The 57,671-nt window shown below is 71.4% G+C and carries 44 protein-coding genes and 2 tRNA genes (2 of these 46 running past the window's edge); 22 read left to right on the forward strand and 24 right to left on the reverse strand.

The features are described 5' to 3' along the window. Together Cba03nite_RS06135 and Cba03nite_RS06140 are read right to left on the reverse strand one after the other, a co-directional pair. A protein-coding gene (locus Cba03nite_RS06135; protein ID WP_203742893.1) for an ABC transporter permease crosses the window boundary here: on the reverse strand, positions 1 to 884 show its 5' portion. 145 nt of this gene lie to the left of the window's left edge; the window shows 884 of its 1,029 coding nt (coding positions 1–884); its start codon is at positions 882 to 884; its stop codon lies beyond the left edge, outside the window. A gap of 10 nt (positions 885 to 894) precedes the next feature. Beyond that, the gene (locus Cba03nite_RS06140) at positions 895 to 2,565 is read right to left on the reverse strand and encodes an extracellular solute-binding protein (protein WP_239125500.1); all 1,671 of its coding nucleotides are present in this window, start codon (positions 2,563 to 2,565) and stop codon (positions 895 to 897) included. 229 nt (positions 2,566 to 2,794) lie between these two features. On the opposite strand from Cba03nite_RS06140, the gene Cba03nite_RS06145 reads away from it, so the two are divergent. The 5 genes from Cba03nite_RS06145 to Cba03nite_RS06165 all read left to right on the forward strand — a co-directional run bounded on the left by Cba03nite_RS06145 (position 2,795) and on the right by Cba03nite_RS06165 (position 9,923). Next, complete coding sequence (locus tag Cba03nite_RS06145; RefSeq protein WP_203742895.1) at positions 2,795 to 4,006, forward strand: ROK family transcriptional regulator; 1,212 nt, start codon at positions 2,795 to 2,797, stop codon at positions 4,004 to 4,006. A 72-nt stretch (positions 4,007 to 4,078) separates the two neighbouring features. Then, the gene (locus Cba03nite_RS06150; protein WP_203742897.1) at positions 4,079 to 5,098 is read left to right on the forward strand and encodes a sulfotransferase family protein; all 1,020 of its coding nucleotides are present in this window, start codon (positions 4,079 to 4,081) and stop codon (positions 5,096 to 5,098) included. Positions 5,099 to 5,425: 327 nt separating this feature from the next. Further along, positions 5,426 to 8,263, forward strand: a complete 2,838-nt coding sequence (locus tag Cba03nite_RS06155) for a glycoside hydrolase family 3 C-terminal domain-containing protein (protein WP_203742899.1) — start codon at positions 5,426 to 5,428, stop codon at positions 8,261 to 8,263. A gap of 55 nt (positions 8,264 to 8,318) precedes the next feature. After that, entirely contained in the window at positions 8,319 to 9,368 is a 1,050-nt protein-coding gene (locus tag Cba03nite_RS06160; protein WP_239125501.1) for a LacI family DNA-binding transcriptional regulator, read from the forward strand. A 300-nt stretch (positions 9,369 to 9,668) separates the two neighbouring features. Beyond that, on the forward strand, positions 9,669 to 9,923 hold the full coding sequence (locus Cba03nite_RS06165) for a cellulose binding domain-containing protein (RefSeq protein WP_239125502.1): 255 nt from the start codon (positions 9,669 to 9,671) through the stop codon (positions 9,921 to 9,923). A gap of 266 nt (positions 9,924 to 10,189) precedes the next feature. Here the strand turns inward: Cba03nite_RS06165 and Cba03nite_RS06170 are convergent, their stop codons facing one another. From Cba03nite_RS06170 to Cba03nite_RS06210, 9 genes are all read right to left on the reverse strand, one after another. Continuing rightward, the gene (locus Cba03nite_RS06170) at positions 10,190 to 11,782 is read right to left on the reverse strand and encodes a pectate lyase family protein (protein ID WP_203742903.1); all 1,593 of its coding nucleotides are present in this window, start codon (positions 11,780 to 11,782) and stop codon (positions 10,190 to 10,192) included. A gap of 103 nt (positions 11,783 to 11,885) precedes the next feature. Next, positions 11,886 to 13,748 (reverse strand): right-handed parallel beta-helix repeat-containing protein, encoded by a 1,863-nt coding sequence (locus Cba03nite_RS06175; RefSeq protein WP_239125503.1) that lies wholly within the window; start codon positions 13,746 to 13,748, stop codon positions 11,886 to 11,888. An 8-nt stretch (positions 13,749 to 13,756) separates the two neighbouring features. Continuing rightward, complete coding sequence (locus tag Cba03nite_RS06180; protein WP_239125504.1) at positions 13,757 to 15,412, reverse strand: pectate lyase family protein; 1,656 nt, start codon at positions 15,410 to 15,412, stop codon at positions 13,757 to 13,759. A gap of 97 nt (positions 15,413 to 15,509) precedes the next feature. Continuing rightward, positions 15,510 to 16,859: a pectate lyase family protein gene (locus Cba03nite_RS06185; RefSeq protein WP_203742905.1), complete on the reverse strand. Its 1,350-nt coding sequence runs from the start codon at positions 16,857 to 16,859 to the stop codon at positions 15,510 to 15,512. A 182-nt stretch (positions 16,860 to 17,041) separates the two neighbouring features. After that, positions 17,042 to 18,160 (reverse strand): Gfo/Idh/MocA family protein, encoded by a 1,119-nt coding sequence (locus tag Cba03nite_RS06190; protein WP_203742907.1) that lies wholly within the window; start codon positions 18,158 to 18,160, stop codon positions 17,042 to 17,044. 40 nt (positions 18,161 to 18,200) lie between these two features. Further along, on the reverse strand, positions 18,201 to 19,559 hold the full coding sequence (locus tag Cba03nite_RS06195; protein ID WP_308442746.1) for a mannitol dehydrogenase family protein: 1,359 nt from the start codon (positions 19,557 to 19,559) through the stop codon (positions 18,201 to 18,203). Continuing rightward, entirely contained in the window at positions 19,556 to 20,836 is a 1,281-nt protein-coding gene (locus Cba03nite_RS06200) for an enolase C-terminal domain-like protein (protein WP_346110987.1), read from the reverse strand. Before Cba03nite_RS06200 ends, Cba03nite_RS06195 begins: the two co-directional genes overlap by 4 nt. A gap of 2 nt (positions 20,837 to 20,838) precedes the next feature. Beyond that, a complete protein-coding gene (gene uxaC, locus Cba03nite_RS06205) occupies positions 20,839 to 22,257 on the reverse strand; it encodes a glucuronate isomerase (protein WP_203742913.1) in 1,419 nt (472 codons plus the stop codon). Continuing rightward, the gene (locus Cba03nite_RS06210; RefSeq protein ID WP_203742915.1) at positions 22,248 to 23,561 is read right to left on the reverse strand and encodes a Gfo/Idh/MocA family protein; all 1,314 of its coding nucleotides are present in this window, start codon (positions 23,559 to 23,561) and stop codon (positions 22,248 to 22,250) included. The genes uxaC and Cba03nite_RS06210 overlap by 10 nt, the downstream gene beginning before the upstream one ends. Before the next feature lie 245 nt (positions 23,562 to 23,806). Between Cba03nite_RS06210 and Cba03nite_RS06215 the strand changes: the two genes are divergently transcribed. From Cba03nite_RS06215 to Cba03nite_RS06235, 5 genes are all read left to right on the forward strand, one after another. Beyond that, positions 23,807 to 24,853, forward strand: coding sequence for a LacI family DNA-binding transcriptional regulator (locus Cba03nite_RS06215; protein WP_203742917.1), 1,047 nt, complete (start codon positions 23,807 to 23,809; stop codon positions 24,851 to 24,853). A gap of 74 nt (positions 24,854 to 24,927) precedes the next feature. Further along, positions 24,928 to 26,220, forward strand: a complete 1,293-nt coding sequence (locus Cba03nite_RS06220) for an ABC transporter substrate-binding protein (RefSeq protein ID WP_239125506.1) — start codon at positions 24,928 to 24,930, stop codon at positions 26,218 to 26,220. A gap of 245 nt (positions 26,221 to 26,465) precedes the next feature. Next, positions 26,466 to 27,344 carry a carbohydrate ABC transporter permease gene (locus tag Cba03nite_RS06225; protein ID WP_239125527.1) on the forward strand — a complete coding sequence of 293 codons (879 nt, stop codon included), beginning with the start codon at positions 26,466 to 26,468 and terminating at the stop codon, positions 27,342 to 27,344. Continuing rightward, entirely contained in the window at positions 27,344 to 28,177 is an 834-nt protein-coding gene (locus tag Cba03nite_RS06230; RefSeq protein WP_203742923.1) for a carbohydrate ABC transporter permease, read from the forward strand. Before Cba03nite_RS06225 ends, Cba03nite_RS06230 begins: the two co-directional genes overlap by 1 nt. 3 nt (positions 28,178 to 28,180) lie before the next feature. Beyond that, on the forward strand, positions 28,181 to 28,744 hold the full coding sequence (locus Cba03nite_RS06235) for a hypothetical protein (RefSeq protein WP_203742925.1): 564 nt from the start codon (positions 28,181 to 28,183) through the stop codon (positions 28,742 to 28,744). 179 nt (positions 28,745 to 28,923) lie between these two features. Here the strand turns inward: Cba03nite_RS06235 and Cba03nite_RS06240 are convergent, their stop codons facing one another. After that, positions 28,924 to 31,875: a glycoside hydrolase family 48 protein gene (locus tag Cba03nite_RS06240; RefSeq protein ID WP_346110982.1), complete on the reverse strand. Its 2,952-nt coding sequence runs from the start codon at positions 31,873 to 31,875 to the stop codon at positions 28,924 to 28,926. Positions 31,876 to 32,178: 303 nt separating this feature from the next. Here Cba03nite_RS06240 and Cba03nite_RS06245 point away from each other — a divergent pair, with 303 nt between their 5' ends. From Cba03nite_RS06245 to Cba03nite_RS06260, 4 genes are all read left to right on the forward strand, one after another. Further along, positions 32,179 to 32,973: an aldo/keto reductase gene (locus Cba03nite_RS06245; protein ID WP_275411541.1), complete on the forward strand. Its 795-nt coding sequence runs from the start codon at positions 32,179 to 32,181 to the stop codon at positions 32,971 to 32,973. A gap of 69 nt (positions 32,974 to 33,042) precedes the next feature. Then, entirely contained in the window at positions 33,043 to 33,771 is a 729-nt protein-coding gene (locus Cba03nite_RS06250; protein ID WP_203742931.1) for a hypothetical protein, read from the forward strand. Continuing rightward, positions 33,768 to 34,343: a hypothetical protein gene (locus Cba03nite_RS06255; protein WP_203742933.1), complete on the forward strand. Its 576-nt coding sequence runs from the start codon at positions 33,768 to 33,770 to the stop codon at positions 34,341 to 34,343. The genes Cba03nite_RS06250 and Cba03nite_RS06255 overlap by 4 nt, the downstream gene beginning before the upstream one ends. Next, entirely contained in the window at positions 34,340 to 34,897 is a 558-nt protein-coding gene (locus Cba03nite_RS06260) for a hypothetical protein (protein WP_203742935.1), read from the forward strand. The genes Cba03nite_RS06255 and Cba03nite_RS06260 overlap by 4 nt, the downstream gene beginning before the upstream one ends. Here Cba03nite_RS06260 and Cba03nite_RS06265 read toward each other — a convergent pair. Both Cba03nite_RS06265 and Cba03nite_RS06270 read right to left on the reverse strand, forming a co-directional pair. Further along, positions 34,781 to 36,163 (reverse strand): hypothetical protein, encoded by a 1,383-nt coding sequence (locus Cba03nite_RS06265; protein WP_203742937.1) that lies wholly within the window; start codon positions 36,161 to 36,163, stop codon positions 34,781 to 34,783. The genes Cba03nite_RS06260 and Cba03nite_RS06265 overlap by 117 nt on opposite strands. A 30-nt stretch (positions 36,164 to 36,193) precedes the next feature. Then, positions 36,194 to 36,940 carry a TetR/AcrR family transcriptional regulator gene (locus Cba03nite_RS06270; protein WP_203742939.1) on the reverse strand — a complete coding sequence of 249 codons (747 nt, stop codon included), beginning with the start codon at positions 36,938 to 36,940 and terminating at the stop codon, positions 36,194 to 36,196. Between the two features lie 116 nt (positions 36,941 to 37,056). On the opposite strand from Cba03nite_RS06270, the gene Cba03nite_RS06275 reads away from it, so the two are divergent. Both Cba03nite_RS06275 and Cba03nite_RS06280 read left to right on the forward strand, forming a co-directional pair. Continuing rightward, a complete protein-coding gene (locus tag Cba03nite_RS06275; RefSeq protein ID WP_203742941.1) occupies positions 37,057 to 38,598 on the forward strand; it encodes an MFS transporter in 1,542 nt (513 codons plus the stop codon). A gap of 177 nt (positions 38,599 to 38,775) precedes the next feature. Continuing rightward, positions 38,776 to 39,657, forward strand: a complete 882-nt coding sequence (locus Cba03nite_RS06280) for a siderophore-interacting protein (protein ID WP_203743305.1) — start codon at positions 38,776 to 38,778, stop codon at positions 39,655 to 39,657. A gap of 109 nt (positions 39,658 to 39,766) precedes the next feature. On the opposite strand, the gene Cba03nite_RS06285 is transcribed toward Cba03nite_RS06280, so the two are convergent. Continuing rightward, the gene (locus tag Cba03nite_RS06285; RefSeq protein ID WP_203742943.1) at positions 39,767 to 41,200 is read right to left on the reverse strand and encodes a glycoside hydrolase family 76 protein; all 1,434 of its coding nucleotides are present in this window, start codon (positions 41,198 to 41,200) and stop codon (positions 39,767 to 39,769) included. Between the two features lie 124 nt (positions 41,201 to 41,324). Then, a complete protein-coding gene (gene recQ / locus Cba03nite_RS06290; RefSeq protein WP_203742945.1) occupies positions 41,325 to 43,142 on the reverse strand; it encodes a DNA helicase RecQ in 1,818 nt (605 codons plus the stop codon). Between the two features lie 243 nt (positions 43,143 to 43,385). Between recQ and Cba03nite_RS06295 the strand changes: the two genes are divergently transcribed. Continuing rightward, complete coding sequence (locus Cba03nite_RS06295) at positions 43,386 to 46,121, forward strand: AfsR/SARP family transcriptional regulator (RefSeq protein ID WP_203742947.1); 2,736 nt, start codon at positions 43,386 to 43,388, stop codon at positions 46,119 to 46,121. 1 nt (position 46,122) lies between these two features. Here the strand turns inward: Cba03nite_RS06295 and Cba03nite_RS06300 are convergent, their stop codons facing one another. Continuing rightward, a complete protein-coding gene (locus tag Cba03nite_RS06300; protein ID WP_203742949.1) occupies positions 46,123 to 46,473 on the reverse strand; it encodes an iron chaperone in 351 nt (116 codons plus the stop codon). Between the two features lie 60 nt (positions 46,474 to 46,533). Then, a tRNA-Met gene (locus Cba03nite_RS06305) sits at positions 46,534 to 46,610 on the reverse strand. A gap of 141 nt (positions 46,611 to 46,751) precedes the next feature. On the opposite strand from Cba03nite_RS06305, the gene Cba03nite_RS06310 reads away from it, so the two are divergent. Next, positions 46,752 to 48,248 (forward strand): cellulose binding domain-containing protein, encoded by a 1,497-nt coding sequence (locus Cba03nite_RS06310; protein WP_203742951.1) that lies wholly within the window; start codon positions 46,752 to 46,754, stop codon positions 48,246 to 48,248. A 42-nt stretch (positions 48,249 to 48,290) separates the two neighbouring features. Here Cba03nite_RS06310 and Cba03nite_RS06315 read toward each other — a convergent pair whose 3' ends face one another. From Cba03nite_RS06315 to Cba03nite_RS06335, 5 genes are all read right to left on the reverse strand, one after another. Then, the gene (locus tag Cba03nite_RS06315; protein WP_203742953.1) at positions 48,291 to 48,698 is read right to left on the reverse strand and encodes a VOC family protein; all 408 of its coding nucleotides are present in this window, start codon (positions 48,696 to 48,698) and stop codon (positions 48,291 to 48,293) included. A 16-nt stretch (positions 48,699 to 48,714) separates the two neighbouring features. Then, positions 48,715 to 49,086: a helix-turn-helix transcriptional regulator gene (locus Cba03nite_RS06320; protein WP_203743307.1), complete on the reverse strand. Its 372-nt coding sequence runs from the start codon at positions 49,084 to 49,086 to the stop codon at positions 48,715 to 48,717. Between the two features lie 109 nt (positions 49,087 to 49,195). Further along, positions 49,196 to 49,269: transfer RNA gene (locus Cba03nite_RS06325), tRNA-Met, on the reverse strand. Between the two features lie 86 nt (positions 49,270 to 49,355). After that, the gene (locus tag Cba03nite_RS06330) at positions 49,356 to 52,247 is read right to left on the reverse strand and encodes a UPF0182 family membrane protein (RefSeq protein WP_203742955.1); all 2,892 of its coding nucleotides are present in this window, start codon (positions 52,245 to 52,247) and stop codon (positions 49,356 to 49,358) included. A 101-nt stretch (positions 52,248 to 52,348) separates the two neighbouring features. Then, the gene (locus Cba03nite_RS06335; protein WP_203742957.1) at positions 52,349 to 53,428 is read right to left on the reverse strand and encodes a YlbL family protein; all 1,080 of its coding nucleotides are present in this window, start codon (positions 53,426 to 53,428) and stop codon (positions 52,349 to 52,351) included. 108 nt (positions 53,429 to 53,536) lie between these two features. Between Cba03nite_RS06335 and Cba03nite_RS06340 the strand changes: the two genes are divergently transcribed. Continuing rightward, positions 53,537 to 54,817: a zinc-dependent metalloprotease gene (locus Cba03nite_RS06340; RefSeq protein WP_203742959.1), complete on the forward strand. Its 1,281-nt coding sequence runs from the start codon at positions 53,537 to 53,539 to the stop codon at positions 54,815 to 54,817. A gap of 80 nt (positions 54,818 to 54,897) precedes the next feature. Here Cba03nite_RS06340 and Cba03nite_RS06345 read toward each other — a convergent pair whose 3' ends face one another. Continuing rightward, positions 54,898 to 55,422, reverse strand: a complete 525-nt coding sequence (locus tag Cba03nite_RS06345) for a M48 metallopeptidase family protein (protein ID WP_203742961.1) — start codon at positions 55,420 to 55,422, stop codon at positions 54,898 to 54,900. Between the two features lie 362 nt (positions 55,423 to 55,784). Between Cba03nite_RS06345 and Cba03nite_RS06350 the strand changes: the two genes are divergently transcribed. From Cba03nite_RS06350 to Cba03nite_RS06360, 3 genes are all read left to right on the forward strand, one after another. Continuing rightward, the gene (locus Cba03nite_RS06350; RefSeq protein ID WP_166381884.1) at positions 55,785 to 55,940 is read left to right on the forward strand and encodes a DUF5679 domain-containing protein; all 156 of its coding nucleotides are present in this window, start codon (positions 55,785 to 55,787) and stop codon (positions 55,938 to 55,940) included. 173 nt (positions 55,941 to 56,113) lie between these two features. Then, positions 56,114 to 57,091 (forward strand): hypothetical protein, encoded by a 978-nt coding sequence (locus Cba03nite_RS06355; RefSeq protein ID WP_203742963.1) that lies wholly within the window; start codon positions 56,114 to 56,116, stop codon positions 57,089 to 57,091. 71 nt (positions 57,092 to 57,162) lie between these two features. After that, a protein-coding gene (locus tag Cba03nite_RS06360; RefSeq protein ID WP_203742965.1) for an ABC1 kinase family protein crosses the window boundary here: on the forward strand, positions 57,163 to 57,671 show its 5' portion. 823 nt of this gene lie beyond the right edge of the window; 509 of the gene's 1,332 nt are visible here — the first part of the coding sequence; its start codon is at positions 57,163 to 57,165; its stop codon lies off the right edge, out of view.

Genomic DNA, 57,671 nt, shown 5'->3' on the forward strand with positions numbered 1-57,671 from the left:
ACGTACGTGTCGAGCACCTCGGCGGCCTGCCGGCCGACGGCCTCGCGCTGCAGGTAGAACTGCTCGAAGCCGACGGTGAGCGCGTTGCCGAGCTGGAGGATGAGCAGCAGCACCACGACCGGGCGCAGGCCGGGCAGCGTGACGTGCCACAGCCGCCGCCAGCGGGTGGCGCCGTCGGAGGCGGCCGCCTCGTACAGGCTCTGGTCGATCGCGGTGAGCGCGGCGAGGAAGATGATGGTGCCCCAGCCGACGTCCTTCCACAGCCCCTGCGTGCTCACCAGGAGGATGAACGTGTCGGGGTTGCCCATGATGTTCCACGGCTCCATGCCGTTGTCGCGCAGCACCGTGGCGAGCAGGCCCGCCCCGCCGAGCATCTGCACGAAGAACGTCACCACCAGCACCCAGCTGAAGAAGTGCGGCAGGTAGACGACGGTCTGGATGAAGCCGCGCAGCCGCGGCGACAGCACGCTGTTGAGCAGGATGGCCAGCGCGATCGGCAGCGGGAAGAAGAAGACGAGCTGGAACGCGGTCAGCGTGAGGGTGTTGCGCAGCGCGTCCCAGAACTGCGAGTCCTCGAACAGCTCGGCGAAGTTGGTGAAGCCGATGAACGGGCTGTTCACGATGGCCTCGACGGCGCTGTCCCCGGCCCACTGGTCGTAGTCCATGAAGGCCACCACGTTGCCCAGCAGGGGCAGGTAGTGGAAGACCGTGAGCAGCAGCACCGCGGGCACGGTCATCAGCAGCAGCGCGCGGTCGCGGTGGAACTTCGCGCGCAGCGTCATGCCGCGCCGGGCGGGCGGCGGGGCCGCCTGCGGCTCGGGTGTCGCCTGGACGGGGAGGGGCCGGGCCTGCGCGGGCCCGGCCACCCCGGTCTTGCCTGTCATGCGGTCGTCCTCATCGGCCTGCGTCGGACAGCGCCTTGGCCAAGAAGGTACGCCCCTCCTCGCCGCCCCCGTCGCGCCACTCCTTCAGCACGACGTCGAGGTCGGACAGCGGACGCCGGCCGCGCGCGATGTCAGTGATCTTGTCCTCGGTCGGCTGCTTCACCTTCACGTAACCGGCCGGCATCTCGATCTTGATGCCCGACCACGGATCCTTCTCCAGGAAGCCCACCGCGGCGTTCTCCCAGTTGATCAGGTCGTTGACGTACGTGGGGACGCGCGCGTCGTACTTGATGGTCGGCGCCGTCCCGGCCAGGAACCGGAACTGGTCCGCCTTCTCCTTGGCCTGCAGGTCGGTGCCCTGCGGCCAGCCGCCCTCGCCCCGGGTGAAGTGCTTGCCCTCGACGCCGTACTCGATGAGCTCGAACTCCTTCGTGCCCAGCGGCGCGGCGGCGAAGTTGAGCACGCCCAGGATCTCCGCGATCTTCTCCTTGGGCAGGCCCTTCTTGACGAAGGTGTAGAAGATCGGGTCGCCCGAGCCGTGCACCAGCGGCTGCCCGCCGTCGGCGGCGAAGTAGGGCACCGGCTGCATGTTGAAGCCCTGGGTGACCTTCTGCTGCTCGGCCTGCACGCCGAGCCACGAGCCCACGCCGTCCTGTACCATGACGATCTTGCCGCTGGAGAACAGCAGCTTGGCGTCGGCGCCCTTGCTCGCCACCACCTCGGGGTGGACCAGGCCCTCCTTGTAGAGGCGGGCCATGAACTCCAGCGCGGCCTTGAACTCGGCGGTCTCGTACTTGAACTCGACCTTGCCGTCCTTGTACCGCCAGCCCTCCTTGGCGCCGGGCACCCGGAAGATCATCTCGACCATGGCCAGGATGTTGTTGAAGGCCCACACGCCCTTGTCGGGGCTGGTCACCTTCTTGCCGAACTGGTACAGCTCCTCGGCGGTCTTGGGCACGGCCGCGCCGAGGACGTCGGTGATGTCCTTGCGGTAGAACAGCGCCCACGGGTACGGGCCGTCGGTGGGCCACGGCACCGCCATCAGGCGCTGGTTCCAGATCGCGTTCGACCAGGCCACCGTGGGCAGGTTGGCCAGCATCGCGTACGGCTTGACCTTGTCCCCGGCCAGGTGGTCGGACAGGTCCTCGAACAGGGCCTTGACCGCCTCGGAGAAGTTCGGGATCTTCGGGATCTCCCAGCTGGGGATGCACAGCACGTCCGGGATGTCCCGGGCGGGCAGGATCGCGTTCAGCTTGTCGGCGTAGGTGTTGCCGTCCTGGATGCCCGGGGTGACCACGGCGCCCAGCTCCGCGTTGATCGCGTCGAGGTAGGCGTTCTGACCGGGACCGGCCGGCACCTGGCCCCAGTACGGCGTCATCGTGGTGATGGTGCTGCCCCGGCCGGGCTTCTCGGTGATCGCGTCGACCAGCGAGGCAGGGTACTTGGTGAACCCGTTGGCGACCGGCGAGACGCCCTTGATGTCCGGCTGGACCAGCTCAAGCGGCTGGTACTTCGGCAGGACCGCGGACAGCTGGTCGACCTGCTGCGCGGTGCCCTCGTTCGCCGCCTTCTCGCCACAGCCGGCGAGCGTGCCGCCGCCGGCCACGGCGATCGCGCCCAGGCCCATCAGGCTCAGGAACGACCGGCGGTTCGCCGCCGCGCCCGCGAGGGGGTTGTCCACGGCGTGCTCCCTTCGTCATTTGTCAAGCTCAGGATCAGGGAAAGGGGTGTGTGTGGAGCGGGGTACGCGGTACAGTTAGTTCGTCTTTCGACTAAACAAACTAACCCATGGTCCTGCCGACCACAAGGGAGCGTTCCCACGCCGGGTCCGCACCCGTGCCGCCGGATGTGCGGATACGGCATGATGGTGCGACCAGTGCAGTCACACCGGAGGGCAGACGGTGATCACGATGCAGCGCGGCCCTCAGCCGGCGGACTTCGCCGACGTCAGGGCCACGAACCTCGCCGTCGTGCTGCGCTACGTACGCGGCCACGCGCCCTGCTCGCGTGCCGAGATCGCGGCGGCCACCGGCCTGAACAAGGCCACCGTGTCCAGCCTCGTCGCCGATCTCATCGACCGGCGGCTGCTGCGCGAGACCGGGCTGACCGAGCACCGCATCGGCCGCCCGGCCACCATGCTGGTCCTCGACGGCTCACCGTACGCCGCGATCGGCATCGAGGTGAACGCCGACTACCTCACCGCGGTGGCCATCGACCTCGCCGGGCAGCAGGTGCTGTCCTGGCGGCGCTCGTTCGCGGGGCTCGCGTCCAGCCCGGCCCAGGCCGCCACCGCGATCGCCGCGCTGGGCCGCCGCGCGGTCAACCGCGTGCTCAAGGAGGAGCGGCGGGTGCTGGGCCTGACCATCGGCGTGCCCGGCCTGGTCGACCCGGACGGCGTCGTGATCATGGCCCCCAACCTGGGCTGGCACGACGTCAACCTGCGCGACATCGTCAACCGCGCGCTCGGCGAGCCCGGCTTCCCGGTCGCCGTCGACAACGACGCCAACCTCGCGGTGCTGGCCGAGTCGCGCTACGGCGAGTTCGCCGGCGCGCAGAACCTCGTCTACCTGACCGGCGAGGTCGGCATCGGCGCGGGCATCATCAGCGACGGCCGCCCGCTGCGCGGCCACCGCGGCTTCCCCGGCGAGATCGGCCACCTCACCGTCGACCCGCAGGGCCCGCCGTGCGGCTGCGGCCGCCGCGGCTGCCTGGAGGCCATCGCCGGCATCTCCGCGATCATCGCGCGGGTCCTGCCCGAGGTCGCGGGCGACGGCGACATCACCGACCTGCAGCCCGAGGTCGACGAGGTGGTACGCCGAGCCCGCGGCAACGACCCGGCGGCGCTGCGGGCGCTGGACGAGGTCGGCCGGGCGCTCGGCATCGGCGTCGCCATCCTGGCCAACCTGCTCGACCCGGAGGTCGTGGTGCTCGGCGGGTACTTCGTGCCGCTCGCGCCGTGGCTGCTGCCCGCCGTCGAGGCCGAGCTGCGCGACCGCCGCATCGGCCCGGAGCAGGGCGGCGCACGTGTCTCCGCGTCCATCCTGGACCACGGCGCGGCGGCCACCGGCGGCGCCGCCACCGTCCTCGACCACGTCGACGCGGGGCGGCTCCCCCGCCTCTGAGCCGCGCATCGTTATCCGTTCGCGGGGCGTTAATACGGGTGTAATCCGGATTAACTGGACGGAGCGATAGCCGTGGGCAGTGACCGGCCGGTGTTCGTGGTGGGCTGCCCGCGGTCGGGCACGACGATGCTGCAGCTGATGCTGCACGCGCACCCCCGCATCGCGATCCCCCCGGAGACCCGGTTCCTGCTGGCCGCGTATGCCAACCGGCGCTCCTACGGCGACCTGGCCGAGCCCGCCAACCGCCGCCGCCTGGCCGAGTGGATCGTGGAGGGCAAGACCGCGTTCGGCGACCTCGGCCTCGACGCGGACGTGGTGATCGAGGAGATCGCGGCGGGGCCGCCGACCCTGGGATCGGCGATGGGCATCGTGTTCCAGGCGTACGCCCGCCGCTTCGACCGGCCGCGCTGGGGTGACAAGCGCCCGGCCTATCTGAACAACCTCGGCCCGCTGTTGCGGCTGTTCCCGGACGCGCAGATCGTGAACATCGTGCGCGACGGGCGCGACTGCGTGGCCTCGCTGAGCGAGACGCCGTGGCAGCAGGGCAAGGACGTGTGCCACGCGATCTCGGACTGGGCGCGGGCGATGGACAGCTCCGCCCGCGCGCGCCGGAGCCTGGCCGCCGACAGCTACCACGAGGTCCGCTACGAGCGGCTGGTCGCCGACCCGGAGCCGGAGCTGCGCGCGATCTGCCGCTTCCTGGGCGAGGAGTACGACCCGGCGATGGCCGAGCCGGCCCGGGTGGCCGACGTGGCGGTGCCGAGCCGCAAGAGCTGGCACAAGCTGACCCACGAGCCGGTGACCACGGACCGGGTCGGCAGCTGGCGGGAGCGGCTGGCGCCGTGGCAGATCACGCTGTGCGAGGCGAAGCTCGGCCGCCACCTGCGCGAGCTGGGCTACCCGCTGTCGGGAGCGGGCTCGCCCTGGTGGAAGGGGCCCGGCCGGGTGCACTACCTGCACTACCCGCGGCTCGACGGTCCGCGCCGCACCGTCGGCGTCCGCCGTGCCTTCAGCGGGCTGCGCGACCGGATGCGGCCCGCCGAGTCGCTCGCCTACCGGCCCGCCGAGCCTCGCGAGCTGCTCTCCCGCTGACGATCCACAAAGCATGATCGATTCATCCGTTCGCGCTGCTGGAGCGCTGCGCGAAGCGTGGCGGCCGGAGACCCCCCAAGATCGTATGGGAACGCTCCCTTGACGACCGGGCGCCGCGCGCGGTAAACCTCTGGCGTACTCCGTTGCGAAATCAGGTGGAAACAGCGCCGGGCGGAGTATTTTTCGGCCGATCGTCGAAGCGCTTCGACTGTGGATCAGGGGACCCTCCATCCTCGATCCATTGTCGAAGCGCTTCGACTACCACTCCAGAGCTGCCCGTACTCCACGCACTCTTCCGACCGTCCGCCCAGACGAAGGAACCCGGCGATGAACTTCCGCGACCCCAGCGCTCCCCTGCCCGATCGCGTCGACGACCTGCTCGCCCAGCTCACGCTGCATGAGAAGGTGTCCCTGCTGCACCAGCACCAGCCCCCGATCCCCCGGCTCGGGCTCGGCCCGTTCCGCACCGGCACCGAGGCCCTGCACGGCCTGGCCTGGCTCGGTGAGGCGACGGTGTTCCCGCAGGCTGTCGGGCTCGGCGCGAGCTGGGACCCGGAGCTGGCGCGCCGGGTCGGCGCGGCCACCGGCGACGAGGTCCGGGCCAGCCACCACAAGGACCCGTCCGGCGCCCAGCTCAACGTGTGGGCCCCGGTGGTCAACCCGCTGCGCGATCCGCGCTGGGGCCGCAACGAGGAGGGGTACAGCGAGGACGCCTGGCTGACCGGGATCATGGGTGAGGCGTACGCGCGCGGCCTGCGCGGCGACCACCCCGTCTACCTGAAGACCGCCCCGACGCTGAAGCACTTCCTCGGCTACAACAACGAGAACGACCGCTGCGTCAGCTCCAGCAACCTCGGGCCCCGCGTGCTGCACGAGTACGAGCTGCCCGCGTACCGCCCGGCGATCGAAAGCGGCGCGGCGGTCGCGGTGATGGCGTCGTACAACCTGGTCAACGGGCGGCCCGCGCACGTCAGTCCGCACCTGGCCGACGACCTGCGGTCGTGGACCGCCGACGAGGTGCTGGTGGTGTCGGACGCCTACGCGCCCAGCAACCTCGCCGACCCGGCACAACAGGCGTACTTCCCCGATCACGCGACCAGCCATGCCGCGTCGCTCAAGGCGGGCGTCGACAGCTTCACCGACGCCGACGCGCGCTCGCACGTCACCATCGAGCGGCTGACCGAGGCGCTGGAGCGCGGGCTGATCGCCGAGGCGGACGTGGACCGCGCGGTGCGCCGCATCCTGACGATCCGGCTGCGGCTGGGCGAGTTCGATCCGGCGGAGGAGAACCCGTACACCCGGATCGACCCTGACGTGGTGAACTGCCCGGCCCACCAGGCGCTGGCCCACGAGGCGGCCACCCGCAGCATGGTGCTGCTCAAGCAGGAGTGCCGGCTGCTGCCGTTCGACTCCGCCGAGGTCCGCCGGGTCGCGGTGATCGGGCCGCTGGGCGACCAGCTGATGGCCGACTGGTACAGCGGCACCCTGCCCTACCAGGTCACCGCCCGGGACGGGCTGGCCGCGCGGCTCGGCGCGGACAACGTGGACTTCGCCGACGGCGCGGACCGCATCGCGCTGCGCCTGGCCGGTGGGGGTTTCCTGGCGGTCGCCGACGGCGACGCGGGGGCGGCCGGGCTGCGGCGGGCGTTCGCCGACCCGCACGGCTTCGACGTGTTCGACTGGGGCAGCCACCCCGGCCGGGGCGGGCACCAGGGCACCAGCGTGCTCGCCCTGCGCTCGGCCGCCAACGGCAGGCACGTGACGGTCCGGGACGGGGTGCTGGTCGCCGACGCGCCCGGCCCGCACGGCTGGGACGTGCACGAGACGTTCCGCCTGATCGAGCGGGCCGACGGGACGCTGTCGCTGCACCACGAGCTGAGCCAGAGCTACCTCACCGTGGGCGAGGACGGCGTCGCCGCCGTGGGCGCGGCGTACGAGCAGGCCGCCCGGCTGACCGTGGAGCTGCGGCGCAGCGGCGTCGAGCAGGCCGCGGCCGCCGCCGCCGAGGCCGACGCGGTGGTGGTGGTGCTCGGCAACCACCCGCTGGTCAACGGCCGGGAGACCGAGGACCGGGAGAACCTGGCCCTGCCGCCCGCGCAGGAGGCGCTGCTGCGCGCCGTGTACGCCGCCAACCCGCGCACCGCCCTGGTGCTGACCAGCAGCTACCCGTACGCGATCAGCTGGGCCGACGTGCACCTGCCCGCGATCCTGTGGAGCTCGCACGGCGGCCAGGAGTACGGCCACGCCCTGGCCGACGTGCTGTTCGGCGACGCCGAGCCGGCCGGGCGGCTGCCGCAGACCTGGTACCGCAGCCACTGCGAGCTGCCCGACCTCTACGACTACGACATCATCACCAGCGACGCGACGTACCTCTACTACCGCGGCACCCCGCTCTACCCGTTCGGGCACGGCCTGAGCTGGGGCGAGTTCGAGTACGGCGCGGTCACCCTGGACACCGACGCGGTGGACGCCGACGGCGTGGTCACGGTGCGGGTCGAGGTGACCAACGCCGGGGAGCGCCCCGGAGAGGAGGTCGTCCAGCTCTACACCCACCAGCAGCGCTCGCGGGTCAAGCAGCCGCTGCGCCGCCTGCGCGGCTTCCAGCGCATCGCGCTCGCGCCCGGTGAGAAGACCGTGGTCACCATCGAGCTGAAGGCCGCCGACCTGGCGTTCTGGGATGTGACCACAAGCCGGTTCGTGGTCGAGGCGGCCCGGCACAAGGTCATGGTCGGCCGCTCGGCCACCGACATCCGCGGCTGCGCCACGCTGACCGTGCGCGGCGAGCGCATCGGCCCGCGCCGCCTGCCCGGCGTGCTGCGCGCCATCGACCACGACGAGGCGTGCGCGGTGGCGCTGGTGGACACCGCCCCGGAGCGGGGCGACTCGGTGCGGGCCGCCGACGCCGGGGCGTGGCTGTCGTTCGGCGCGACGGACCTGTCCGGCTGCTCGGCGGTCGAGTTCGCGGTCACCGGCGCGCCGGGCCGGGTGGCGCTGCTGGACGGCGACCCGCTGGACGGCGAGGTGCTGGCCGAGGCGGTCTCGGCGGGCGGGGAGCGTTACGCGTACACGAAGATCAGCCGGGAGCTGGCCCTGACCGGCCGGACCGACCTATACCTGGTCTGTGACGCGCCCGGCATCATCGTGAGCGAGCTGCGGTTCTCGTGATCGGGTACGGCGGACGGCGGGTATGACCGCGCGGGGAGAACAGGCGGGAGCAGCCATGAACGGCAGGACGCGGCGATCGGCGCAGCGCGACAGCGTGGTGACGATCGCCGACGTGGCCAGGCACGCGGGCGTGTCCACGAGCACGGTGTCGTACGTGCTCAGCGGCAAGCGGGCCATCTCCGCCTCGACCAGCGCCCGGGTGCACGCCAGCATCCGCGCGCTGGGCTTCCACCCGCACGCGGGAGCCCGTTCCCTGGCCAGCAACCGGTCCAGCGTGATCGCGCTGGTGCTGCCGCTGCGCCAGGGCATGCACCTGCCGGTGCTGATGCAGTTCGCCACCGCGGTGGTGACCAGCGCCCGGATGCACCACCACGACGTGCTGCTGGTGACCGCCGACGAGGGCCCGGCCGGGCTGCGCCGGGTCGCCGCGGGGGCGCTGGTGGACGGCCTGGTGCTGATGGACGTGGAGATGCACGACCCGCGCGTGCCCACCCTGCGACGGCTGGAGCGGCCCAGCGTGCTGATCGGCCTGCCCGCCGACTCCGCCGGGCTTACCTGCGTCGACCTCGACTTCCACCGGGCCGGCGCGGTGTGCGTGGAGCACCTCGCCGCGCTCGGCCACCGGGAGGTGGCGCTGCTCGGCGCGCCGCGCGTGGTGTACGACCGGGACACCGGCTTCGCGCACCGCACCCGGGACGGCTTCCTGGAGGCCGCGAAGCGGCTGAAGCTGACCGCGTACGCGCAGCCGTTCGAGGAGCACCCGGACGCGGTGCTGACCTCGCTGACCCAGCTGCTGGACCACCACCCGGCGCTGACCGGCCTGGTGGTGCACAACGAGGCGGCCGTCGGGCACGTGCTGGCCGCGTTGCGCACGCTCGGCCGCCGGGTGCCCGAGGACGTGTCGGTGGTCGCCATCTGCCCCGACGAGCTGGCCGAACGCTCCTCCCCCGTGCTCAGCTCGGTGCAGATACCGGCCGAGGACGTGGGCCGCTACGCCGTGGAGCTGCTGATGCAGAAGCTCGACGGGGTGCCCGTGCCCGACTCGACGCTGCTCGCCCCGAAGCTCACCGCCCGCGCCAGCACCGCCGCGCCCGCGCGCCCCTGATCGCCTGCGCGGTAAGGGTTTTCCCGGAAATCGGGACTTCACAAGACGGCAACCGCGCGGTTAAATCGTGCTGACAGAGGTGGGAGCGCTTCCATCGATGTACGCCGAAACGCCTGGAAATCCCTGACACCCCCGCACGCGATACGAGGTAGCGACGGGGCGGATGCGCCCACATCCGCCCCGTCAGTGCCCTACCGCGGCGACTCGCGTCGCGCGGCTCCACGGACAGGAGAATCCTAGTGCCTACCCACAGTGACGCCATCCGCCCTCCGGGCCGGTGGCGCCGGTTGTTCGCCGGGCTTGACCTACCCGTTCCCGGCCTCCGGCCTGGCCGTCACCAGCGGCCACAGCGCCACCTGGACCCAGTCCGGCGCGAACGTCACCGCCGTCGCCCTCTCCTGGAACGCCAACCTGGCCCCCGGCGCCTCGGCCACGATCGGCTACAACGGCGCCTGGACCACCACCAACCCCGAACCCACCGCCTTCAAGCTCAACGGCTCCACCTGCACCGTCAGCCAGGAAAGGAAGGGCACCTTCTTAACGCTATGCGTATAGGAAGGTGCCCTTCTTAACCCTCCCCTGCTGGACTGCCCCGGTCCGCACCGGCGGGAGGTCACGAAGATCGCTGTTTCGTGTCAATTCGCCAGGTAGAACCGCAGATCTTGACACAAGACAGCGATCATGCGTGCCCAGCCGGGCACATCCACTGCCGCTCGAACCGCTCCGGCCATGCGGCCGGTCGTCCCTGGTTCCCGGGGCGCGTTAAGAAGGGCACCTTCTTCTACGCATAGCGTTAAGAAGGTGCCCTTCCTTTCCTCCGGTCAGAGCTTGCCGACGCCCGCGCCGGCGGCGACCTTCGCCGGGATCGTGGACGCGGCATCCAGGGTGTACGAGTAGAACGTCCCCGGCTCGATCACCGACCCGTTCGCCTCGCAGGCGCCGGAGTTGACGAACGCGTTCGCGCGCTGGACCAGGCGGCCGGGGGCGCTGTCGGCGTAGCCGTTCGTCGAGTAGCACGGGTAGGCCGTGTTCTCGAAGTAGTTGCCCTCGACGACCACGCCCGCGTTCTCCGTGGACGCCACGCCGTAGAGCCCGATGTTGCGGTAGTGGTTGTTGTACACGTGCACCGGCTCACCGAAGCGCACCCGCGGATGCCGCTGGTTCGACCCGTCGAACAGGTTGTGGTGATAGGTCACCTTCAGATAGCCGGTGTCGGCCGGGTACGAGTCCGAGTGCCCGAGCAGCATCGACTTGTCCGTCCCGTGGAACACGTTCCAGGACACGGTCACGTAGTTGGACTGCCGCTTCACGTCGACCGAGCCGTCGTAGCCCGGCCAGAACTCGTTGTGGTCGATCCACACGTGGTGCGAGCCGTTGTGCACGCTCACCGAGTCGTCGGACGGGTTGCGGAAGGTGATGTTGCGGATGATCACGTTGTTGCCGGGCCGCGTGGTCGAGCCCATCTGCAGCCCGCCGTCCACGATCTCGGCCGTGCTGCCGACGCCGATGATGCTCTTGTTCGCCACCACGAGGATCATGTCGCTGACCGTGATCCGGCCGGAGACCATGATGATGTACGGCTCCGCCCGTCCCGCATAGTCGGCCAGTTGCGCCGCGGACGTGACGGTGACGGTCTGGCCGCCCGCGCCGCCGTACGTGCCGTTCTGCCCCTGCCCGCTGACGGAGGCATACCCGTCGGCCTGTCCCGGCGGGGGCGGTGGCGGCGGGCTGCCGCTCGGCGACGGCGAGGCCGACGCGGAGGCGGTGGGCGAGGCGGGCGCGGACGGGTCCGGCCCAGGACCGGTGAACACCTGCACGTCGTCGAAGGACGCGCTCGCGTACTGCCCGACGAGCCCGATCCGCCCGGTGCTGAACGCCGCATCGGTGGCGGTGACCAGCTGGGTGCCGTTCACCGCGCCCCGCAGCGTGGTGCCGGAGACCGACAGCGCGAGGGTGTACCAGGTGCCGGGGGCGACCGCGGTCGCCGCCTGGGCGAGCACGGTCACCCCGCCGCCGCTGGTCCGGCGCAGCTCGGCCCGACCGGCGCCGACCAGCACGAACGAGTAGAAGCTGGACGTGCTCTGCGCGCGGGCGGCGACGCCGGTGCTGCGCGCGGAGCTGCCGAAGGCGATCGGTTTGACCCGGGCCGACACGGTGTAGTCGGTCCAGGTCGTGGTGCCGGACAGGGACTTCGCGTCGGCGCTGGTGCTGGACTGGCGGTACGCGCGTGAGCCGTCGGTGACCACCGACCAGCTCCCGCCGGAGCTGCTCCAGCCTGAGGCGTTGCCGTCCTCGTAGTCGTCGGTGAACAGGGTGGCCGCCGAGGCGGCCGTGGTGAGGCCGACCGCCAGGGCGAGGGCGGTGGCGGTGGTGCCGGCCAGGATCGCGAGGCGCCGGCGGTGCGTTGTCGACATCTCTCCTCCGTTAGGGACGGTGCCGGAAGGGGACGGTGCGATGAGCGTTAAGAAGGGCACCTTCCTATACGAATAGCGTTAAGAAGGTGCCCTTCCTTCGGAACTAGAGGACTACGACGCGGCCGCCGAGGGTGACGATGAGCGCGCCGGTGGAGTTGAAGGACCAGCCGAGGGAGCCGGTGAAGGAGGAGCAGCGGGAGCCGTTGCTGCCCATCCACCACTGGTTGGAGCTGTCCGTGTTGCCGACGATCTTGTCGTTGGTGCCGCTGGAGCTGCGGCAGGACGTGTTGTTGCGGAAGACCGACGAGCCGGCCTCGAAGGTGAAGTTGCGCTCGGTGTTGTTGATGCTCAGGTTGTTCGAGATCGTCATCGAGCCGTTGTTGCGGTTGTACGTGAAGCCGTGCTTGCCGTTGCTGACGGCGATCGTGCGGCGCACGGTGTGGTTCACGCCGATGTCCTCGCCGCCCAGCTTGAAGCCGTTGCGGTCGCCGTTGCCGGCCTGGCCGCCGTTGCTCAGCGTGCCGTTGTTGTAGGCGAGGGAGTCCTCGATGGTGACCGCGCCGATCGGGCCGGTGTCGGTCTTGGTGTAGAGGTCCCAGCCGTCGTCGATGTTGTTGTGGGACACGCAGTAGCGGAAGACGTTGCCGGAGCCGACGGTCAGCTTGGCGGCGAACCCGTCCGCGTCCTCACCGTCGGAGTCGGCGTTGTCGTGCGACTCCGCGCTGAGGATCAGGTTGTTGGCCGGCCACTGGCTGTTGGGCGTGTCGGACGCGATGCGCGACAGCTGCAGGCCGGTGTCCCGGTTGTAGCGGGTGATGGTGCGCTCGAGGATGTTGTTGCTGCCGCCGACGAAGATGCCGTTGTCCCCGGCGCGCTCCACGATCAGGCCGTAGACGTGCCAGTAGTTGCCGTTGACGGCCAGGCCGCGGTTGGCCGGGTCCTCCGCCTGCGCCGAGAAGTTCAGCACGGGCGTCTCGCCGGGGTACGCGGACAGCTTCTTGCGGGCACTGGAGGTGCCGTTGTTGCCCGGCGCGATGGTCACCGTCGAGGAGTAGTTGTAGGTGCCGGCGCGCATGTAGATCGTCCCGCCCGCCGCGATCCGGGTGATCGCCGAGGTGAGCGTGGTCGGGTTCGACTGCGTGCCGGACGCGCCGTCGGTGCCGCCCGGCGCCACGTACAGCGCGCTGCTGGGCGGGGTGCTCGGGCTCGCGCTCGGGCTGGCCGGGGCGCTGGGCGACGCGCTCGGGCTCGCCGGGGCGCTCGGCGAGGCGCTGGGGCTCGCCGGGGTGCTCGGGCTGGCCGGGGCGCTCGGCGACGGCGCGGCTCCGTCGGAGACCACCACGTCGTCGAACCGTGCGGCGGCGTACGACGTCGCCAGCACGATCCGGCCCGCGCTGAACAGGCTGCTGCTGCCGGTGGCGACCTGCGCGCCGTTGACCCAGCCGGTCAGCGTGTTGCCGCTGACGCTGAGCTGCAGGCTGTACCAGGTGCCGGTGGTCACGGACAGGTTCATGCCGCCGATGACGGTGACGGCGCTGCCGTTGACCGCCTGCAGCTCGGCCCGCCCGGTGTTGAGCAGGGCGAGCTGGTAGCGGGTCGAGCTGCCGGTGGACCGGGCGCCCAGCGACACGTAGCGGCCGGAGCCGTTGAACGCGGTCGGCTTGACCCGGGCGGTGACCGTGTAGTTGGTCCACGAGCTGCTGCCCGCGAACTGCCGGGCCAGCTCGCTGTCGGTCTTGCTCTGCTGGAACACGCCGGTGCCGTCGGTGACCACCGTCCAGTCGCCGCCGGACTTGGACCAGCCGGTGGCCGTGCCGCTGTTGAAGTTGTCGGAGAACAGTGTCGCGGCCATGGCCACGCCGCCGGTGAGGTTGATCAGGACCGTCATCACCATGGCGAGCAGCGCGGTGACCGCCGCCGTGACGAGGCCGGCGCGCCGGGCGCGACCGGATCGAGGGGTACGCATGGAGTCTCCTAGATCTTGCCGACACCCGCGCCGGCCATGACGATGGCCTTGACGTCGTTCGGGTTGTCGAGCACGTAGCTGTAGTAGTCGCCCGGCTCCTCGACGGAGCCCGAGCAATCGGGCGCACCGGGTTCGGTGCCGGTGAACACGTTGTTGCGCGCGACGCAGCGGCCGGACGGGCCGGCGTAGCTGTTGGTGATCGGCTCCTCGACGCTCTCGAAGTAGTTGCCCTCGACCATGCAGCCGGCATTGGTCTGGCAGGCCACGCCCGCGTCGGTGTTGTGGAAGTAGTAGTTGTTGTAGATGTGCACCGGCTCGCCGTAGCGGACCCGCGGGTTACGCTGCGGGGTCTCGTCGAACCAGTTGTGGTGGTAGCTGACCTTCAGCCGGCCGGTGTCCTGCTCGTCGTCGGCGTCGTCCCGGCCCAGCAGCATGTTCTTGCTGTGGTGGTGGGTGTGGTTCCACGAGATGGTCACGTACGACGAGCCGCGCTTGACGTCGATCAGGCCGTCGTAGCCCTGTGCCAGGTCGTTGTGGTCGAGCCAGACGTGGTGCGAGAACATCTGCACGTTGATCGAGTCGTCGCTGGCGTTGCGGAACACCAGGTTGCGGATGATCACGTTCTGCACCGCGTTCGCCGGTGGCGACGTGATCACGTCGTCGATCGGCAGGCCGATGTTGAAGCCGCCGCCGGTGACCCCGGAGTTCGACCCCACGCCGATGATCGACTTGTGTGAGGCCACGTTGTACATGCCGGCGGGCAGCGCGATCATGCCCTTCACGCAGATGTTCAGCGCGCCGGCCTGGCCGATCGCCGAGATCAGCTCATTCGCGGTGTCGACCTCGATGGTCGGGCCGCCCGCGCCGCCGGTGGTGCCGTTGCGGCCCCAGGCGTTCACGGCCGCGAAGCCGGTGGGACTGCCGCCGGTGTTGCAGGTGCCGGGTGGCGGCGGGGAGGTGCTCGGCGACGGCGGCACCGAGGGCGTCGGCGGGTACGGCGACGGGCTGCCGGGATTGCCCGGTCCCGCCGTGTCGGACACCGTGACGTCGTCGAAGGACGCGCTGGCGTACGACGCCATCAGGCCGATCTTCCCCGAGGAGAAGGTCGTGTCCGTGGCCGTGAGCACCTGCGTGTTGTTGACGAACCCGGTCAGCGTCGAGCCGAACACGTCCAGCCGCAGCGTGTACCAGGTGTTCGTGGCCACCGGAAACACCAGCGTGGCCAGGTTGGTGACGCCGCCGCCGGAGACCCGGCGCAGCTGCACCGCGCCGCTGCCGGTCAGCACCAGCGAGTAGTGGTTGGACAGGCTCTGCAGCCGGGCGGCGACGCCGACCGAGCGGGACGGGCTGCCGAAGGCGATCGGCTTGACCCGTGCCGAGACGGACTGGCCGGTCCAGGACGAGCCGGCCTGTGCCTTGGCGTCGGCGCCGGTGCTGGTCTGCCGCCAGACCTGGCTGCCGTCGGAGACCACCGACCAGCTGCCGCCGGACTTCGACCAGCCGGTCGAGTTGCCGTCCTCGAAGTCGTCCGAGAACAGGGTCGCCGCGTACGCGGTGCCGCCGAACCAGGTCGCGCCGAGGGCGACGACGAGGGCGGTCAGGCTCGCGCCGAGAGCGGCGGCGATACGTGTGCGCCGTGGAGCCGCGCGCATGGATACGGACATGTGCGGAACCTCCTTGGGAGGGACCGCACCCGGTGGTCCGCTGCGGGCGCAACGGAGGGCGCCACCGGGTGCGGGAGTTCGCACGGTGCGGGGTGGCTCAGTGGAGGCCGAGCCTCCCCGCGCCGGAGAGCAGGGTGACCAGCGGGACCGCGTAGGCGGGCAGCGGCGTGCTCCGGCGCAGGGCGGGCGTCCAGCCCGCGTCGGCGCCGAAGTCCGGGTCGTGGGTGGCGTTGTACGCGTCGAGCAGGCTCACCGGCCCGACCTTGCGGCCGTCCTTGACCCAGCTGCCGCGCTCGGTGACGGCGGTGCCCTTCCAGTCCTTCAGGATCCGGTCGGCGGTGATGCCGTCCTGCAGCACGAAGAAGTTGTTCTCCGCGACGACGGCGGACTGGATGCCCAGGCCGATGCTGTAGTCGTAGAACTCGGCGATCCGGAAGAAGTTGTTGTACACGTCGACCTGGCCGAAGCGGACCCGCGGCGCGCGCTGGCCGACCCCGTCGAACACGTTGTCGCGCAGCGTGACGCGCAGCTTGCCGACGTCCGGGCCGACCGTGTCCGAGGAGCCGATCAGCATGGTCTTGTCGTGGTGGGTGAACACGTTCGCCGACACGGTGACCAGGTCTGAGGTGTGCGTGATGTCGAGCGCGCCGTCGTGCACCTGCCACGGGCGGCCGAAGTACACCGGCTGGTTGGAGTCGGGGTTGTCGCCGTCGCTGAACGTGTTGTGGTCGATCCACACGTTGGTCGAGCGCCGCACCGAGACCAGGTCGTACTCGGAGTTCCAGTTGCCCTCGGCGCCGTCAGTGGGGCGCCAGCGCGGGAAGCAGTCGGCGGCGTCCTGGAAGTTCAGGTTGCGCACGATCACGTTCGGCGCACCGTCGATCATCAGGGTGACGTGCTTCAGGGTGGCGTCGCCCAGGCCGACGATGGTGGTGTTGGCGCCCACCTTGATCTCGGTACGGGCCCGCTGGGCGGCCACCGAGCGCACCCGGGCCTGCTCGATCGGGCCGCTCGGGTCGGCCGCCCGGCCCCACACCGCCGGGTCGTACGCGGCCAGGTAGCTCTCCAGCGTGTAGCCGGGGTCGGTGAGGTCCGCGCAGGTGATCGGGTTGCCCTCGGCGGAGGTGAACCCGTCGACGACGCCCTCCACGAAGACGATCTTCGGGTCGGTGCCGGTGACCGCCGCGGCGAAGGCGTTGCGGTCGCGCACCACGAACACGTGGGCGTCGTCGGCGGCCGAGCCGCCCGTGGTGCCGGTGCCGGAGGCGGCCCAGCCGTCGTTCGCGGCGAGCGGCTGCCGGGCGAGCTGGCTGGCCCACCAGCCGGGGCCGCTCGGGTCGCCGGTGGCCGCCGCGGGCGTCGCGCCCGCCACCAGCAGCAACGCGCCCAGGGCGCCCCCGGCGGCGACCCCCCGCAGCCGCCGGCCGACCACGTCGTCTATTCGCATCGCGCTCTCCAAAGAATGTGTCCGATGTGTTACGTCATCAGACAACGTAGAAAAGCGCGAACAGTGAAGTCAATGGATCGGAATAGCAGGTTTGTTGCAGCAATTCTCGAACAGTATGCGCTGCTCCAGCCCCCCGTAAGGCTGGATTCAGCGACTATTCAGGTCGGCATTCGAATGCGATGTCAGCCGTTTGCAGTCCCGTCCGGAACCGTTGCAGACCAGGGCCGGGAAAGCTCGTTCATAAGGGCTCCCCGAGCGGCGCAGCGGGCCAGTACGGTGTTCACGCCGCGCAGCGTCCGGTGCCCGTCGGCCACGTCGAGCGCCTCCTCCGCGACCTGGTACGGCGGCGGCGCCGCCCGCAGCTGCTCGATCACCGTGGTGAACGGCGCGGTGCGCGACAGCGGCGCCAGCAGCGGCTCCCCCTCCGCCCGGTGGGCCAGCAGGTTCTCCAGCAGCGTGCGGCGGCCCGCGACAGGCGTCGCCGCCGCCTCCCCCGGCAGCCGCAGCAGGTCCTCGCGGAAGCCCAGCTCGGCGTCCCCGCGCTCGCCGTACACGGTGAGGTCGCCGTCGACGAAGCCCTCGCCCGCCAGCGTCACCGCGACGAGCACCGTCACCCCGCCGGACAGGGTGATACGCAGCGTCGCGGTGTCCTCGACCTCGATCGGGCGCACCCGCAGCCAGTCCACCTCGACCCGCTCGACCGGCGCGTCCAGCACGGACAGCGCCTGCATCACCGCGTGCGCGAACGGGTTGGCCAGCGCGCCGTCCAGCGACGGGCGGCCGTCCACGGTGCGCCGGCCCGACCACGGCGAGCGGGCCCAGTAGGCGTCGTCACGCTTCCAGCAGCCGAGCACGGAGATGTGCCGGACCGCGCCGAGCGCGCCGCCCGCGACCGCCGCGCGCAGGCGGACCAGCGCCGGCGAGGCCAGTGCCTGGAAGCCCACCTGGACCACCCGGCCGGTCTCCGCCTCCGCCGCCACCAGCGCCTCGTGCTCCGCCCTGTCGAGCACGGGCGGCTTCTCCAGCAGCACGTCCGCCCCGGCCCGCAGCGCGTCCCGGGTCAGCGCGAGATGCGTGTGCGGCGGCGTGCACACGATGACCACCTGCGGCTTGACCTCCACCAGCAGCGCCACATGGTCGGTGTAGACCGGCACGCCGTCCGGTGGGTCCACCACCTCGCGCGTGTCGGCCAGCGCGACCAGCCGCACCGCGCCGGTCTGCTCCGCCAGCTCCGCGAGCTGCCGCCGGTGGTACATCCCGTGCCCGTTCGCGCCGATCAGCGCGACCGTCGTCGCCGTCATCGAACCTTCCTCTCCGCACCGGGCCGCGCCGCACCCCGCGTCATGCCACGGTCCTCCGGACCAGGTCCGCCGCGCCGTGGGTGGCCAGCTCGGCGCGCCACAAGTCGATCATCCGCCGCCGGGCCGGATCGGGCACCGGGAGCACTCCGGACTCGCCGAACAGCGCCTCGGTGCTCAGGTCCGCGCGGACCTCGGCGGCGCGCGGGTCGTTCAGCGGCAGCTCCTGCCCGCTGTCGGACCGGCCCTCGGCGAACCTCGCCCAGGCGGCCAGGATCAGCGTGGCCAGAGCCGGGTCGGGGACCGTGTTGAGCACGGACAGCGCCCGCTGCGGCAGCTTCTGCGTGCCGTCCATGGCCACCTGCAGGCAGCGGTGGCCCAGGGCGGCGTTGGCGAAGCGCTCCAGCGCGGCGTCGCCGTACCCGGCCACGGTGACCCCTTCCGGCGGGGTCATCGACGCCGCGACCTCGGTGGCGACGTAGCGGCGCAGCAGGTCGGTCATGCCGGGCAGGGCCAGCGCGTCGGCGATGTACTCGCAGCCGGCCAGCGCGCCCAGGTACGCCAGGGTGCTGTGCACGCCGTTGAGGGCGCGCAGTTTCAGGTGCTCCCACGGCGTGACGTCGCCGGTGAGCACCGCGCCCGCCGCCGCCCAGTCCGGGCGGGCCCCGGCGAAGTCGTCCTCGATCACCCACTGGGAGAACGGCTCCCCCACGACGGCGGCGAGGTCGGCCACGCCGAGGTCGCGCTGCGCCGTGGCCAGCAGGGCGGGCGTGGTGGCGGGCACGATCCGGTCGACCATGCTGGACGGGCAGCGCACCGACGCGGCGTACCAGTCGCGCAGCTCGCCGGGGATCACCCCGGCCAGCAGGCGGCCCAGCACCACCCCGTTGGACGGCAGGTTGTCGCAGCTGAGCAGAGTGATCGGCCCCGCGTCGGCGCGGCGGCGCGCGGCCAGCCCGGCGACCAGCAACCGCGTCACCGCCGAGTCGGGCGCGTACGCCTTCTCGGTCACGGTCATCGTCACCACCCGGATCGCCGGGTCGGCCAGGTGCGCGACGACCGAGTCGGGGTCGCTCGCGGCGTGCACCGTGCCGGTCAGCGCGCCCACCGCGCGGGTCCGCGAGGCGGCGCCGTCGAGCGTGACCACGCTGTAGAGGTGGTCCTGCGCGCGCAGCGCCTCCAGCACGTCCCGCGAGCGCGGCGCGACCGCGACGATGCCCCAGTCCCCGCCGGAGGCGGCCATCGCGGCCTCGACGTAGAGGGCCTGGTGGGCGCGGAAGAAGGCGCCCAGGCCGAGGTGCAGCACCCCGGCCCGGACGGAGCCCGGCAGCACGGCCGGGCGGCTGTCGGCGGGCAGCCGCGACAGCGTCGCCCGGCCGAGCCGGGTCGCGGAGGTGGTCATCGCCATACGGGGCCGTCCGGGAAGCTGTACTGGGCGATCGACTCCGGCTTGAAGGTCACCGAGTAGCCGGGCTGCGCCGGGAGCCGGTAACGCCCGTCCACCACGGTGATCGGGTCCTCGAAGTGCTCGTGCAGGTGCGCGACGTACTCCACCATGCGGCCGTCGAGCGAGCGGCCCAGCCGCAGGTAGTCGAAGACCGACAGGTGCTGCACGTACTCGCACAGCCCGACGCCGCCCGCGTGCGGGCACACCGGCACGCCGAACTTGGCCGCCATCAGCAGGATCGACAGCACCTCGTTGACGCCGCCGACCCGGCACGCGTCGATCTGGCACACCTGGATCGCGTTCGCCTGCATGAGCTGCTTGAAGATGACCCGGTTGGCGGCGACCTCGCCGGTGGCGACGCGGATGGGATTGACTGCGCGCGCCACGGCCGCGTGGCCGAGCACGTCGTCGGCGTGCGTCGGCTCCTCGATCCAGTACGGGTCCACCTCCGCCAGCACCTTCATGTTGGCGATCGCCTCGTCCACGTCCCAGACCTGGTTGGCGTCCATCATCAGCAGCGCGTCCGGGCCGATCTCCTCGCGGATCAGCCGGGCGCGGCGGAGGTCGTCCTCGATCGGGCCGCCGACCTTCATCTTCATCGCCCGCCAGCCCTGCGCGTACGCCGCCCGGGTCAGCTCCCGCACCTGCTCGTCGGGGTAGCCCAGCCAGCCCACAGAGGTGGTGTACGACGGGAACCCGTCGCGCTCCAGCACCGCCAGCCGCTCGGCGTAGCCGCCGTCGTCGGCGAGCAGCGCCAGCGCCTCCTCGCGGGTGATCGCGTCGCTGATGTGGTGGAAGTCGACGTTGTTCACCAGCTCCTCGGCCGGCATCTCGGCCAGCAGGCGCCACATCGGCTTGCCCTCGGCCTTGGCCCGCAGGTCCCACACCGCGTTGACCAGCGCGCCGGTCGCCATGTGGATGACGCCCTTCTCCGGCCCGAGCCAGCGCAGCTGCACGTCGGCCGACAGCGAGCGCCAGAACGTCACCGGGTCGGCGAACAGCTCCTCCAGGGTCTTCCCCACGACGTGGTGGGACAGCGCCTGGATCGCCGCGCAGGCGATCTCGTTGCCACGCCCGTTGGTGAAGGTGAAGCCCGCGCCGAAGAGTCCGGCGTCGGTGTGCAGCTCCACATAGGCGGCGGAGTAGTCACCCCGGTTGATCGCGTCGGAGCCGTCGCCGGCCGCCGCGGTCGGGAAGCGTACGTCGTGCACCTTGGCGTCGATGATTTTCATGGTCATCCTACTCGGAAGATCTTCTTGGGCAGGTGGTACGCCAGGTCGGCGATGGTCTCGGCGGCCTCGTCCAGGCCGAGGCGGTGCTCGGCGACCAGGCGCGCGAGGAAGCCCGCGTCGACCCGCCGGGCCACGTCGTGCCGGACCGGGATCGAGCAGTACGCGCGGGTGTCGTCGACGAACCCGGCGGTGTTGTAGAAGCCCGCGGTCTCGGTGACCGCCTCCCGCCAGCGGCGCAGCGCCTCCGGAGCGTCGAGGAACCACCACGGGGCGCCGATGAACATGGCCGGGTAGCCGCCGGCCAGCGGGGCCAGCTCGCGGCTGAACGTGTACTCGTCCAGCGTGTACACGACCACCCGGAAGCGCGGGTCGTGCCCGAACTCCTCCAGCAGCGGCCGCAGCGCGTTGGTGTACTCGGTGGCCACCGGGATGTCTCCGCCGACGTCGCGCCCGTGGGTGCGGAACAGCGTCGCGTTGTGGTTGCGCGACGAGCCCGGGTGCAGCTGCATCACCAGCCCGTCGTCCAGCGACATCCGGGCGAACTCCATCAGCATGTGCGCCCGGAACGCCTCGGCCTCGGCCGCCGTCGCGCCGCCGTGCACCACCCGCTCGAACAGCGACTTCGCCTCGGCCGCGGTCATCCCGCCGGTCGCGGCGGTCGGGTGCCCGTGGTCGGAGCAGGTGGCCCCGGCCGCGATGAAGTCGCGCCGCCGCTGCGCCAGCGCGTGCAGGAAGCCCTCGTACGTCGCGGTGTCCTGCCCGGTGATCTCACCGAGCTTGACCACCCGGTCGGGCCAGCCGGGCCAGTCCATGTCCACCAGGTCGTCCGGGCGGAACGTGGTGATCACGCGCCCACCGGGGCCGCCCCAGCCGTCCGCCGCGAGCTTCGCGTGGCGGGACAGGTCGTCCAGCGGCGACTCGGTGGTGGCCAGCACCTCCAGGTTGAACCGCTGGAACAGCGCGCGCGGCCGGTACTGCGGCTCGGCCAGCTTCGCGGCCAGCTCGTCGTAGACCCGGTCCGCCGTCTGCCCGTTGAACGGGGTCTCGATGCCGAAGACCGTGCGGAAGGTCTGCTCCAGCCACAGCCGCGACGGCGTGCCCCGGAACAGGTGCCAGTTCTCGGCCAGGCGGCGCCAGATCAGGCGCGGATCGGTCTCCGACTCGCCGCCGTCGATCCGCGGCACGCCCAGCTCGCTCGGCGGGATGCCCTGGCTGAGCAGCATCCGGGTGACGTAGTGGTCGGGCACCACGATCAGCCGCGCCGGGTCCGGGAACGGCGCGTCGTCGGCCAGGATGCCCGGGTCCACGTGACCGTGCGGGCTGATCAGCGGCAGGTTCCGCGCGTGCGTGTACAGCTCGCGGGCGATCGCCCGGGTGCGCGCCTCCGCCGGGAACAGCAGGTCGTCCACGGTCACTCCCATTCTGAAAGATCGAGCAGGGCGGCCACGTCCACGCTGCGCCCGGAGGCGATCGAGGCGTTGGCGGCCAGACCGGTCAGCAGCGAGCGCGCGCCGTCGAGCGCCGTGGCCGAGCGGTGCAGCGGGTCGGTGTCGCCGTTGAAGAGCACCCCGGTCATCCGGGCGTCCGCGCCGCCGTGCCCCTGCCGGTCGTACGCGGCGACGGGCACGTCCACCGGCGGCTCCCAGTAGCGGCGCAGGCGCAGCGAGACGCCGCCCTGCTCGGCGGCGGCCTCCACGCCGTGCAGCGCCGCCGAGTGCCCCTTGACCGCGCCGGCCACCCCCGGCGCGACGTGGTCGGACTCGACGATCTCCAGCTCCAGGCGGCCCCGGCTGCCGTTGAAGGCGATCCGGTAGCCCTCCCAGGGCGCGTACGCGGTGAGGTGGTAGCTCATCGTCGCGCCGGAGGCGTAGCGGACCAGCACCGCCATGTCGTCCTCGATGTCGGTGCCGGGAGCGAACACGTTGACGTCGCGGTGGTAGCCGTCGTGCCGCTCGGCGTCGAGGTACAGCTCGGCGAGGTTCGGGTTGTCCGCCAGGTGCAGCGCGAACGGGTCGCCCTGCGCCTCCGGGGAGCCGTGGGCGCGGGTGTAGTCGCGGGCGTAGCCGTGGCGGGCGCCGTCCGCGCCGTACAGGAACAGCCGTCCCTCGGCGGTGACCCGCACCGGGGTGCTGCCCAGCCACCAGTTGACCAGGTCGAAGTGGTGCGTCGCCTTGTGCACCAGCAGGCCGCCGGAGTGCGCCCGGTCGCGGTGCCAGCGGCGGAAGTAGTCCGCGCCGTGCCGCACGTCGAGCAGCCACTCGAAGTGCACCGAGCCGATCTCGCCGATGGCGCCCTCCGCCAGCAGCGTGCGCACCTGCTCGTGCACCGGGTGGAAGCGGTAGTTGAAGGCGACCTTGACGTCGCCGCCGGTGCGCCGCACGGCCTCCAGGATGCGGCGGCACTTCGGCACGTCGACCGTCATCGGCTTCTCGGTGACCACGGCGCAGCCGGCGTCGAGCGCCGCCACGATGTACTCGTCGTGGGTCGCGTCGACGCTGCACACCACGAGCGTGTCGACGCGCTCCTCGGCCAGCATCTTCGGCACGGCTGCGGCGTCGTATGCGACAGCGGGCGGCGCGCCCGCGGCCTGCAGCCGGCGCTGCTGCGCGGCGATCCGTGCGGGGTTGACGTCGGCGAGCGCCACCAGCTCGCCGTACCGGGTCAGGACCTGCGCGAACATCTGCGCACGAGCCCCGGTCCCCACGATCGCGTACCGCGTGGTCATCCGGCCTCCTGGGCCTCAGGGACTACAAACGTTTGCAGCAGAACTAACCATCGCGTTTCGATCGCGTCAATGGGCGTACCAGAATCAGCCTTGATTGTCCTAATTTTTACCCCCACGAAGGCGCGCAAGGTCCACTGTCGAAACCGGATCGTCATATTCGACCGTTGACAGAGGCGCAACCGTTTGCATCTAATGGGTGACCACCGTGATAGCCACCACAGGCCCGTGTCCACAGAGGAGCGCAGGTGCCGGCCACAATCCGCGACGTCGCCCGAGCAAGTGGCGTGCACGTCTCCACCGTGTCGCGTGCGTTCAGTGCACCGCACCTGGTGAACGCCGAGACCCGGGCGCACGTCCTCGCGGCGGCCGAAGAGCTCGGCTACCGCCCCAACCGGGCGGCCCGCGCGCTCATCACCGGGCGCACCCACAACATCGGGCTGATCGTGGCGGACATCGCCAACCCGTTCTTCCCGCCGCTCATCAAGGCGGCGGAGAGCCATGCGCGCGGCCGTGACTACCACGTCTTCGTCGCCGACACCAACGAGGACGCCGGCGTCGAGGAGGAGCTGGTGCTCGCCCTCGCCAAGCAGGTGGACGGCGTGCTGCTGTGCAGCCCGCGCATGAGCAACACCCAGATCGAGCAGCTGTCCCGCGAGGTCCCGCTGGTCGTGGTCAACCGGCCGGTGCCGGGCCTGCCCGCGGTCGTCATGGACGTCGCGCAGGGCGCCCGCCTGGCCGTCGAGCACCTGGTGAGCCTCGGCCACCGCTCGATCGCGCTGCTGGGCGGCCCGCGCGGCTCGTGGACCAACCGGGAGATCCGCCGGTCGGCCACCCTGGCCGCCCGCACCGCCGGGGCCGAGCTGGTGGTCGTCGGCCCCAACCCACCCACCGAGGAGAGCGGGTCGGCCGCGGCCGACGCCGTGCTGCGGGCCGGCGTCAGCGCCGTGCTCGCGTACAACGACCTCATGGCCGTGGGCCTCATCGACGCGCTCGACCACCGCGGGGTCAAGGTCCCGGATCAGATCAGCGTCGTCGGAATAGACGACACCGCACTGAGCCGGCGCACCCGCCCCATGTTGACGACGGTGGCCACCCCTACGGCGGCCGCCGGACGGGCGGCCGTCGACATGCTGCTCCAGCATGGCGACGACCGCCGCACCACCGCACTGGTAACGCTCCAGACCGAGTTGGTCATCCGCGACTCGTCAGGCCCGGGCCCGCATCGCACTGCGGGCCCGGGCGGACGGCACCAGCCGCCCGTTGACGGTGTCGCTTCCGAGAGCAGGGAGTGAAAGCTATGCACCCAGCGACACCCGCGCCGGCCGACCAGCCGGCGCAGCTCCACGGTAGCCTGCCGGCGGGCGGCATGAATCGCCGCCACCTGCTGCGTATGCTCGCCGGAACGGCTATCGCCGTGCCCGCGGCCGGCCTGCTGGCCGCCTGCGGCGAGGAGGAGCCGGCGGCGGACCCGAACGCGCCGGTCAACATCTCCTTCTTCTGGTGGGGCGGCGAGGCCCGCGCCAAGCTCACCGAAGAGGCGCTGAAGCTCTACATGAGCAAGCACCCGAACGTCACGATCACGCCCACCTGGCAGGCGTTCACCGGCTACTACGACAAGCTCGCCACCATCGCGGCGGGCGGCAACGCGCCGGACATCTTCCAGATCGACGACAACGGCCTGGCCGAGTACGCCGGCCGCAACGTCACCCTGGACCTGTCCAAGTACACGTCGAGCAACAAGATCGACGTGTCCAAGCACCCCGAGAGCCTCACCAAGTACGGCCAGCTCGGCGGCAAGCAGGTGGCCATCGCCACCGGCGAGAACACCCCGGCGATCATCTACGACAAGACCAAGCTGGGCGAGCTGGGCGTCGAGGCGCCCGCGGTCGGCTGGACGTACGAGCAGATCATCGCCTGGGGCCAGGGCATCACCACCAAGTCCGGCGGCAAGTACTGGGGCCTGATGGACCCGAGCTCGGACTACAAGGCGCTGTGGCTGTGGCTGCGCGCCCAGGGCAAGGAGTTCTACGACGGCCCGAAGCTCGCCTTCACCGAGGGCGACCTGGTCGGCTGGTTCAAGCTGTGGGTGGACGCGCGGGCCAAGGGCGCGATCCCGCCGGCCGACGTCTGCCACGAGGCGGTCACCGGCAGCGTCGCCACCCAGCTCGTGGTGACCAAGAAGGCCGCCGTGTCGTTCATGTGGTCCAACCAGCTCTCCGAGATGCAGAAGGCCACCAAGAACGACCTGGCCATGACGGCATACCCGGGCGACCCGAAGGGCCAGTGGGCGCGCGCGTCGACGTACTGGGCCGCCTCGCGCACCACCAAGTCCCCGGACGTGGTGGCCGACATCATCAACTTCCTGGTCAACGACGTGGAGGCCGGCAAGATCCTGGGTGTGGACCGGGGCCTGCCGAACAACCTCGACGTCCGCAAGGCGGTCTCCGACGCGCTGACCGACCAGAAGATGAAGGACACGGTCGCCTTCGAGAACGAGATCACGCCGAAGTTCGGCCCGGCCCCCGCGCCGCCGCCGAAGGGCCACAGCGGCCTGCGCAACACGCTGCGCGACATCGCCGAGACGGTGGCGTACGGCAAGCAGACCCCCGAGGCCGCCGCCAAGCAGTTCTTCACCGAGGCCACCGCCGCCCTGGCGTGACCCGGCCCGCCGCACCTGTACCGCAGCTCTGACGGACACCACCCTCGCCAGGAACGCCGTGGCCGCAACTCCTTCCCGAGTTGCGGCCACGCGTCCGAGAGGGGCCCACCCACGTATCACAACCTGGAAGGGGACCGCGCGTGGCGCTCACCACGGCTTCCCGACCGGCCCTCACGGCCGCTGCGCCCACGCCGCCGCCGAAAAGGGGCCGGCGAAAGAATTATGCCTCCCGCCGCCAGGAGGGCCTGGCGGGCTATGTCTTCCTCTCCCCGTGGCTGATCGGCCTGATGGCCATCACCGCGTTCCCCATGCTCTTCTCGCTGTACCTGAGCTTCACCAACTACGACATCCTGTCGAGCTGGGAGTTCGTGGAGTGGGTCGGCTTCGACAACTACAAGAAGATCTTCACCGGTGATCCGATCTTCTGGAAGTCGGTGCGGGTCACCCTCACCTACGGCCTGATCGCGATCCCGCTGAAGCTCGCCGCCTCCCTGGGCGTCGCGCTGCTGCTCAACCGCGAGCGGCGCGGGGTCGGCCTGTTCCGCAGCATGTTCTACCTGCCGTCGCTGCTCGGCGGCTCGGTGGCGCTGGCCCTGGTCTGGGTCGCCATGTTCAACGGCGAGGGCTCCTTCAACGCCTTCCTCGGCCTGTTCGGCATCGAGGGCAAGCCGTGGATCAACGACCCGGACTGGGCCCTGGAGACCCTGATGGTGCTCACCATCTGGCAGTTCGGCGCCCCCATGGTGATCTTCCTGGCCGGCCTCAAGCAGGTCCCCAGCGAGCTGTACGAGGCCGCATCGGTGGACGGGGCCAGCAAGGTCCGGCAGTTCTTCCACATCACGCTGCCGATGCTGTCGCCGGTGATCTTCTTCAACCTGGTGCTGGAGACCATCAACGGCTTCCAGGGCTTCACCTCGGCCTTCGTCATCAGCAACGGCACCGGCGGGCCGGTGTACTCCACCAAGCTCTACACCCTGCACATCTACGACAAGGCGTTCACCGACTTCCAGATGGGCTACTCGTCGGCCCTGGCCTGGATCTTCCTGGCCGCGATCGGCCTGATCACGGTGGTCTTCTTCAGCACCGGCAAGTTCTGGGTGCACTACTCGGACGGAGAGAACTGATGGCCCGCGTCCGTGGCTGGCTGCGCGTGCTCGCCCTGCTGGGCGTGCTCGCCGTCGTGCTGTACCCGCTCGTCTGGGTGCTGGGCTCGTCGCTGAAGTCGCCGACCGAGATCACCAGCAACCTGTCCGTGTGGCCGGAGGAGCTGACCTGGTCCAACTACTCGGACGGCTGGAACTACATCCCCGGCCTCAGCTTCACCACGTTCATCACGAACAGCCTGGTGATCTCGCTCGCGACGGTGGTGGCCAACGCGCTGAGCTGCCTGGTCACCGCGTACGCGTTCGCGCGGCTGAAGTTCCGGGGCCGCGGCTTCTACTTCGCGCTCATGATCGCCACGCTGCTGCTGCCCGGCCATGTGCTGATCGTGCCGCAGTACGTGCTGTTCAACGAGTTCGGCTGGATCGACACCCCGCTACCCCTGATCCTGCCGAAGCTGCTGGCCACCGAGGCGTTCTTCATCTTCCTCATGGTGCAGTTCATGCGGGGCATCCCGCGGGAGCTGGACGACGCGGCGAAGATCGACGGCTCCGGCCCGTACCGCACGTTCTGGCACGTCATCCTGCCGCTGTCCCGGCCGGCACTGATCACCACGGCGATCTTCTCGTTCATCTGGACCTGGAACGACTTCTTCACCCAGCTGGTGTACCTGCCCAGCGTGGAGAGCTACACGGTCCCGGTGGCGCTGCGGCTGTTCATCGACTCCAGCGGGCAGACCTCCATCGGCCCGATGCTGGCCATGTCGGTAGTCTCGCTGCTCCCGGTGTTCCTGTTCTTCCTCGGCTTCCAGCGCTTCCTGGTCCAGGGCATCAACACGAGCGGACTGAAGGGCTGACCCATGACGGCGACGACCACCACGGACTGGCGCGACACCCTGCGTGACGCGGCCGACCTCGCCCTGGTCGGCATCGTGGTGACCGTCGCGGCGGTGCCGGTCGTGACGACCGGCGCCGCCGTCGCCGCCGGCGCCGAAGCCGTGCACCTGCGCTTCGCCGAGGGCCGCTGGCCGGGCATCGGCGACCTGCTGCGCTCCTTCGGCCGCCGGCTGCTCCCCGGCTTCCTGGCCACGCTGGCGGTGGTCGCCGCCGCGTTGCTGCTCGGCCTGAACCTCTACTGGCTGCGCCAGGGCCTCGCGCCCGGCGGCGCGGCACTGACGGCCGTCACGGTCGCCGCGATCCTCGCGCTGGCGGGTGCGGTCTGCCTGGCCATCCCTTTCCTGGGCCGGGGGTATGGGTACCTGCGCGCGCTGCGTACCGCGTTCACCCGCCCGAAGCTGATCCTGGCCTGCATCGGCGTCCTCGGCATCGCCGCCATGATCGGCTCGATCCTCCCGGTCACCGCACCCCTGCTCGCCGGCTACTTCCTCTTCGCCCTGTACACCATCGCCCGCCGCGTCCCCTGACGCCGCATCGCGTTCCCCCGCCCGGTCGCCTCGCGCCGGGCGGTTTGCAGTTTCGGGGAAAGTGCAGTCATCCGACGACGCATTCGTGCAGTTTCCCCGAAACTGCGGGCCGCCACTGGGCGTAAAGGGGGCGGGCGCCCCGGGAACGGGGCGCCCGCCTGAGGGGTGGCTGAGAGGGGTCAGCCGTTGGGGAACAGGGCGGCGAAGTCGGCGAAGGCCATCGCCACGTCGCTCTGGGCCCAGAAGCGGTGGTACGTGAACTGCGGCTCGGCGCCGCCGTTGAGGTAGGTCTGGACCTTCGACCACTCGGGGTCCTGCTTGTACCAGGAGCGGATGTCGATGAACGACTTGCCAGCGGTGATGATGTCACCGTTGGGCATGTCGCCCGTCCAGCCGGACGGGACGTAGATGCCCTGGCCGGTGGAGGTGTTGTAGGTGTCGTCGAACCGCCGGTAGTCGCCGCGGGTCTCCACGGTCGACACGCCCTTGCTCTCGGCCTTGGCGTACAGGGCGTCGATCAGGCCCTTGCCCGTGGTCTTGGCGGCGGCGTTGCCGGACTTGGCCGCGTAGAACAGCAGGGCGCGGGCGAGCGACGCGGTGACGCCGACGTCCTGGCCGGTGCTGGTCACCGTGACGTGCAGGTTGGTGTTGGCGGCCGGGCTGGACGGGTTCCAGGTGGTCGGCGCGCCGGACCAGGCCAGCTCGGACGGGACGGCGAAGTTCGTGCCGCTCACCGTGGTGTTCGCGATGGCCCACGGCACCCACTTGTCGAGCAGCGCCTTGGCCTTGGTGTTACCGGTGGCGTAGTACAGCTCGGCGATGCGGCCCATCGACCAGACCTGCATGCCGAACCACTGGTTCGACGGCGGGTCGTGGTAGACCGGCTTCTCGTCGTAGAACATGCCGTAGAACGTCGGCGTGCCCGCCGGCGGCTGGCCGTAGTTGCCGTTCCAGCTGTTGGTCGCGCCGCCGGCGATGCCGCCCTCGGCCGACTGCAGCCACTGGTAGAACTCGAGCTGCCGGTTGAAGCTGTTGGTCCAGTCCGCGTTGGCGGTCGGCGACTGCGGCTTCAGCGCGGGGACGTTCGCCAGGGCGTACGCCGCCATCGGGTTCTGGTAGCCGAAGTGGTTGTGGCTGGAGCCGATGCGCCACGACCAGGCGGAGGTGAGGCCGCCGCCCCAGGCGTAGTACCAGGACATCAGGTAGTGCATCGAGTCACGGCCGGTGCCGGCGGCGCAGGTGGTCGCGCCGACGCAGTTGCCGATCTTCTTGAAGTACTTGTCGAACATGGCGTAGCGCAGGTAGTCGCCCATCTTCGCGGCCTTGCCGATGGTGGACGCGATCTGCGACTGCTTGCCCTGCTCGGTGGCCCAGGTCAGCGCCCAGTAGGCCGCCTCGATGGCGCGGGCGTCGGCGTCGGGCGCGTTGGTGTACTTCCACTGCGGCGCGGGCGCGCTGGACTCCTTGACGAACAGGTCCAGGTAGCCGTTGGGGCCGCCGAAGGCGAGGTTGTCACAGCTCGGCTGCGGGATGGTCTCCCACACCGACTCCTGCGGGCCCCGCTGGAAGGTGTTGATGTACGCCGGGCGCGTGGTGCCGTTGCCGCAGCGGCCGAAGCCGTACTTGTTGTCGACGTCCAGCAGCCAGTGCATGCCGTAGATGTTGCCGTTGCCGTAGGTGCTGGTCAGCTCGCTGCGCAGCGGGTCGGCACCGACGGACACGCTGGGCTGCAGCTGCGCCGGGTAGTCGGCCGGGTTGAGGGACTCGGCCGCGTACTGCGGGGTGCCGGCCACGCCCGCGTTGGGCTGGTCGGTCGCCGACGGGATGATGTACTGCTCCATCACGGTCCAGGCCTGGTTGAACTTGGTCCAGTCCTGCGTGAAGCGGCCGTAGTAGGCCTCCAGCCACAGCCAGTACGAGAACGCCTCGCTGGTGGTCTCGTGGCCGTAGTCGGGCGCCTCGACGATCAGCGTCTCGATCGAGTGGTACGGCACACCCTCGGGCGAGAAGTACCCGTTGGCCGTGTTCTTGATCTTGTTGTACTGGTCGATGAAGCGCTGGGTGTAGACGTTGACCTCGTCGTCGGCCTCGGTCGCGGTGACCACGCCGGGGTCGTGCCCGGTCGCGCTGGCCGTGATGGTGGCGGTGCCGGAGGTGTTGTCCGCGTCCTGCGCCGCGGCCAGGGTCACCGTCTGCTCGGTGCCGTAGTTGGCCGGGGTGAACGTCAGCGTGGCGCCGGTGGAGACGGTCACGTCGGTGTCACCGGCGGTGCGGGCGACCGCGACGGTCACGTTCGCGGTCGGCGCGGCCGACAGCTTCACCTTGACCGTGTTGGTGCCGCCCTCGGGCACGCTCACCGCGGCCGTGCTCGCCCCGTTGACCAGCACCTTCGGGGCTACAGAGGCGTCGACCACGACGGTGGTGTTGGCGGTGGCGGTGGCGCCGCCGTTGTCGGTCGCCTTGGCCTGGAACACGTACGTGCCCACCGGCAGCGCCGAGACGTCCCAGGTGTACGGGGACGCGGTGTCCGAGCCGAGCAGCAGCCCGTCGCGGTAGAACTCGACCTTCGACACGGTGCCGGGCGCGGTGTCCGCCGCGGTCGCCGCGATGGTGAACGCGGCCGGCGCGGTGAAGTGGGTGTTGTTGGCCGGCGACGTGATGCTCACGGTCGGCGCCGGGTTGGCCCCGGTGCACGGGGTGCCGTTGATGCTGAACGACGTCGGCGACGAGTACGTGCCGCTCCAGCGGCCGTTGAAGCCGATGCCGGTCGAGCCGCCGGTGCCGACGTTGCCGTTGTAGTTGAGGTTCGTCGCGGTGATGTTCTGGCCGGACGCGGTGTAGTTGGCCGACCAGCCGGGCAGCGTGATCGACTGGCCGGAGGGCAGCGTGAAGCCGAGCGACCAGCTCGTCCACGGGTCGCCCAGGTTCTTCAGGGTGAGGCTGGCGGTGAAGCCGCCGGTGCCGGCGCCCTCAGTCCACGGGTTGGCGGTGTATACGACCTCGCAGGCGACTGCGGCCTGGGCCGGGCTCGCCGCCACCACCAGGCCGCCGACGGCGACGAGCGCCGCGGTGGCGACGGCGCCGGAGCGCCGCAGGATTCTGTGGCGGGAACGCCGCAGTGTGTGCAACAAGATGAACTCCTCGCGAATGCGCCGGGATCGGGCCCGGCGGGGAAACCTTTCGCGCCGTCGATCGATGACGGCGATGGAGCGAAGCGGCTCGTCCATGCCCTGACGTGCCGTGTCGCGCGACGATGGCTCCCGGTCGCGAATTCGGATCAGTCTTACATGGGAGCGCTTCCATAGCAAGGGCTCACTACCTCGCGCAACGTCCCGATCGTCACTCCTTTAGGTGTTGCGCCAGGCAGCCGGCGCGGGCGCTGGAAGAATGGACGCATGATCGTTTCGGACGTGACGCTCAATAACGGGGTTCGGATGCCCCAGCTCGGGTTCGGCGTGTGGCAGGTCGACGACGACACGGCGGAGAAGGCCGTGATCACGGCGCTGGAGTCGGGCTACCGCAGCATCGACACCGCCAAGATCTACTTCAACGAGGAGGGCGTCGGCCGCGCCATCCGGGCCGCCGGCGTGCCCCGCGAGGAACTGTTCGTCACCACCAAGCTGTGGAACACCGAGCACGAGTACGACAAGGCGCTGCGCGCGTTCGACGAGAGCCTGGCCAAGCTGGGCCTGGACTACCTGGACCTGTACCTGATCCACTGGCCGGTGCCGTCGCAGGACCGCTACACCGAGGCCTGGCGCGCGCTGGAGAAGCTGTACGCCGACCAGCGGGTGCGCGCCATCGGCGTCTCCAACTTCACCGTGCAGACCATGAGCCGCCTGCTGGACGAGTTCGAGGTGGTGCCCGCGGTCAACCAGATCGAGCTGCACCCCCGCTTCACCCAGGAGGAGCTGCGCAAGCTGCACGCGGTGCACGACATCGCGACCGAGGCGTGGAGCCCGCTCGGCCAGGGCAAGGGCCTGCTCGACGAGCCGGTGCTCGCGCAGGTGGCGAGCAGGCACGGCAGGACCCCGGCGCAGGTGGTGCTGCGGTGGCACCTGCAGCTCGGCAACGTGGTCATCCCGAAGTCGGTCACCCCGTCGCGGATCGCGGAGAACCTGGCCGTCTTCGACTTCACCCTGGACGACGAGGACATGGCCGCGCTGTCCACCCTGGACACCGGCGCCCGGATCGGCCCCGACCCGGCGACCTTCGCCTGGATGGGCTGACCGGTCCACGCACGACGGACGCCGCAGGTCGATTGGGACCGGCGGCGTCCGTCTCGTATGCTCGCCGCTGTGTCGGTGACGGGGCGCGGCTCGCTGAGCCGCAGGCTGGGCAGAGGACTGCTGGACACGGCGGCGCCGCGGTTGCGCATGATCATCGTGGTGCTGGCGCTGGGGATCTCCGGGCTGTTCGGCGGGTGGGAGACGGTGCCCGCCGCGCCGGAGCCGCAGCACACCGCGGGCACCGCGATCGGCGGCGGACCGTGGCAGGTCGAGGTGCTCGAGGCGAAAGTGGCCGGCGACATGCCCCCGCTGCGCCGCCAGGACGAGAACAACCGCTGGGTGTACGTCATCGCGAACGTCACCATCACCGCGCACGAGTCGATCACGCTCACCAAGCAGATCCTGCGGCTGTCCGGGGTGGAGGGCCTGCTCACCGAGGAGCCCTACGACATGGCGCTCGACCGGGACAAGCGGGTGATCCGGCGGCTGCACCCGAACATGACCGAGAAGGTCGTCTTCTTCTGGGAGCAGGACGGCGACGCGCCGCTGCCCACCAGCCTCACCGTGCTGGTCCAGGCGCGCACCTACCGCGAGGACTCGCTCAGCCACGAGGCCAAGTGGATGGACGACGACGAGGTCGCCGGCCGGGTCACCCTCCCCGTGATCGACAACCGCGCCGCGGCCTCGCCCAGCGCCTCGCCGCGGCCCAGCGCGTCGGTGACCGCGAAGCCCGGCGCCTCGCCGAAGCCCAGCCGCTCGCCGCGGTCCGCCTCCCCGAGCGCGAGGGCCACCCCGTGAGCCTGCTCCGCCGCCTGGGCGCGGCCCTCTTCGTGATCGCGGTGCTCGCCGCCGGGCATGCCCTGACCACCGCGCTGCCCGACCGCAACCAGCAGCTGCGCGCGTTCCCGGCCACGGGCGAGTTCGGCACCGACGTGACCGCGCGCGAGTTCACCGTGCGGGTCGGCGCGGTGCGCTGCGCCGCCGAGCTGAAGATCGGCACCGCGATCCTGACCACGCAGGGCGTGTGGATCGTGGTCAAGCTGCGGCTGACCGCGCGCAGCCAGGTGACGAGCATCCAGTACGCCGCCATCCGCGACGCCGAGGGCCGGGTCTACGAGGTGACCGACCGCTTCGAGCAGACGCTCGTCGCGGGCGGCCGCCGCCTCCAGCCCGGCATCGCGGTCGAGGGTGAGATCGCGCTGGAGGTGCCCGCCACCTCGACCGGCACGCTGACCCTGCTGCTGGCCTCCACCTTCGTCGACCACCGGATGGACTCGATGGCCGAGATCCCGCTGCCCATCGGCGACGTGAGAGCGGCGCTGGACAACCCTGCCTCCACCGAGGTCCTGGCGCCCAGGGTCGCGAAGTGAGGGGCCCGGACGCGCTCGGCCGCGGCTGGTGGCGGCGCAACCGGTGGGGCCTGGTCGTGGTGCTGCCCGCCTTCGCCGCGATGCTGTACGGCTCGGTGTACATCGACCTCGACAACTGGCAGCAGCGCGAGCCACGGCCGGTCGCGGCGGCCGCCGACGGCTGGGTCGACTTCGGCGGGGTGCGGCTGCACCTGGTCGAGATCGTGCCGGCCACCGACCTCAAGCGCTTCGGCGGGCAGCCGTTCACGGTGCCGCAGGGCGTGACCGCCTGGCGGGCGGTGTTCGAGATCGAGCCGTCCGGGGCCGAGGTGCCGTTCTGCTCGGTGCGGCTGGAGGACACGGCGGGCCGGGTGTACGACGACCGGCCCGACGAGTTGCTGCGCGCCGACGCGGACCGGGCCACCTGCGCTGTGGAGGACAGCCCGGTCCCGGCCGCGTCAGGCCGGCACCAGGCCGCCGCCTACTTCGTCACGCCCGCCGACGCCGAGCCCGTCGCGGTGCGCGTCACCTTCGGCGCGGTCGACCTGACCCGGTACGCCCGCCTCGGCCGCTGAGCCGCTGACCCGCAGCACCCGGTCCACCGCCGCGGCGACCAGGCACAGCTGCAGCACCATGGTGATCGACTCGTTGACCGCGGACAGCGGCCCGGACAGCGGCACCCACCAGGTGTCGAGCTGCCGCGGGCCGATGATGGTGCGCTCCAGCTCCCACAGCCACCGCGGCAGTCCCTGGGTGCACACGAAGAGCAGGCAGAACAGCAGGATGGGCACCATGCCGGCGTACGCCACCAGCCGGTAGGACCGGGCCAGCGGGCTCATCGCCTCGCGCATGTCGGCGGTGCCGCCCTTGGCGAGCCGGCGCACCGGCATGGGCACCCGCGTCCAGCGCCGCGCGGCGCGGCGCGCCCGCTGCACCTCCTTCTCGGTCAGCGGCGGGTCCTTCATGCCGTACACCGTGGTGGCCACGAAAAGCCAGGCCACGGGCACGATCAGCACGGTGTCCACGGAGGTGGCCAGGTCGAGCGCGAAGCGCCCGGCCACCTGCGCGGACTGCTCCAGCGGCCCGAGGTGCGCCACCAGCGCGTGCCACGTGTCCAGCGACCATTGGTAGAACCGGCGCTGCTCCACGAACGGCATGACCTTGTCGGAGAGCCCGCTCACGAACACCACCACCAGGGTGATCGACAGCACCTCCAGGTATGCCCGGACGAAGTTGACCCAGTCCCACAGCCGCTTGGCCATCAGGCCGAGCACGAAGCGCAGCACCATGGCGACCACGACCACGGTGACCAGGGCCGCGTTCAGCTCGAACGGCAGGCGCTCCTCGACGTTCACCGCGGACGGGTTGAGGAACGTGTCCGGATTGGCCAGCGTCTCGTCCCGGAAGACCTCGTAGATGTAGTTGTTGCGGTCCTCGGTGAAGTAGTCGAAGGACGCGTACACCGCGACGAACGGCAGCAGCACGCTGGCCGTGTTCGCCAGCAGCCGGAACCGCTCCCCCGGCTCGCCGTCGCCGGTCAGCGCGGGCAGCGAGCGGGACAGCGTGCGCATCATCAGCACCAGCGCGGTCATCACCACGACGGGCACCAGTGCGAACACCAGGAAGCCGTAGACGCCGCCGAGCTTGCTGGCCTGCACCGCAAGGATGATCATGCCGCGCCGCACCGCGAAGGCGGCGAAGATCAGGGCGAACAGCACCGGCCAGTGCCGCAGCAGCAGCGCGCCGGTGGTCCGCAGCACGGCCGCGAGGTGCCGCAGCGACCAGGCCAGCCCGTGCTTGGGCGGCGTCACGACCGTGACCGGGGAGGGGATGTCCGTCACGTCGAAGACCGTACCGTCTGTCCGTTCCGGTCAGCCGCCCGCCTGTTCGATGTGCAGCCCCACGCCGTCGAGGATGCGGTCGAGCCCGAACTCGAACTCGTCGTAGCCCTCCTCGGGGTGGTCGAACACGCCCGCGGCGAGCACCCTGCCCAGCGCCGGGAAGCGGGCCGGGTCGACGAGCAGCTTGAGCAGCCTGCCGTACGCGCCGATGGACTCGTCCAAGGAGGAGCCCGCCGCGTTCACCGCGGTCAGCATGTCCACGGCGGTGGTGGCCTCGTTCCGGACGTACCCGCTGAGCAGCAGGATCACCGAGAGCTTGCCCTCCTCCGGCAGCCGCGTGCCGCCGAGCACGGCGAGCCCGGCGTCCATCCAGGCGAGCTGGTGCGGGGTGGCGGGCGGGCCGCTGATCGGCACCCGCAGCATCCACGGCTGGCTCATGTAGACGTCGCGGCAGGCGGTGGCCCAGGCCAGCAGCCCGGCCCGCCAGCCGGCGGCGGCGTCGAGCGGCGGCGGGTCGCCGATGGCGGTGTCCACCATGAGTTCGAGCAGCTCGTCCTTGGCGCGTACGTAGCGGTAGAGCGCCATGGTGGAGGCGCCCGCCTCGGCGGCGACGCGGCTCATGGAGACCGCGCCGATGCCGTCGGCGGCGGCCACCCGGATGCCGGCGCGCACGATACCGTCCAGCGTCAGGCCGGGTTTCGGGCCCTTGCCGGGGCGCTCGCGCAGCCCCCAGGCCGCGGCGAGGTTCGCCGGCACCGCAGCGCCGTCCAGCTCCAAGGCTCACTCCTGCTCTCGTGTCTTGACTGCTCATCCTAGTACCGCGTATAACGTACACAGTACAGCGTATGGCATACACAGAAGCGCGTATCACATACACAGAAGGTGGCCCCTCGATGAACGAGCCAAGCCCGCCCCTCGCCGGACGCCGCGAGTGGATCGGCCTAGCCGTGCTGCTCCTGCCCCTGCTGCTCGTCTCGATGGACGTCTCGGTGCTCTACTTCGCCGTCCCGTTCATCAGCGCCGACCTCGCCCCCACCGCCACCCAGCAACTGTGGATCTTCGACATCTACGGCTTCGTGCTGGCCGGCCTCCTGATCACCATGGGTGCGCTGGGCGACCGCATCGGGCGCCGCAGGCTGCTGATGATCGGCGCGGCCGCGTTCGGCGTCACCTCCGCCGCCGCGGCGTACGCGGGCAGCGCCGAGGCGCTCATCGCCACCCGCGCCCTGCTCGGCATCGGCGGCGCCACGCTGATGCCGTCCACGCTGGCCCTGATCCGCACCATGTTCCACGACGCGAAGCAGCGCGCCACCGCGATCGCGATCTGGACCGCCGCGCTCACCTTCGGCGTCGCGCTCGGGCCGATCCTGAGCGGATTCCTGCTGGAGCACTTCTGGTGGGGATCGGTCTTCCTGATCAACGTGCCGTTCATGCTGCTGCTGGTCGGGCTCGTGCCGGTGCTGGTGCCCGAGTCGCCCCGGCTCACCGAGGGACGTTTCGACCTGCCGGGTGCGGCCCTGTCGCTGGCCGCCGTGCTGCCCGTGATCTGGGGCGTCAAGGAGATCGCCGCCGAGGGCGACGGCACGCTCGCCGGTGCCGCGATCGTGACGGGCCTGGCCGTGGGTGCGGTGTTCCTGCACCGCCAGCGGACCTCGGCGTACCCGATGATCGACCTGGCCCTGTTCCGCCGCCGCTCGTTCAGCGGCGCGGTCGTCATCAACCTGCTCGCCATGTTCGGGCTGGTCGGCTTCGCCATCTTCGCGACGCAGCTGCTGCAGACGGTGTGGGGCATGACCCCACTGGAGGCCGCGCTGTGGAGCCTGGCGCCGTCGCTGCTCGTCGGCGGTGCCGCGCCCCTGGCCACCAGCCTGGCCCAGCGCGGCGTGCCCCGCTCGCGGCTGGTCGCGGCAGGATTCGGCCTGGCCGCCGCCGGGTTCGCCGGAATGCTCACGATCGACGTCGACACGCCACTATGGACGCTGATCGTCTGTTCCGCCTGCTACGCGGCCGGACTGATCGTGGTGATGGCGCTGAGCGCCGAGCTGATCGTCTGGGCCGCCCCGCCGGAACGGGCCGGTGCCGCGTCCGCCGTGTCGGAGACGTCGTCGGAGTTCGGCGGCGCGCTGGGCATGGCGGTGCTCGGCAGCCTGGGCACCGCCGTCTACCGCGCCGGCCTCGACCTGCCCGGCGGCCTGCCCGCCGAGGCCGCCCACGCCGCCCACGAGACCCTCGCCGGAGCGGCCGCCGCCTCCGCCGCGCTCCCCGGCGAGACCGGCGCGGCGCTGCTGACCGCCGCCCGCACGGCCTTCGTCGACGGCCTCCACGCCGCCGCGATCGGCGCCGCCCTGATCATGGCCACCGCCGCCGCCATCGCCCTGCTCACCCTCCGCGACCGAACCCCGGCCACCGCCACCGCCCCCGCACCACACCCCTGACCCCGCGATGATCGCGTCGATCTTGCGCGAACTGTTAGGGATTTGTCCCATGTGGGCGTGTCGCACCCACAGTTCACGCAAGATCGGCGCGGTGGAGGGGGCGGTTGACGGGGGGAGGTAAGGCTAACCTAAGGTTGGCTTCATGGGCGGGGTTGGGGAGGGTGTGTTGTGACGACGATGGTCTGGCGGCTGTTCGCTGTCGAGGTGAAGGAGGTCAGGCCGCTTACGCCTACGTTCACGCGGTTCACCTTCAGCGGGCCGGAGCTGGCCGACTTCGCGGACTGCGGGTATGACCTGCGGCTCAAGCTGGTGCTGCCGGCGCCGGACGGCGGCTTCGACGCTCTAGACCGCGGGCCGGACTGGTACACCGTCTGGCGCGGTACGCCCGAGGAGAAGCGCAACCCGATCCGCACCTACACCGCCCGCCACGTGCGTGCCGAGGCCGGTGAGGTCGATGTGGACGTGGCGCTGCACGGTGACGCCGGTCCGGCGTCCCGCTGGGCCCGCGCCGCCAAGCCGGGTGACCGGATCGTGCTGATGGGGCCGAACGCCGCGCACCCCGGCCCGCACGGCGGCGTGGAGTTCGTCGCGCCCGCGCCGGGCGTGCCGGTGCTGCTGGCCGGCGACGAGACGGCGGTGCCCGCGATCGCGGCGATCCTGGAGCGGCTGCCCGCCGACACCCGGGGCGCGGCGCTGCTGGAGGTGCCGTACGCCGCCGACGCGCTCACCCTGAACGCCCCCGCGGGGGTGGACGTGCGCTGGCTGGCCCGCGAGGACCTGCCCCGCGGCAGCCTGCTGGTGCCCGCCGTGCAGGAGGCCGCCGCCTGGCTCGTCCCCGTGCCCGGCGCCGCCGCCACTGTCGAGGATGTCGACGTCGACGTCGACGTCCTCTGGGAGGTCCCCGAGACGAGCACCACCGGCGCCCTCTACGCCTGGCTCGCCGGCGAGGCCGCCGTCATCCGCACCCTGCGCCGCCACCTCGTCTCCGACCGCGGCCTGGACCGCAGATCCGTCGCCTTCATGGGCTACTGGCGCCAGGGCCGCACCGAAGACGCCTGACCGCCCGCCCGCCAAGATCGCGACGATCTTGCGTGAACTGTTAGGATTTTGTCCTATATGGGCGTGTCGTACCCACAGTTCACGCAAGATCGCCGGGGTGGGGGGTGGGTTACGGGGTGGCGTTCATGAGGTCAAGGGCGGAGTGCTGGCGGGCGGCGTCGAGTTTGTCGACGGGGCCGGACCAGCGCAGGCCGTAGAGGTCGAGGGGGGTGCGGTCGGCGGCGTAGGCGGTGTCGGCCTGGCGGCGCAGGTAGGCGGTGTATGGGTGGTCGGGGAGGGTGGTGTTGAGGACGCCCAGGCCGCGGGCGTAGGGGCCCTTGAAGGAGGGGCCGTCGGCGCCGCAGTCGCCGTTCTCGCAGGGGTCGCGCAGGATGCCGTTGAGGTGGAGCTGGGTCGTGGTGGTGGAGGCGTCGGCGAGGCGGCGGGCGGTGGTGAGCAGGTTGTTGTCGCCGGTGGCGCGCCAGAGTTCGACGAGGCCGCCCAGGGGCACGCCCTGGTTGTAGGACCACACGGCCTGGCCGTTGTTGCGGCAGGTGGACAGGCTGATGCCGTCGTTGATCAGCGACGAGCCGTTGATCATGCCGGTGGCCTGGAACCAGGTCCACTCGGCGCGGGCCCGCTGCAGGTAGACCGTGTCGCCGGGCAGCCGGTTGTGCAGTGCGGCGTTGACGTGCAGGTAGAGGCTGTTGGAGATGGCGTTCTTGTAGGTGCGGGCGGTGCTCCACCAGATGCCGCCGCCGCAGACGCCGTCCCAGTACGCCGCCATGTGGTCGGCCGCGATCCGGGCCGTGCTCAGGTAACGGGCCTCGCCGGTGAGGTCGTACGCGGCGAGCCAGGCCAGCGCCCACCAGCCGGTGTCGTCGAGGTACTCGTTGCGGAAGTGGCCCAGCCGCGAGTTGACGTTCAGGTCGTAGGTGCGCGCGATGGCGTAGCGGTAGCTGCCCATGCCGGTGAGCCGGATGTTGTCGATCAGCGCGGTGAGCGCGTTCGCCGAGTTCCACCAGCCGGTGGTGCTGAACAGCCCGGTGCTCAGGCTGTACGACGTCATCAGGCCGGTGGCCGCGGCGGTGCGCCGGTTGCCGGCGTTCCAGGTGGTACGGGCCCAGGCCGTGCAGGCGATCTCGGGCCGGTCGCCGGCCTTGCCGCAGGCGCGCAGCGCCCCGACACCCAGCGCCGCCCAGTCGTCCACGTTGTACATGCCCGTGCGCCAGCCGCGCTGGCCGGCCGGGACGGCGGTGTCGCCCAGCAGGCCGGTCCAGGTGCGGCCGCCGTCGAAGGAGCGGTCGAGCCAGACGCGGTCGCCCGGGTTGCCGTTGGCGGTGCTCGCCCAGCCCATGGCGTCGGCGTCGTCGAAGTGCAGCACTATCTGACGGCCCCAGACGGACGCGCTGACCGGGGTGCGATCGCCCGGCGACAGCGCCGGGTCGCGCCCGTCGCAGTAGCGGTTGCAGACGGGCGCCGCGGTGGCCGCCGTCGCCAGCGGCCCGGCCACCAGGCCCGCGACGGCGAGCCCGGCGGCTATGAGACGTGCCGGTAGACGCATGTGAACCTCCTGCTCAGAGTCATTACTTGAGGCAGGAGAGCGCTCTCATCACGACCCATGAAACAGGAGGTTTACAATTTCGTCAACGTCGATGGAGTGCCAACCCTCTACCCGGCGGTGCGGCTCAGGCCTCGGCGAGGACCTCCAGAATGCCGTCGCCGTACTTGGCGAGCTTGTTCTCGCCGACGCCGCTGATCAGGCGGAGCTTCGCGAGCGAGTCGGGCGCCTGGGCGGCGATCTCGCGCAGGGTCGCGTCGTGGAACACGACGTACGCCGGGACGCCCTGCTCCTTCGCCGTCGCGGCCCGCCAGGCGCGCAGCCGCTCGAACAGCGGCTGCGCCTCGGCCGGCAGCTCGGCCACTGCCGTGGCGGCGGCAGCCTTGCGCGACGAGCCCGAGCTGCGCGCGGGGCGCTCGGGCTCGCGGCGCATCATCACCTGCCGCTTGCGGCCCAGCACGTCGGCGCTGGCGTCGGTCAGCGCGAGCGTGCCGTGCTCGCCCTGCACCGCGAGCAGCCCCTGGGCGAGCAGCTGGCGCACCACGCCGCGCCACTCCGACTCCTGCAGCTCGGTGCCGATGCCGAACACGGTCAGCTCGTCGTGGCGGTGCTGGGCCACCTTGTCGGTGCGGCGCCCGAGCAGGATGTCGATCGACTGCCCGGCGCCGAAGCGCTGGTTGCGCTCGCGCTGCAGCCGCAGCACGGTGGACAGCAGCTTCTGCGCGGGCACCGTGCCGTCCCACTGCTCCGGCGGGTTCAGGCAGGTGTCGCAGTTGCCGCAGGGCTCGGCGGTCTGGCCGAAGTAGTTCAGCAGCTGCACCCGGCGGCACTGCACCGTCTCGCACAGCGCGAGCATCGCGTCGAGGTGCGCGGCCAGTCCCCGGCGGTACGCCGCGTCGCCGGCCGAGCTGTCGATCATCTTGCGCTGCTGCACCACGTCCTGCAGCCCGTACGCCAGCCAGGCCGTCGAGGGCTGGCCGTCGCGCCCGGCGCGGCCGGTCTCCTGGTAGTAGCCCTCGACCGACTTGGGCAGGTCCAGGTGCGCGACGAAGCGCACGTCCGGCTTGTCGATGCCCATGCCGAACGCGATGGTGGCCACCATGACCAGCCCGTCCTCGCGCAGGAACCGGGACTGGTTGGCCGCCCGCGTCGCCGCGTCCAGGCCGGCGTGATACGGCAGCGCCTCGATGCCCTGCTGCACGAGGAACTCGGCGGTCTTCTCCACCGACGCCCGGGACAGGCAGTAGACGATGCCCGCGTCCCCGGCGTGCTCGGTGCGCAGCAGCTCCAGCAGCTGCTTCTTCGGGTCGTTCTTCGGCACGATGCGGTACTGGATGTTGGGGCGGTCGAAGCTCGACACGAAGTGCCGGGCGCCGGTCAGCTCCAGCCGCTGCGCGATCTCGCGGCGGGTGGCCGTGGTCGCGGTCGCGGTGAGCGCGATGCGCGGCACGTCCGGCCAGCGCTCGTGCAGCACCGACAGGGCCAGGTAGTCGGGGCGGAAGTCGTGGCCCCACTGCGACACGCAGTGCGCCTCGTCGATCGCGAACAGCGAGATCTTGCCGCGCTCCAGCAGGCGCATGGCCGAGCCGCTGCTGAGGCCTTCGGGCGCGAGGTAGAGCAGGTCCAGCTCGCCGGCCAGGAACTCGGCCTCGACCAGCTGCCGCTCGTCGATGCTGAGGGTGGAGTTGAGGAAGCCGGCCCGCACGCCCAGCGCCTGCAGCGCGTCGACCTGGTCCTGCATCAGCGCGATGAGCGGCGAGATCACGACCCCGACCCCGGGCCGCACCAGCGCGGGGATCTGGTAGCACAGCGACTTGCCGCCGCCGGTGGGCATGAGCACCAGGGCGTCCCCACCGCCCACCACGTGATCGATGATCTCCTGCTGCTCGCCGCGGAACGAGTCGTAGCCGAAGATCCTGCTCAACACCTCGGATGCGTCATGCACCCGTCGATCCTAGGGACCGCGCCCGACGGAATGCATGCCGGAGCGGGTGAGAGAGGCGCCCGGCATGACGAAGGGCTCAGACCGGTGCCTCGGCCTGAGCCCTCCTGCCTCGGGCAGCATGAGATCTGCCCACCCCCGTAGGCACGGCCGGCAGCGGCCGGTCGGGTACCAGATTCGCACGTGCGAACTGCCGTGCTGTTGCCATCGGGTTGCCACGGGCGGGACCTCGTTATCATGCAGCCCATGCAGTTCCGGGTTCTCGGGCCGTTCCGCGTGGAGTCCGGCGACGCGCCGGTGCCGCTGGGACGCCGCCGGGAACGCTGCCTGCTGGCCCTGCTGCTGCTGGAGCCCGGCCGGGCCATCCCGATGGACCGCCTGATCGACCTGCTCTGGGATGGCGAGCCGCCGGCCAAAGCCCGGCGTGCCGTGCAGGCGCACGTGGCCCGGCTGCGCGCCCAGCTCGCGGCGTACCCGGACGCGCCCACCCTGCGCACCGAGGGCACCGGCTACGCGGTGAGCGTCGGCGACGACCGGGTCGACGCGCACCGGTTCCGGTCGCTGGTGGCGCAGGCGGTGCACCGCTCGACCCCGGTGGAGCGGCGCGGCCCGCTGCTGGAGGAGGCGCTCGGGCTGTGGCGCGGGCCGGTGCTGGCCGACGTCGCCGGGGCGCGGGTGCGCGAGCGGGTCGGCCAGGAGCTGGAGGAGCTGCGCCTGGTCGCGCTGGAGAGCTGGCTGCAGGCCGAGCTGGAGCTGGGCCGGCACCGCGAGCGGATGCCCGAGCTGGCCCGTGCCGCGGCCGAGCACCCGGAGCGGGAGCGGTTCACCGCGCTGCACATGCTGGCGCTGCACCGCAGCGGCCAGACCGCGGGTGCGAGCGCCGCGTACGCCCGCTACCGCAGCCGCCTCATCGCGGGCACCGGCATCGAGCCGAGCAGCGAGCTGCGCGCCCTGCACACCTCGGTGCTGCGGGAGGACCCGCTGCTCTCGGTGCCCGCGGCGCGCTCCGAGGCGGCCGTCGTGGGAGCCCGTGACCTCCCCGCACCGATCCCCGACTTCGTGCCCCGTCCCGGCGAGCAGGCGGGGCTGGACGAGCTGCTCGACGCACCGCCCGGCGCGCGGCTGGCGGTGGTGCACGGCGTCGGCGGGGCGGGCAAGTCGACGCTGGTCGTACGGTGGGCGCACCTGCGCGCCGGGCACTTCCCGGGCGGCACGTACCACGCCGACCTCGGCCGGGACGGTGCCCGCCCGGCCGCCGACCTGCGCGAGCTGACCGGCCGCGCGCTGCTGATCCTGGACAACGCCGCCGACGCGGACACGGTGCGGGCCGCCCTGCCGGCTGACCCGGAGGTCACCGTGCTGGTGGTGTCCCGGGTGGCGCTGGAGAGCCTCGCCGTGCACGAGCGCGCCCGGCTGCTGCGGGTCGCCGGGCTGACTCCGGAGCAGGCTCTGGAGCTGCTGGGCACGGTGGGCCGGCTGGCCGGAGCCGAGCGCGGCACCCGCCTGGCGCGGATCGCCGACCTGTGCGACCGGCTGCCGCTGGCGCTGCGCATCGTCGGCTGCCGGCTGGCGGCCGACCCGCAGCACGGCATCGACCTGGTGCTGCAGGACCTTGTGCCGGAGGACCGGCGGCTCACCGCGCTGGAGATCGACGGCGGCGACGCCGGCATCCGCGCGATCCTGGACCAGTCCTACCGCGACCTCGCGCCCGCCCACGCCGAGCTGCTGCGGCTGCTCGCGGTGCACCCCGGCCGGGTGATCAGCGTGGCCAGCGCCGCGGCGCTCTGCGACCGCTCGCCCGGGGAGACGTACTCGCTGCTCACCTCGCTGGCGCGGAGCAACCTGGTGGTGCGCGACGGCACCGACTACCGCCTGCACGACCTGGTGCGGATCCACGCTCTGGAGCGGGCCGCGGCCGAGGACCCGCCGCAGGCGCGCATCGACGCGGTACGCCGGGTCGCCGACTGGTACCTGGACACCGCGTACACGGCGTACCCCCTGCTGAGCCCGCGGGCGGCGGGGCCGCTGCCGGTCGAGGTGCGCACCCCGCGCTTCCCGCTGCGGTTCACCTCCCGCGCGCAGGCCACGGCCTGGTTCGAGACCGAGCGGGCCGGGCTGGCCGCCGCCGTGCGCGCGCTGGCCGCCGCGGGCCTGCACCGGCAGGCGTGGCAGCTGGCCACGGCGCTGTTCGCGTACTACCACCGGCGCCGGATCTGGGCCGAGTGGCACGAGGTCTACCAGACCGCGCTGGCCTCCGCCCGCGCCGACGGGCACCTGCTCGGCCTCGCGAAGATCCTCAACGGGCTCGGCGTGGCCAGCAAGCAGCTCGGCCGGCGCGGCGAGGCCATCGCGTACTACCAGGAGGGGCTGGCCGTGGCCCGGCAGCACGGCGACCCGCTGACCATCGGCCCGCTTCTGATCAACCTGGGCGGCGTCTACAACGGAGCGGACGAGCCCGAACTCGCCCGGGAGCACCTGACGGCGGCGCTGCACCTGGCCGGTTACGGCGACGATCCGCGTTACGCGACCCTGCTGCTGCTCAACCTGGGCCACCTCGACTACAACGACCACCGGTTCGAGCAGGCCGCCGGGCACATGCGGCGCGGGCTGGAGATGGCCGGGCACAGCGGCGACACGCACACCACGGTCTACTTGAACCACGGGCTGGGTGAGGTGGAACTCCAGCTCGGACGGCCCGCGGCGGCCGCCCGGCACGCGCAGGTGGCGCTGGAGCTGGCGCAGGCGCTGGCCGACCCGCTGCGGCAGGCGTACGCCCTGGATCTGCTCGCCTCGGCGACGGCCGGCACCGACTGGGCCGCCGCCCGGGCGCTGTGGCAGCAGGCGGCGCAGCTCAGCGACGGGCTCGGGCACGCGCTCGGGCCCGACATCCGCGCGGTGCTGGCAGAGGGGCCGGGCAGCTGCCCGGAGAGCCTGCGCGAGCAGCTGGCCAAGCGCCGGTTCGCGGTGAACCGGCTGCCCTGACTCAAGCCGGGCGCCGGGCCAGCAGGGCAGCGACCACCTGGGTGATCACGTCGTACGGGATCGCCTCGCGCAGCGGGAAGCGCAGCGTGCCCTTGGCCGCCCGGTACGGCGCGACGGCCGCCTCCAGCGACTCGTCCCCGTCGGGCACCGGGTAGAGCGAGATGTGGTGCTTCCAGCCCGCGAAGTAGACGAGGTAGCGGTCGTCGAGGGTGACCGTGGGGATGCCGTAGCTGATGGTCTGCCCGGCTTCGGGCGGCGCGGCGGCCAGGATCGTCTGCCGCACCCGCTCCAGGACCGGCCGGACGGCTTCGGGCTGCGCGCTGATGTACTCGTCGATGGTCCGCACTGCCATGCGGCCATTGTCCCGCGGAAACACGAGACCCGGCTCCCTGAGGGAACCGGGTCTCGATCGTGGTAGCGGGGGCCAGATTTGAACTGACGACCTCTGGGTTATGAGCCCAGCGAGCTACCGAGCTGCTCCACCCCGCGTCGGCTGGTACAGACTAGGTCACCGTTGTCGACCGTGTCCAATCCTTAAATCAACCACATTTGTGGACGCCATCCTCTTGGCAGGACGGCTTCCACGGTGTTCGATAACTGGCAACCTTCCTTCGAGAAAGGAGCCAGTCGATGCGACCCTTCCGCGCGGCCGCCGTCACGCTGGCCGCCGCCCTGCTGGGCGCCGCGGTGCCCTACCTGCTCACCCCCGCGCACGCGGCCGGGCCGGTGCTCACCGTCACGGTCACCCGGGTCAGCACGTGGAGCAGCGGGTACGGCGCCGACGTCACCATCACCAACAGCGGCGACGCGGCCGCCACCGGCTGGACCGTCGAGTTCGACCTGCCCGCGGGCACCACGGTCAGCTCCTCGTGGAGCGCCACCCGCACCCAGACCGGCCAGCGCTACCGGTTCGTCAACGTGAGCTGGAACGGCACCGTCAACCCGGGCGCCTCGCAGACCTTCGGCTTCAACGCCGCCGGGCTGGGCCTGCCGCTCAATTGCACGGTCAACGGCAGTGCCTGCGGCGGCGGCCCCGCGCCCTCGGCGTCCCCGTCCCGCACCGCCGGGCCGTCGGCCTCCCCCTCGGCACCGGCCTCGCCCTCGGCGTCCCCGTCGCCGTCGGTATCGCCGACCTCGACTCCCCCGCCGAACGGGCCGGTGGTCGACGTGGCCTCCGCCGCGCAGCTGACCAGTGCCCTTAACAGCGCGGTCCCGGGCGCCGTCATCAGGCTCGCGGCGGGCACCTACCGCGGCGCGTTCACCACCACCCGGCCCGGCACCGCGAGCCTGCCGATCACGCTGACCGGGCCGCGCTCCGCGGTCCTGATCAACGACGGCCCGAGCGGCACCGCGCCCTCGTGCCCGCAGCCCACCGCAGGCTGGGACTCGGGTTACGGCCTGTGGCTGTTCGACGCGCCCTACTGGAAGCTCGACGGGTTCACCGTGGCCGAGTCCAAGAAGGGCATCGTGCTCGACAACTCGCACCACGTCACCATCAGCAACGTGTACGTGCACCACACCGAGGACGAGGGGGTGCACTTCCGCCGCTCCTCGGCCGACGGGGTGATCCGCGACTCGGTCATCGAGTACACCGGCCTGGTGCAGCCCGGCTACGGCGAGGGCGTCTACCTCGGCTCCGCCGGGTCCAACTGGGCCTGCCACGGCAACTCCGGCGGGGCGGACCGCTCGGACCGGGTGCAGGTGCTCAACAACCGGATCGGCCCGTACGTCGCCGCCGAGCACATCGACGTCAAGGAGGGCACGTTCAGCGGCGTCATCCGGGGCAACACCTTCGACGGGCGCGGCATCTCCGGGCAGAACTCGGCCGACTCCTGGATCGACGTCAAGGGCATCGGCTACCTCATCGAGAACAACACCGGCACGTTCGCCTCGCCCGGCACGTTCGTCAACGGCTACGAGACGCACAACCCGGCGACGACCCCGGCCTTCCTGAACGGGTGCGGCAACGTGTGGCGCGGCAACAGCTCGAACCTGGGCGGCGTCGGCCAGTACGCCATCCGGATCACCTCGACCTCGAAGTGCGCCGGCAACCTGAACGTGGTGTACGCCTCGAACACGGTCGCCAACGCCACGGCCGGCCTGACGAACATCGCCGTCACGCCCTGAGCAGCGCGGCCGGGGCTCCACGCGGGAGCCCCGGCCCGCACGTCACTTGGGCTGGTTGATGCGGCACATGTTGCCGGACGGGTCGCGGAACGCGCAGTCGCGCACCCCGTACGGCTGGTCGATCGGCTCCTGGAGCACCTCGGCGCCGGTCGCGGCGACCCGCTCGAAGACCGCGTCCACGTCGTCGGTGGTGAGCACGATGCCGCCGAGCACGCCCTTGGCCATCAGCTCGGCGATGGCCGCGTTGTCCTCGGCCGAGGCGGCCGGGCTGGCGGCCGGGGTCAGCACGATGCTCACCTCGGGCTGTTCCGGGGAGCCGAGGGTGATCCAGCGCATCTTGCCACCGCCGACGTCGGTGCGGACCTCCAGGCCCAGCGCGTCGCGGTAGAAGGCAAGTGCCTCGTCGTGGTCGTCGGTGAACAGGAAGCTGTGCGCGATTTTCAGATCCATGCAGCTCACGCTACGGTCAGGCGCCCGTCGTGGCTTCTCCGTTCCTGACGGGTCGGGTGAAAATCTTGGCGACGCAGGCCGGGACCCCGGCCAGCCAGGCGTGGTCGTCCCGGGCCCGGTACGCGCTCGGGCTCTGCCCCACCAGCTCGGTGAACCTGCTGCTGAACGAGCCGAGCGAGGTGAACCCGACCGCCATGCACACGTCGGTCACGCTGAGGTCGCCGCGGCGCAGCAGCGCCTTGGCCCGCTCGATGCGGCGGGTCATCAGGTAGCTGTACGGCGTCTCGCCGAAGGCGGCCCGGAAGCTGCGCGAGAAGTGGCCGGGCGACATGAGCGCGGTGCGGGCCAGCGCGGGCACGTCCAGCGGCTGGGCGTAGTCGCGGTCCATCCGGTCGCGCGCCCGGCGCAGCCGGATCAGGTCCTCCCTGGTCACAGCGGTCACCCCCAGCCGGAGAAAGAAGAAGACCCGGCTCCAGGGGAACCGGGTCTTCTGTTCGTAGCGGGGACAGGATTTGAACCTGCGACCTCTGGGTTATGAGCCCAGCGAGCTACCGAGCTGCTCCACCCCGCGTCGGTTCCTAAACACTAGCGCGTAGATCGCACCGGCCGCAAATCGACACGGGGTGAGCGCCGTCTCAGCGCTCACCCCGTGCTCGATCAGCCCGTCGTGGCCGGTGTCGGCGTCGGCGTGGGCGGGGCCGGGCTCGCCGGGGTCTGCGGCTGGTTGCCGCCGGCCGCCTCGAACTCCTTGATCGCCGCCTCCAGCGCCGCCAGCGCCTTGCCGTACGCCTCGAAGTTGCCGGACTGCTGGGCCGCGCGCAGGTCGGCGATGGCCTGTTTCACCTTGGCCGCGGCGGCGGCCAAGGTGGGCGATCCGGTGGTCGGCGGCGGCGGCTGCTCCGGGGTGACCACCGGTGGCGTGGTGGTCGTCCCGACCAGCTTCTGGATGCCCTGCTGCAGGGTGTCCTCGAAGGCGATCTTGTCGCCGTAGCTGACCAGCACCTTCTTCATCAGCGGGTACGGGTTGTCGTTGCTGGACTTCAGGTAGATCGGCTCGACGTAGAGCATGCCGCCGCCGTACGGCAGGGACAGCAGGTTGCCCTTGACGACGTTGGTGCCCCAGATGTTGAGCTGGGTACGCGCCGCGTCGAAGTTCTCCATGAGCTGCTGCGCCTGGCCCGGTCCGGGGATCCGGCCGTCCTTGTTCAGCTCCAGCACCTCCAGGTGCGGCTTGCCGTCGACGTACGACCCGGAGATCAGCGCGGCCAGGTTCTGCTTCTCGCGCGGGGTCACCGCGGCGGTCAGCTGGAAGCGCGGCTCGGTCTGCCCCGGCAGCTGCGTGAGCAGGTAGTACGGCGGCTGCTTGGCGTCCGCGCGACCCGCCGGGTCGTTCGGCACGGCCCAGAAGTCCGGCGCGTTGAAGAAGTCGTTGGCGTTGTTCACGTGGAACCGGGTGAGCAGGTCGCGCTGCACCTTGAACATGTCCGCCGGGTAGCGGAAGTGGCTGGCCAGCTCCGCCGGGATCTGGTCCTTCTTCGTGATCAGGTCGCCGCCGAAGGCGTCGTTCCACGCCTGCAGGATCGGGTCGGTGTCGTCGAACTCGTACAGCTTGACCGTGCCGTCGTACGCGTCGACGGTCGCCTTGACCGAGTTGCGGATGTAGTTGATCTCCTGCCGGGCGAGCCGGAAGGTGCCGTCGCCGGTCAGCGAGTCGCTGGTCGCGTCCTGCAGGTCCACCCGCTGCGCGTACGGGAAGTTCGCGCTGGTGGTGTAACCGTCGACGATCCACACGATGCGCCCGTTCACGGCGGCCGGGTAGGGGTCGCCGTCCAGCGTCAGGAACGGGGCCACCTTCTGCACGCGGGTGCGCGGGTCGCGCTCGTAGAGGATCTTCGAGTTGTCGTTGACGGCGTCGGCGAGCAGGAAGTTCGACTCCGCGTACTTGATCGAGTAGAGCAGCCGGCGCCAGGTCGAGCCGATGTCCACGCCGCCGGACCCGGTGTAGGTGTACCGGGCGTCGCTGGCCTCACCGGTGGGCCGGTCGTACTCGGCGCTCTGGCCGCCGTCGGGCTTGCCGACGATGGCGTACTCGTCGCCCATGCGCTCGCCGTAGTAGATGCGCGGCTGCTCGACCGGCAGCTTGTCGGTCGCCGACGAGCAGCCCTGGTCGCTGCCCTGCGCCTGGCCGGTGAAGAAGCCGGAGACGAAGTACGGCTGCCCGGCGCAGACGGTGGTGTTGGCGGGCGCCGCGACCAGGCCGTAGCCGTGCGTGTAGACCGTGTGCTTGTTGATCCAGTTGCTCTGGGCCGAGGTCAGCTTGCCGTACTCGATCTCGCGCAGGCCCACCACGTAGTCGGCGGTCTTGCCGTCGATGGTGTACCGGTCGATGTCCAGCTTGTCACCGAACTGGTAGAAGCTGCGCACCTGCGACAGCTGCGTGTAGCTGTCGGCGACCACGGACGGGTCGAGCAGTCGGATGTTCGGCACGATCGTCTTGTCCTGCGCCAGCGTGGCCGGCGGCACGACGGTGTCCGACACGTACGGCGTGTTCTTGGCCGCGTCCAGGCCGTAGGCCGCGCGGGTGGCCGCGATGGTGCGGTCGATGTACTGCGCTTCCTTGACGTTGCGGCTCGGGTCGACCTGGAACGTCTGCACGCCCCACGGGTAGATGCCGCCGATGGCCACCGCGGAGATGGCCAGCAGGCCCAGCGCCACGCCCGGCCACACCAGGTTGCGCATCACCGCGTTCGAGAAGACCAGGATCGCGATGACCACGATCACGGAGATGTAGGTGAGCATCTCCTTGGCCGGCAGCAGCGCCTGGATGTCGGTGTAACCGGCGCCGGTCAGGTCGGTGCCCGCGATGGTGTCCAGCAGCAGCGCCCGGCGGTCCAGCACGTACGCGACCGCCTTGAGGCTCACGAACAGCGCGACCAGCCCGGTCAGGTGGGCACGGGCGCCGGTGGTCATCCGGTCGCCGGGGCCGGACAGCCGCACCCCGCCGTAGAGGTAGTGCACGCCCAGCGCGCCGATCAGCGCCAGCACGGTCACCGTGAAGCCGGTGTTCAGCAGGTACTGCCAGAACGGCAGCTTGAACACGTAGAAGCCGACGTCGATGCCGAACTGCGGGTCCTTCTGGTTGAAGGGCTTCGCGTGCTCGAACAGCAGCCACTGCTGCCAGTGGCCCTGCGCGGCCAGGCCGGCGAAGAAGGCCACCGCGCCCGCGGCCAGCGCGAACCAGCGGATCAGGTGCGGCCCGAGCACGTACCGGTAGCGCTCCAGCGCCTGCTGCTCCACCCCGGTGGGCGGCAGGAACGGGCGCAGCCGGTACGCCAGGTACAGGTTGCCGAAGATGAACGCCCCGATGATCAGGCCGAACACCGCGAACAGGCCTATCCGGGTGCCGAGCTGCCCGGAGAAGACCTGGGTCGCGCCCAGTTCGTCGAACCAGAGCCACTCGGTCCAGGCCTCCACCACCCAGCCCAGGACGGCGAAGAAGATCAGCAGGCCGGTCAGCACGATGAGCCACGCGCGACCGCGCCGGCTCATGTGCGGCAGTTGACTTGATCGGTTGACCACGGTGGAAGCCTACGTTGCCGTGCAAGAGCGCGGCAGGGAGGAAGGCCTCCCACCGGGGCGTTCTCAGCTTCTTAACAGGAAGGCGGCGTACCGCCCGAGTTGATGGTCTTCAGCGCGGCCAGCGCGTCGTCCAGCGTGGCGACCTTCACCAGGGGCAGGCCCGGCAGCGCGTTCGCCTTTGCCTCTGCGCAGTTGTCGACCGGGGTGAGGAACCACTTCGCGCCCGCGTCCTTGGCGCCGTACAGCTTCTGCGGGATGCCGCCGATCGGGCCGACGTTGCCCTCGTCGTCGATGGTGCCGGTGCCCGCGATGACCTTGCCGCCGGTGAGGTCCTCCGGCGTCAGCTTGTCGATGATGCCCAGCGCGAACATCAGGCCCGCGCTCGGCCCGGCGATGTCGTCCAGCTTGATGTTCAGCGTGAACGGGTGCGGCTGCTTGGTGTCCACCTCGATGCCCACGCGCGGGGTGCTGTCGGTGTCCGAGGCGGCCTTCGTGGTGACCTCCACGGTGGCCGGCGCGCCGTCGCGGGTCACGCCGAGCTTCAGCGTGGTGCCGGCCGGCTTGGCCTGGATCAGCTCCAGCAGCTTGCCGTTCGAGGTGACCGCGGTGCCGTCGACCGTGTCGATGACGTCGTTCACCTTGAGCTTCCCGGCGGACGGGCCGCCGTCGACGACCTTGCTCACGGTCACCCGCACCGGGTAGCCCAGCTCGCGCAGCGCCGCGGTCTCCGCGCTGGTCTGCGAGTTCTTGAACGCCTCCTGGCCCTGCTGGTCGATCTCCTCGCGGGTCTGGTCCGGCGGGTAGAGCAGCTCGTAGGGCACCACCGCCTCCTCGTCGGACCACCAGCCGCGGATGATCGACAGCAGGTCCGTCGACGACTGCACGTTGACCGTGACCAGGCGCAGCTGCCCGTCGGACTTCGAGACCGCGGGGCCGCCGTCGCCGGTGACCGAGATGACCTCGTGGCAGCCCTTCGCCGCGTCCTTCGCCGCCGGGTCGCACAGCTCGCCGTTCTCGTCGACGGCGGTCAGCGTGTCCACGGTGGGGCCGGCGCTCTCCACGACGTACGGCACCCGCACCTGGCCGATGCCCAGCAGCAGCAGCACGGCAAAGGCGGCGCCCAGCACCACAGTCAACCCGCGACGTCTCATGGCGGCCAGCCTAGCCGGGCACCCCCGCGACCCGCCGGACCCTGACTCGTCCCCGATCATCCCCCCGCTATGAGTCAGTCGGACTCAAGTGCGCGTACGGTGGAGGGCGTGCCTGACACCCCGTTCGGGTTCGCCCTTCCGGGCGGCCAACCGCCAGATCCCAACGACCCGCAGCAGATGCAGCAGTTCCTCGCCGGGTTGCAACAGCTCATGGCCATGTCCCAGTCCGGCGGCGGCCCCGTCAACTGGGACCTGGCCCGCCAGGTCGCCACCACCTCGCTCAACAGCGAGGGCGACCCCGCCGTGTCCGCCGCCGACCGCGCCGAGGTGGACGAGGCGCTGCGGCTGGCCGACCTGTGGCTCAACCCCGCCACCGCGCTGCCGAGCGGCCTGGTCACCACCGCCGCCTGGAATCGCAACGAGTGGATCTTCAACACGCTGGACGTGTGGCGCAAGCTCGCCGACCCCGTCGCCGAGCGCATGGTCGCCGCCATGGGCGACCTGGTCCCACCGGAGGCCCGCGCCCAGCTCGGCCCGATGGCCTCGATGATCAGCAGCCTGGGCGGCGCCCTGTTCGGCGGCCAGTTCGGCGCCGCGCTGGCCAAGCTCGCCGTCGAGGTGCTGTCCGCCGGCGACATCGGCCTGCCGCTCGGCCCCCGGGGCACCGCCGCCCTGGTGCCGGCCAACATCAAGGCGTACGGCGCCGGCCTCGAACTCGATCCCGGCGAGCTGCGCCTGTTCGTCTCCCTGCGGGAGACCGCCCACCAGCGCCTCTTCGGCCACGTGCCGTGGCTGCGCGGGCACGTGCTCACCGCCGTCGAGACGTACGCCAACGGCATCCGGGTCGACCGGGAGGCCATCGAGGAGGCGCTGTCCCGGGTCAACCCCGCCGACCCCGAGTCGATGAGCGAGCTGCAGCTCGAGGGCATCTTCACCCCCGACGACAGCCCGCAGCAGCAGGCCGCCCTGCGCCGCCTGGAGACGGTGCTCGCCCTGGTCGAGGGCTGGGTCACCCACGTCGTCGAGGGCGCCGCCGAGGGCCGCCTGCCCAACGTGGTGCGCCTGTCCGAGACGTTCCGCCGCCGCCGTGCCGCGGGCGGGCCGGCCGAGCAGACGTTCGCCGCGCTGGTCGGCCTGGAGCTGCGGCCGCGGCGGCTGCGCGAGGCCGCCGCGCTGTGGGCCGCGCTCACCGAGCACCGGGGCGTGGACGGCCGGGACGCCCTCTGGGCCCACCCCGACCTGCTGCCCGACGAGGAGGCGTTCGCCGACCCCGCCGGTTACGCCACCGGCGCCGACAGCGCCGTCTTCGACCTCAGCGCCCTGGACGACCTCGACCTCCCGCCCACCGAGGAGGGCCCCGCCCCGCAGGACGGCCCCAAGCAGCCCTGACCGTCGCCGGCGTCGGCCTGTCACCTCTCACCCGAGGTGGCGGGCCGACGCCGTTGCCGGGCCGGGCGGCGCGGGTGGGGTTACTCCGCGCGGGCGTCGGCGGCGGCGATGCCCTCGAGGTAGCCGCGGGCGCGCTCGGTGCGGGGGTAGCGGCCGACCAGCTCCCAGAAGCGGGCGTTGTGGCTGGGCACGATCAGGTGCACCAGCTCGTGCAGCAGCACGTAGTCGCTGACCCAGGACGGCATGTCGCGGACCCGCTCGGACAGCCGGATGGTGCGGTCGGCGGGCGTGCAGGAACCCCAGCGTCCGTGCTGATTGGAGACCCAGCGCACGCTGGCGGGCACCGCGATCGCGCCGAACTCGGTCAGGTAGCGGCCGGCCAGCTGCCGGGCGCGCACCGCCAGGTCGGCATCACTGCGCTGGCTGCGCTGGTCGCGGGCGGCGAGCCGGGCGAGCATCTTGCCGACCCACTCGCTCTCCTCCGCGCGGGAGAACTGGCTGGGGATGAGCACCACGACCCGCTCGCCCTCCCGGTAGGCGGACACCGTCCGCCGCCGGCGCTCGCTGCGCCGTACCTCAACCACGGGTTTGCGTGCGGCGGCCATCTAGTGACCGGCGCAGGCCAGGGGGCACCCGGGGGCGACCAGGGGGGTGTTGCTCACGGCAAGGACGCTAGCGGCCCGATGCCAGGGTTCCGCAAGGGTCAATCTTGTGATCATCGCCAGAATTGCTGGGATTTGCCGAGTTCGCCAAGAAAATTCTTCCGGCTGGTACGGCCCCGGCCTGTCCGCATAAGGGGACATTGCTCAATGCGCAGGCGACTTCCAGAAAATGCCTCATTTTCTACAAGCGTGATGACTCCGGCGTGTCCCGCGTAACCTGACTTATCTGATCGATCAGGGCAGGCAGACTTCCACCGTCACAGCGCGAGCGCCGGACGAGTCACCGTGGATCATGAGGAGGAACCGTGGCCGAAGAGAAGTACAACGGCTACTGCGTGAAGTGCAAGGAAAAGCGTGATTTCACCGGCAAGGTGGAGATCTCCAAGACTGGCATGCGGATGGCCAAGGGGCCCTGCCCCGTCTGCGGCACGACCGTGAACCGCATTCTCGGCAAGGCCTGAGGAACAACGGCAGACAGGAGCCCGCGGTCACCGCGGGCTCCTGTCGTCTACCCGACAGTTTTCCCCAAGATCTGTGGACAACGCAGGTCAGGCCTGTGGAAAACCTGATGATCACGGGGGACGGCCTGTGGAAAACGCCTCCGGGCCGCGCGCGGCTGGCACCGTGACCGGCTGTGAACCGCCCGCCGATGACCCGCCCGGCCCTGCTGCCGGGCCTGCGCCCGATGTGGCGCGACCCGCTCACCGTCCAGCTGGGCACCGATCCCGAGTACGCGGTCGTGCTCGAACTGCCGCACCGCTCCGCCGCCCGGCTGCTGGAGCTGCTCGACGGGTCCCGGACGGAGCGCGCGCTGCTCGGCGAGATGAGCCGGCTGGGCATGCGCGCCGACGACGTGTACGCGGTGCTGGCCGCCCTCGCCGAGCGCGGTCTGGTGGTGCCCGCCCAGGCCCTGATGCCCGCCGCGCTGCCCCCGTCCCGCCGGGAGCGGCTGGGTGACGAGGCCGCCGCACTGGCGCTGCGCCAGGGCGAGACGGCGGGCACTCCGGCCCGCGTGCTGCAGCGCCGCTCCCAGGCGCGGGTGATCGTGGCCGGCACCGGACCGCTCGCCCGGCTGGTCGCCACCACGCTGGCGGACGCCGGGGTGGGCAAGGTCGGCGTGGTGGCCGCCGCGGGTGAGTCGGCGGCGGTGGCCGAGGGCCGGCCGGAGGCGCCGCCCGCCGGGCCCCCGGGCACGCTGCGGGCCACCGACGCCACCTTCCGGGTGCAGGTCGGGTACGCGGTGTCCAGCCGCGGCACGCGCCGCCGGGTGCCGCACCTGGCGCTCGCCGTACGCGACGGGATCGCGGTGGTCGGGCCGCTGGTGCCCGCCTCCGGCGGCCCCTGCCTGCGCTGCCTGGACCTGCACCGCACCGATCGGGACCCGGACTGGCCCGCGCTCGCCGCACAGCTCGCCGCGGGGCCGGGCCGCGATCCGTGCGCCGCCGCGACCCGCCTCACCGCCGCCGGGTTCGCCGCGGCCGAGGTGCTCGCCTACCTCGATGGCGCCGAGCCGACCACCGTCGGCACCACCGTGGAGATCAACGGGGTACGGCCCTGGCGGCGGCGCACCTGGACCCCGCATCCCGCGTGCGACTGCACCCGGCGCCGGTGACCTCGACATCTCCACACGGTCTTCACCGCTCAGGAGCGGCCGAAACGCGGCGAGTCGGCCACAATGGCACGGTGACCGACATCCCGCGCCGCGCCGTGTCCCGTACCGCCAAGCTGGCCTCGCTGCCCCTGGGTTTCGCCGGGCGCACCGTGCTCGGCTTCGGCAAGCGGGTCACCGGCCTGGCCTCCGACGTGATCTCGGCGGAGATCCAGGAGCGCACGGCCGAGCAGCTGTTCAGCGTGCTCGGCCAGCTCAAGGGCGGCGCGATGAAGCTCGGCCAGGCGCTGAGCGTGTTCGAGGCGGCCCTGCCGGACGCGCTGGCCGAGCCGTACCGGGAGGCGCTGGTCAAGCTGCAGGAGGCGGCTCCGCCGCTGCCCGCGGCGACCGTGCACAAGGTGCTGGCCGAGCAGCTGGGCGCGGACTGGCGGGGGCTGTTCCGCGAGTTCGACGACGCCCCGGCCGCGGCGGCCAGCATCGGCCAGGTGCACCGGGCCGAGTGGAAGCTGCCACGCAAGCGGGCGGGCATCCCGGTCGCGGTGAAGGTGCAGTACCCCGGGGCGGGGGACGCGCTCATCGCGGA

The sequence above is a fragment of the Catellatospora bangladeshensis genome, assembly GCF_016862575.1.
Classification (GTDB): domain Bacteria; phylum Actinomycetota; class Actinomycetes; order Mycobacteriales; family Micromonosporaceae; genus Catellatospora; species Catellatospora bangladeshensis.

Bases quoted from the DNA above. Each gene is read 5' to 3' on its own strand.
- Cba03nite_RS06145 (WP_203742895.1), top strand. From the start codon at position 2,795: ATGCAGCGCGGCCCTCAGCCGGCGGACTTCGCCGACGTCAGGGCCACG.
- Cba03nite_RS06155 (WP_203742899.1), top strand. From the start codon at position 5,426: ATGAACTTCCGCGACCCCAGCGCTCCCCTGCCCGATCGCGTCGACGAC.
- Cba03nite_RS06160 (WP_239125501.1), top strand. From the start codon at position 8,319: ATGAACGGCAGGACGCGGCGATCGGCGCAGCGCGACAGCGTGGTGACG.
- Cba03nite_RS06170 (WP_203742903.1), bottom strand. From the start codon at position 11,782: ATGTCGACAACGCACCGCCGGCGCCTCGCGATCCTGGCCGGCACCACC.
- Cba03nite_RS06175 (WP_239125503.1), bottom strand. From the start codon at position 13,748: ATGCGTACCCCTCGATCCGGTCGCGCCCGGCGCGCCGGCCTCGTCACG.
- Cba03nite_RS06180 (WP_239125504.1), bottom strand. From the start codon at position 15,412: ATGTCCGTATCCATGCGCGCGGCTCCACGGCGCACACGTATCGCCGCC.
- Cba03nite_RS06185 (WP_203742905.1), bottom strand. From the start codon at position 16,859: ATGCGAATAGACGACGTGGTCGGCCGGCGGCTGCGGGGGGTCGCCGCC.
- Cba03nite_RS06190 (WP_203742907.1), bottom strand. From the start codon at position 18,160: ATGACGGCGACGACGGTCGCGCTGATCGGCGCGAACGGGCACGGGATG.
- Cba03nite_RS06195 (WP_308442746.1), bottom strand. From the start codon at position 19,559: ATGACCACCTCCGCGACCCGGCTCGGCCGGGCGACGCTGTCGCGGCTG.
- Cba03nite_RS06200 (WP_346110987.1), bottom strand. From the start codon at position 20,836: ATGAAAATCATCGACGCCAAGGTGCACGACGTACGCTTCCCGACCGCG.
- uxaC (WP_203742913.1), bottom strand. From the start codon at position 22,257: ATGGGAGTGACCGTGGACGACCTGCTGTTCCCGGCGGAGGCGCGCACC.
- Cba03nite_RS06210 (WP_203742915.1), bottom strand. From the start codon at position 23,561: ATGACCACGCGGTACGCGATCGTGGGGACCGGGGCTCGTGCGCAGATG.
- Cba03nite_RS06220 (WP_239125506.1), top strand. From the start codon at position 24,928: ATGAATCGCCGCCACCTGCTGCGTATGCTCGCCGGAACGGCTATCGCC.
- Cba03nite_RS06230 (WP_203742923.1), top strand. From the start codon at position 27,344: ATGGCCCGCGTCCGTGGCTGGCTGCGCGTGCTCGCCCTGCTGGGCGTG.
- Cba03nite_RS06235 (WP_203742925.1), top strand. From the start codon at position 28,181: ATGACGGCGACGACCACCACGGACTGGCGCGACACCCTGCGTGACGCG.
- Cba03nite_RS06245 (WP_275411541.1), top strand. From the start codon at position 32,179: ATGCCCCAGCTCGGGTTCGGCGTGTGGCAGGTCGACGACGACACGGCG.
- Cba03nite_RS06275 (WP_203742941.1), top strand. From the start codon at position 37,057: ATGAACGAGCCAAGCCCGCCCCTCGCCGGACGCCGCGAGTGGATCGGC.
- Cba03nite_RS06280 (WP_203743305.1), top strand. From the start codon at position 38,776: ATGGTCTGGCGGCTGTTCGCTGTCGAGGTGAAGGAGGTCAGGCCGCTT.
- Cba03nite_RS06285 (WP_203742943.1), bottom strand. From the start codon at position 41,200: ATGCGTCTACCGGCACGTCTCATAGCCGCCGGGCTCGCCGTCGCGGGC.
- Cba03nite_RS06295 (WP_203742947.1), top strand. From the start codon at position 43,386: ATGCAGTTCCGGGTTCTCGGGCCGTTCCGCGTGGAGTCCGGCGACGCG.
- Cba03nite_RS06300 (WP_203742949.1), bottom strand. From the start codon at position 46,473: ATGGCAGTGCGGACCATCGACGAGTACATCAGCGCGCAGCCCGAAGCC.
- Cba03nite_RS06310 (WP_203742951.1), top strand. From the start codon at position 46,752: ATGCGACCCTTCCGCGCGGCCGCCGTCACGCTGGCCGCCGCCCTGCTG.
- Cba03nite_RS06315 (WP_203742953.1), bottom strand. From the start codon at position 48,698: ATGGATCTGAAAATCGCGCACAGCTTCCTGTTCACCGACGACCACGAC.
- Cba03nite_RS06320 (WP_203743307.1), bottom strand. From the start codon at position 49,086: ATGGACCGCGACTACGCCCAGCCGCTGGACGTGCCCGCGCTGGCCCGC.
- Cba03nite_RS06330 (WP_203742955.1), bottom strand. From the start codon at position 52,247: ATGAGCCGGCGCGGTCGCGCGTGGCTCATCGTGCTGACCGGCCTGCTG.
- Cba03nite_RS06335 (WP_203742957.1), bottom strand. From the start codon at position 53,428: ATGAGACGTCGCGGGTTGACTGTGGTGCTGGGCGCCGCCTTTGCCGTG.
- Cba03nite_RS06345 (WP_203742961.1), bottom strand. From the start codon at position 55,422: ATGGCCGCCGCACGCAAACCCGTGGTTGAGGTACGGCGCAGCGAGCGC.